The 53,921-nt window shown below is 72.6% G+C and carries 59 protein-coding genes and 1 tRNA gene; 30 read left to right on the top strand and 30 right to left on the bottom strand.

All coding sequences use genetic code 11. From position 1 onward, the window contains the following. The first annotated feature begins 50 nt into the window (after nucleotides 1-50). A complete protein-coding gene (locus ABT299_RS31340) occupies nucleotides 51-1,679 on the top strand; it encodes a replication initiator (RefSeq protein WP_500252934.1) in 1,629 nt (542 codons plus the stop codon). After that, on the top strand, nucleotides 1,679-2,839 hold the full coding sequence (locus ABT299_RS31335; RefSeq protein WP_500252933.1) for a site-specific integrase: 1,161 nt from the start codon (nucleotides 1,679-1,681) through the stop codon (nucleotides 2,837-2,839). The genes ABT299_RS31340 and ABT299_RS31335 overlap by 1 nt, the downstream gene beginning before the upstream one ends. 56 nt (nucleotides 2,840-2,895) lie before the next feature. On the opposite strand, the gene ABT299_RS31330 is transcribed toward ABT299_RS31335, so the two are convergent. The 8 genes from ABT299_RS31330 to ABT299_RS31295 form a co-directional block, all read right to left on the bottom strand. Beyond that, nucleotides 2,896-2,970: transfer RNA gene (locus ABT299_RS31330), tRNA-Val, on the bottom strand. 113 nt (nucleotides 2,971-3,083) lie between these two features. After that, nucleotides 3,084-4,268 carry a geranylgeranyl reductase family protein gene (locus ABT299_RS31325; protein ID WP_500252932.1) on the bottom strand — a complete coding sequence of 395 codons (1,185 nt, stop codon included), beginning with the start codon at nucleotides 4,266-4,268 and terminating at the stop codon, nucleotides 3,084-3,086. Nucleotides 4,269-4,300: 32 nt separating this feature from the next. Beyond that, nucleotides 4,301-4,948 carry a dienelactone hydrolase family protein gene (locus ABT299_RS31320; RefSeq protein WP_500252931.1) on the bottom strand — a complete coding sequence of 216 codons (648 nt, stop codon included), beginning with the start codon at nucleotides 4,946-4,948 and terminating at the stop codon, nucleotides 4,301-4,303. Next, complete coding sequence (locus ABT299_RS31315) at nucleotides 4,945-5,364, bottom strand: CBS domain-containing protein (RefSeq protein ID WP_500252930.1); 420 nt, start codon at nucleotides 5,362-5,364, stop codon at nucleotides 4,945-4,947. The genes ABT299_RS31320 and ABT299_RS31315 overlap by 4 nt, the downstream gene beginning before the upstream one ends. 84 nt (nucleotides 5,365-5,448) lie before the next feature. After that, nucleotides 5,449-6,357 (bottom strand): proteasome assembly chaperone family protein, encoded by a 909-nt coding sequence (locus ABT299_RS31310; protein WP_206700176.1) that lies wholly within the window; start codon nucleotides 6,355-6,357, stop codon nucleotides 5,449-5,451. A 99-nt stretch (nucleotides 6,358-6,456) separates the two neighbouring features. Further along, nucleotides 6,457-7,422, bottom strand: a complete 966-nt coding sequence (gene cbbX / locus ABT299_RS31305; protein ID WP_190862885.1) for a CbbX protein — start codon at nucleotides 7,420-7,422, stop codon at nucleotides 6,457-6,459. 20 nt (nucleotides 7,423-7,442) lie between these two features. Next, nucleotides 7,443-7,871 (bottom strand): ribulose bisphosphate carboxylase small subunit, encoded by a 429-nt coding sequence (locus ABT299_RS31300; RefSeq protein WP_190862883.1) that lies wholly within the window; start codon nucleotides 7,869-7,871, stop codon nucleotides 7,443-7,445. A gap of 32 nt (nucleotides 7,872-7,903) precedes the next feature. Further along, nucleotides 7,904-9,346: a form I ribulose bisphosphate carboxylase large subunit gene (locus ABT299_RS31295; RefSeq protein WP_190862881.1), complete on the bottom strand. Its 1,443-nt coding sequence runs from the start codon at nucleotides 9,344-9,346 to the stop codon at nucleotides 7,904-7,906. Nucleotides 9,347-9,547: 201 nt separating this feature from the next. Here ABT299_RS31295 and ABT299_RS31290 point away from each other — a divergent pair, with 201 nt between their 5' ends. Beyond that, nucleotides 9,548-10,450 (top strand): LysR family transcriptional regulator, encoded by a 903-nt coding sequence (locus ABT299_RS31290; protein ID WP_500252929.1) that lies wholly within the window; start codon nucleotides 9,548-9,550, stop codon nucleotides 10,448-10,450. Here the strand turns inward: ABT299_RS31290 and ABT299_RS31285 are convergent. Continuing rightward, nucleotides 10,413-10,592, bottom strand: a complete 180-nt coding sequence (locus tag ABT299_RS31285) for a hypothetical protein (protein WP_190862877.1) — start codon at nucleotides 10,590-10,592, stop codon at nucleotides 10,413-10,415. The two genes, ABT299_RS31290 and ABT299_RS31285, sit on opposite strands and share 38 nt — an antisense overlap. A 180-nt stretch (nucleotides 10,593-10,772) precedes the next feature. On the opposite strand from ABT299_RS31285, the gene ABT299_RS31280 reads away from it, so the two are divergent. Next, nucleotides 10,773-11,951 (top strand): saccharopine dehydrogenase family protein, encoded by a 1,179-nt coding sequence (locus tag ABT299_RS31280; RefSeq protein ID WP_500252928.1) that lies wholly within the window; start codon nucleotides 10,773-10,775, stop codon nucleotides 11,949-11,951. Here the strand turns inward: ABT299_RS31280 and ABT299_RS31275 are convergent. Together ABT299_RS31275 and ABT299_RS31270 are read right to left on the bottom strand one after the other, a co-directional pair. Beyond that, nucleotides 11,938-13,143, bottom strand: coding sequence for a GAF domain-containing sensor histidine kinase (locus tag ABT299_RS31275; RefSeq protein WP_347256936.1), 1,206 nt, complete (start codon nucleotides 13,141-13,143; stop codon nucleotides 11,938-11,940). The two genes, ABT299_RS31280 and ABT299_RS31275, sit on opposite strands and share 14 nt — an antisense overlap. Then, entirely contained in the window at nucleotides 13,140-13,796 is a 657-nt protein-coding gene (locus tag ABT299_RS31270; protein WP_151542498.1) for a response regulator, read from the bottom strand. Before ABT299_RS31270 ends, ABT299_RS31275 begins: the two co-directional genes overlap by 4 nt. Nucleotides 13,797-13,977: 181 nt before the next feature. Here ABT299_RS31270 and ABT299_RS31265 point away from each other — a divergent pair, with 181 nt between their 5' ends. Next, nucleotides 13,978-14,928: a phosphoribulokinase gene (locus ABT299_RS31265; RefSeq protein WP_190862923.1), complete on the top strand. Its 951-nt coding sequence runs from the start codon at nucleotides 13,978-13,980 to the stop codon at nucleotides 14,926-14,928. A 337-nt stretch (nucleotides 14,929-15,265) separates the two neighbouring features. On the opposite strand, the gene ABT299_RS31260 is transcribed toward ABT299_RS31265, so the two are convergent. From ABT299_RS31260 to ABT299_RS31235, 6 genes are all read right to left on the bottom strand, one after another. Continuing rightward, complete coding sequence (locus tag ABT299_RS31260; RefSeq protein WP_500252927.1) at nucleotides 15,266-16,324, bottom strand: potassium channel family protein; 1,059 nt, start codon at nucleotides 16,322-16,324, stop codon at nucleotides 15,266-15,268. Nucleotides 16,325-16,535: 211 nt separating this feature from the next. Beyond that, nucleotides 16,536-16,886, bottom strand: coding sequence for a hypothetical protein (locus ABT299_RS31255; protein ID WP_190862871.1), 351 nt, complete (start codon nucleotides 16,884-16,886; stop codon nucleotides 16,536-16,538). A 73-nt stretch (nucleotides 16,887-16,959) separates the two neighbouring features. Beyond that, entirely contained in the window at nucleotides 16,960-17,418 is a 459-nt protein-coding gene (locus ABT299_RS31250) for a peroxiredoxin (RefSeq protein WP_190862869.1), read from the bottom strand. 141 nt (nucleotides 17,419-17,559) lie between these two features. Further along, nucleotides 17,560-17,988: a DUF3052 domain-containing protein gene (locus tag ABT299_RS31245; RefSeq protein WP_151542502.1), complete on the bottom strand. Its 429-nt coding sequence runs from the start codon at nucleotides 17,986-17,988 to the stop codon at nucleotides 17,560-17,562. Nucleotides 17,989-18,252: 264 nt separating this feature from the next. After that, nucleotides 18,253-18,660, bottom strand: a complete 408-nt coding sequence (locus tag ABT299_RS31240; RefSeq protein ID WP_190862867.1) for a YjbQ family protein — start codon at nucleotides 18,658-18,660, stop codon at nucleotides 18,253-18,255. Between the two features lie 76 nt (nucleotides 18,661-18,736). Then, a complete protein-coding gene (locus tag ABT299_RS31235) occupies nucleotides 18,737-18,943 on the bottom strand; it encodes a DUF1918 domain-containing protein (protein WP_500252926.1) in 207 nt (68 codons plus the stop codon). 219 nt (nucleotides 18,944-19,162) lie between these two features. Between ABT299_RS31235 and aceE the strand changes: the two genes are divergently transcribed. After that, on the top strand, nucleotides 19,163-21,952 hold the full coding sequence (aceE, locus tag ABT299_RS31230; RefSeq protein WP_500252925.1) for a pyruvate dehydrogenase (acetyl-transferring), homodimeric type: 2,790 nt from the start codon (nucleotides 19,163-19,165) through the stop codon (nucleotides 21,950-21,952). A 316-nt stretch (nucleotides 21,953-22,268) separates the two neighbouring features. Here the strand turns inward: aceE and ABT299_RS31225 are convergent, their stop codons facing one another. Beyond that, nucleotides 22,269-22,643, bottom strand: a complete 375-nt coding sequence (locus tag ABT299_RS31225; protein ID WP_433150620.1) for a VOC family protein — start codon at nucleotides 22,641-22,643, stop codon at nucleotides 22,269-22,271. Beyond that, nucleotides 22,640-23,152, bottom strand: a complete 513-nt coding sequence (locus ABT299_RS31220) for an ATP-binding protein (RefSeq protein WP_500252924.1) — start codon at nucleotides 23,150-23,152, stop codon at nucleotides 22,640-22,642. Before ABT299_RS31220 ends, ABT299_RS31225 begins: the two co-directional genes overlap by 4 nt. A gap of 131 nt (nucleotides 23,153-23,283) precedes the next feature. Here ABT299_RS31220 and ABT299_RS31215 point away from each other — a divergent pair, with 131 nt between their 5' ends. The 5 genes from ABT299_RS31215 to ABT299_RS31195 are packed head-to-tail and all read left to right on the top strand — an operon-like array spanning nucleotide 23,284 to nucleotide 24,685. Further along, nucleotides 23,284-24,132, top strand: coding sequence for a helix-turn-helix domain-containing protein (locus ABT299_RS31215; protein WP_500252923.1), 849 nt, complete (start codon nucleotides 23,284-23,286; stop codon nucleotides 24,130-24,132). Continuing rightward, nucleotides 24,129-24,320: a DUF397 domain-containing protein gene (locus ABT299_RS31210; protein WP_500198608.1), complete on the top strand. Its 192-nt coding sequence runs from the start codon at nucleotides 24,129-24,131 to the stop codon at nucleotides 24,318-24,320. The genes ABT299_RS31215 and ABT299_RS31210 overlap by 4 nt, the downstream gene beginning before the upstream one ends. Then, entirely contained in the window at nucleotides 24,317-24,415 is a 99-nt protein-coding gene (locus tag ABT299_RS31205) for a DUF397 domain-containing protein (protein ID WP_500252922.1), read from the top strand. The genes ABT299_RS31210 and ABT299_RS31205 overlap by 4 nt, the downstream gene beginning before the upstream one ends. Then, a complete protein-coding gene (locus tag ABT299_RS31200) occupies nucleotides 24,408-24,500 on the top strand; it encodes a DUF397 domain-containing protein (RefSeq protein WP_387028761.1) in 93 nt (30 codons plus the stop codon). Before ABT299_RS31205 ends, ABT299_RS31200 begins: the two co-directional genes overlap by 8 nt. Further along, complete coding sequence (locus tag ABT299_RS31195; protein ID WP_387028474.1) at nucleotides 24,497-24,685, top strand: DUF397 domain-containing protein; 189 nt, start codon at nucleotides 24,497-24,499, stop codon at nucleotides 24,683-24,685. The genes ABT299_RS31200 and ABT299_RS31195 overlap by 4 nt, the downstream gene beginning before the upstream one ends. A 178-nt stretch (nucleotides 24,686-24,863) precedes the next feature. Here the strand turns inward: ABT299_RS31195 and ABT299_RS31190 are convergent, their stop codons facing one another. Continuing rightward, nucleotides 24,864-26,315, bottom strand: coding sequence for an HNH endonuclease signature motif containing protein (locus tag ABT299_RS31190; RefSeq protein WP_500252921.1), 1,452 nt, complete (start codon nucleotides 26,313-26,315; stop codon nucleotides 24,864-24,866). A 14-nt stretch (nucleotides 26,316-26,329) separates the two neighbouring features. Between ABT299_RS31190 and ABT299_RS31185 the strand changes: the two genes are divergently transcribed. After that, nucleotides 26,330-26,788 (top strand): Scr1 family TA system antitoxin-like transcriptional regulator, encoded by a 459-nt coding sequence (locus tag ABT299_RS31185; RefSeq protein ID WP_500252920.1) that lies wholly within the window; start codon nucleotides 26,330-26,332, stop codon nucleotides 26,786-26,788. Then, nucleotides 26,785-26,982 carry a DUF397 domain-containing protein gene (locus tag ABT299_RS31180; protein ID WP_500252919.1) on the top strand — a complete coding sequence of 66 codons (198 nt, stop codon included), beginning with the start codon at nucleotides 26,785-26,787 and terminating at the stop codon, nucleotides 26,980-26,982. Before ABT299_RS31185 ends, ABT299_RS31180 begins: the two co-directional genes overlap by 4 nt. Here the strand turns inward: ABT299_RS31180 and ABT299_RS31175 are convergent, their stop codons facing one another. Together ABT299_RS31175 and ABT299_RS31170 are read right to left on the bottom strand one after the other, a co-directional pair. Next, nucleotides 26,983-27,189, bottom strand: a complete 207-nt coding sequence (locus ABT299_RS31175) for a hypothetical protein (RefSeq protein ID WP_190862851.1) — start codon at nucleotides 27,187-27,189, stop codon at nucleotides 26,983-26,985. 19 nt (nucleotides 27,190-27,208) lie between these two features. Beyond that, a complete protein-coding gene (locus ABT299_RS31170) occupies nucleotides 27,209-27,916 on the bottom strand; it encodes a WYL domain-containing protein (protein ID WP_190862849.1) in 708 nt (235 codons plus the stop codon). Between the two features lie 80 nt (nucleotides 27,917-27,996). Here ABT299_RS31170 and ABT299_RS31165 point away from each other — a divergent pair, with 80 nt between their 5' ends. From ABT299_RS31165 to ABT299_RS31155, 3 genes are read left to right on the top strand one after another with little or no spacing between them, the layout of a single operon-like run. Then, on the top strand, nucleotides 27,997-28,794 hold the full coding sequence (locus ABT299_RS31165; protein WP_190862847.1) for an ABC transporter ATP-binding protein: 798 nt from the start codon (nucleotides 27,997-27,999) through the stop codon (nucleotides 28,792-28,794). Further along, nucleotides 28,791-29,552: an ABC transporter permease gene (locus ABT299_RS31160; RefSeq protein ID WP_433150596.1), complete on the top strand. Its 762-nt coding sequence runs from the start codon at nucleotides 28,791-28,793 to the stop codon at nucleotides 29,550-29,552. Before ABT299_RS31165 ends, ABT299_RS31160 begins: the two co-directional genes overlap by 4 nt. 23 nt (nucleotides 29,553-29,575) lie before the next feature. After that, complete coding sequence (locus ABT299_RS31155; RefSeq protein WP_500252918.1) at nucleotides 29,576-30,397, top strand: MerR family DNA-binding transcriptional regulator; 822 nt, start codon at nucleotides 29,576-29,578, stop codon at nucleotides 30,395-30,397. On the opposite strand, the gene ABT299_RS31150 is transcribed toward ABT299_RS31155, so the two are convergent. After that, nucleotides 30,360-31,310, bottom strand: coding sequence for an alpha/beta fold hydrolase (locus tag ABT299_RS31150; RefSeq protein ID WP_500252917.1), 951 nt, complete (start codon nucleotides 31,308-31,310; stop codon nucleotides 30,360-30,362). The genes ABT299_RS31155 and ABT299_RS31150 overlap by 38 nt on opposite strands. Before the next feature lie 96 nt (nucleotides 31,311-31,406). Here ABT299_RS31150 and ABT299_RS31145 point away from each other — a divergent pair, with 96 nt between their 5' ends. The 3 genes from ABT299_RS31145 (at nucleotide 31,407) to ABT299_RS31135 (ending at nucleotide 35,196) form a co-directional block, all read left to right on the top strand. Next, nucleotides 31,407-32,432, top strand: coding sequence for an SUKH-4 family immunity protein (locus ABT299_RS31145; protein ID WP_500252916.1), 1,026 nt, complete (start codon nucleotides 31,407-31,409; stop codon nucleotides 32,430-32,432). Between the two features lie 80 nt (nucleotides 32,433-32,512). Next, entirely contained in the window at nucleotides 32,513-33,301 is a 789-nt protein-coding gene (locus ABT299_RS31140; protein WP_387028461.1) for a 3-hydroxybutyrate dehydrogenase, read from the top strand. An 11-nt stretch (nucleotides 33,302-33,312) separates the two neighbouring features. Continuing rightward, nucleotides 33,313-35,196: a helix-turn-helix domain-containing protein gene (locus tag ABT299_RS31135; RefSeq protein ID WP_500252915.1), complete on the top strand. Its 1,884-nt coding sequence runs from the start codon at nucleotides 33,313-33,315 to the stop codon at nucleotides 35,194-35,196. Nucleotides 35,197-35,214: 18 nt separating this feature from the next. On the opposite strand, the gene ABT299_RS31130 is transcribed toward ABT299_RS31135, so the two are convergent. After that, nucleotides 35,215-36,144 carry a LysR family transcriptional regulator gene (locus tag ABT299_RS31130; RefSeq protein ID WP_500252914.1) on the bottom strand — a complete coding sequence of 310 codons (930 nt, stop codon included), beginning with the start codon at nucleotides 36,142-36,144 and terminating at the stop codon, nucleotides 35,215-35,217. A 133-nt stretch (nucleotides 36,145-36,277) separates the two neighbouring features. On the opposite strand from ABT299_RS31130, the gene ABT299_RS31125 reads away from it, so the two are divergent. Then, complete coding sequence (locus tag ABT299_RS31125) at nucleotides 36,278-37,009, top strand: SDR family oxidoreductase (protein WP_190862830.1); 732 nt, start codon at nucleotides 36,278-36,280, stop codon at nucleotides 37,007-37,009. Nucleotides 37,010-37,099: 90 nt separating this feature from the next. Here ABT299_RS31125 and ABT299_RS31120 read toward each other — a convergent pair whose 3' ends face one another. The 5 genes from ABT299_RS31120 to ABT299_RS31100 are packed head-to-tail and all read right to left on the bottom strand — an operon-like array spanning nucleotide 37,100 to nucleotide 41,698. Next, nucleotides 37,100-38,083, bottom strand: coding sequence for a branched-chain amino acid ABC transporter permease (locus ABT299_RS31120; RefSeq protein WP_500252913.1), 984 nt, complete (start codon nucleotides 38,081-38,083; stop codon nucleotides 37,100-37,102). Beyond that, a complete protein-coding gene (locus tag ABT299_RS31115; protein ID WP_387029805.1) occupies nucleotides 38,080-38,940 on the bottom strand; it encodes a branched-chain amino acid ABC transporter permease in 861 nt (286 codons plus the stop codon). The genes ABT299_RS31120 and ABT299_RS31115 overlap by 4 nt, the downstream gene beginning before the upstream one ends. 11 nt (nucleotides 38,941-38,951) lie before the next feature. Next, on the bottom strand, nucleotides 38,952-40,190 hold the full coding sequence (locus ABT299_RS31110; protein ID WP_190862826.1) for an ABC transporter substrate-binding protein: 1,239 nt from the start codon (nucleotides 40,188-40,190) through the stop codon (nucleotides 38,952-38,954). 31 nt (nucleotides 40,191-40,221) lie between these two features. Next, entirely contained in the window at nucleotides 40,222-40,926 is a 705-nt protein-coding gene (locus ABT299_RS31105) for an ABC transporter ATP-binding protein (RefSeq protein WP_433150575.1), read from the bottom strand. Beyond that, nucleotides 40,913-41,698 carry an ABC transporter ATP-binding protein gene (locus ABT299_RS31100; protein WP_500196555.1) on the bottom strand — a complete coding sequence of 262 codons (786 nt, stop codon included), beginning with the start codon at nucleotides 41,696-41,698 and terminating at the stop codon, nucleotides 40,913-40,915. The genes ABT299_RS31105 and ABT299_RS31100 overlap by 14 nt, the downstream gene beginning before the upstream one ends. A gap of 269 nt (nucleotides 41,699-41,967) precedes the next feature. On the opposite strand from ABT299_RS31100, the gene ABT299_RS31095 reads away from it, so the two are divergent. After that, nucleotides 41,968-43,302, top strand: a complete 1,335-nt coding sequence (locus ABT299_RS31095; RefSeq protein ID WP_500252912.1) for a tannase/feruloyl esterase family alpha/beta hydrolase — start codon at nucleotides 41,968-41,970, stop codon at nucleotides 43,300-43,302. A 191-nt stretch (nucleotides 43,303-43,493) separates the two neighbouring features. Here ABT299_RS31095 and ABT299_RS31090 read toward each other — a convergent pair whose 3' ends face one another. Then, entirely contained in the window at nucleotides 43,494-44,519 is a 1,026-nt protein-coding gene (locus ABT299_RS31090; RefSeq protein ID WP_500252911.1) for a PHP domain-containing protein, read from the bottom strand. An 84-nt stretch (nucleotides 44,520-44,603) separates the two neighbouring features. Here ABT299_RS31090 and ABT299_RS31085 point away from each other — a divergent pair, with 84 nt between their 5' ends. The 9 genes from ABT299_RS31085 to ABT299_RS31045 all read left to right on the top strand — a co-directional run bounded on the left by ABT299_RS31085 (nucleotide 44,604) and on the right by ABT299_RS31045 (nucleotide 53,777). Further along, a complete protein-coding gene (locus ABT299_RS31085) occupies nucleotides 44,604-45,917 on the top strand; it encodes a sensor histidine kinase (protein WP_500252910.1) in 1,314 nt (437 codons plus the stop codon). Further along, entirely contained in the window at nucleotides 45,914-46,600 is a 687-nt protein-coding gene (locus ABT299_RS31080; RefSeq protein WP_500252909.1) for a response regulator, read from the top strand. The genes ABT299_RS31085 and ABT299_RS31080 overlap by 4 nt, the downstream gene beginning before the upstream one ends. Before the next feature lie 143 nt (nucleotides 46,601-46,743). Continuing rightward, the gene (locus ABT299_RS31075) at nucleotides 46,744-47,712 is read left to right on the top strand and encodes an alpha/beta hydrolase (RefSeq protein WP_387029791.1); all 969 of its coding nucleotides are present in this window, start codon (nucleotides 46,744-46,746) and stop codon (nucleotides 47,710-47,712) included. Nucleotides 47,713-47,848: 136 nt separating this feature from the next. Beyond that, nucleotides 47,849-48,805: an alpha/beta hydrolase gene (locus ABT299_RS31070; protein WP_500252908.1), complete on the top strand. Its 957-nt coding sequence runs from the start codon at nucleotides 47,849-47,851 to the stop codon at nucleotides 48,803-48,805. Between the two features lie 55 nt (nucleotides 48,806-48,860). After that, nucleotides 48,861-50,042: a PucR family transcriptional regulator gene (locus ABT299_RS31065; RefSeq protein ID WP_151544107.1), complete on the top strand. Its 1,182-nt coding sequence runs from the start codon at nucleotides 48,861-48,863 to the stop codon at nucleotides 50,040-50,042. 91 nt (nucleotides 50,043-50,133) lie between these two features. Beyond that, entirely contained in the window at nucleotides 50,134-51,048 is a 915-nt protein-coding gene (locus ABT299_RS31060) for an acyltransferase domain-containing protein (RefSeq protein ID WP_190862801.1), read from the top strand. Next, the gene (locus ABT299_RS31055; RefSeq protein WP_192809104.1) at nucleotides 51,045-52,010 is read left to right on the top strand and encodes a beta-ketoacyl-ACP synthase III; all 966 of its coding nucleotides are present in this window, start codon (nucleotides 51,045-51,047) and stop codon (nucleotides 52,008-52,010) included. Before ABT299_RS31060 ends, ABT299_RS31055 begins: the two co-directional genes overlap by 4 nt. Nucleotides 52,011-52,066: 56 nt before the next feature. Further along, nucleotides 52,067-52,318: an acyl carrier protein gene (locus tag ABT299_RS31050; RefSeq protein WP_151544105.1), complete on the top strand. Its 252-nt coding sequence runs from the start codon at nucleotides 52,067-52,069 to the stop codon at nucleotides 52,316-52,318. A 151-nt stretch (nucleotides 52,319-52,469) separates the two neighbouring features. Further along, entirely contained in the window at nucleotides 52,470-53,777 is a 1,308-nt protein-coding gene (locus tag ABT299_RS31045) for a beta-ketoacyl-[acyl-carrier-protein] synthase family protein (protein WP_190862796.1), read from the top strand. The last annotated feature ends 144 nt before the right edge of the window (nucleotides 53,778-53,921 follow it).

Here is a 53,921-nt window from a genome sequence, read left to right as displayed (position 1 = left end):
CCCTCGACGGCTCGGAGACGCCCGCGGCCGAGTCGACGTCGGAACCGGTGGTGAAGACCCTCGCCCCGCTGGCGCGGGGTGTGCTGGAAGCGGTCGCGGTCGAACACGGCGTGTGCGTCCGGCCCGTCCCGATGCGGCGGGTCGACCTGAACACGGGTGCGGCCGAGGTGGTGTACGTCCCGTGCGGTCACACGCTCGCCTCGGTGTGTCCCTCGTGTGCGGAGCGGAAGCGGAAGCTGAGGGCGGTGCAGTGTCGGCAGGGCTGGCACCTGGCCGATGAGCCCGTCATCACCCGCGCTGACCCGGACAAGGAACAGCGGGCGTGGATGGAGCTGCGGTCGCAGGCGCAAGCGGCTCGTGACCGTGCAGCCGAGGACGGTACGGCGGACGGGGAAGGGCCGGAGTTCTGGGACGCCGTGCTGCGTGACCTCGATATCGAGATCGAACGCACCGGCGTGCGGGGCTCACTCAAGACCGGTGAGGATGCCAGGGGCCGGCGGACCCGGTCGACCCGGCGGCGGCAGGATGCACCGGATCTGCCTCGCCGTCCGGTCGACTCCCGCACGGTCGGCAAGGTGTTCCGGGGCAAGGACGGTAAGACGTTCCGGCCGTCGCTGTTCCTGACCCTGACGCTGGACTCCTACGGGCGGGTCCGCTCGGACGGAACCCCGGTCGACCCGGCTACCTACGACTACGCGCGGGCGGCGCGGGATGCGCTGCACTTCTCCAAGCTGGTGGATCGGTTCGTGCAGAACCTGCGCCGGTTCGTCGGCTATGACGTGCAGTACTTCGCGGCCGTCGAGCCACAGCGGCGGCTTGCTCCGCACCTGCACATGGCGATCCGCGGGACCATCTCCCGCACCGAACTCCGCCAAGTCGTCGCGGCCACCTACCACCAGGTGTGGTGGCCCTCCACCGATCGCGTCGTCTACTCCGGGGATCACCTCCCCGTATGGGATGACGCTGCGGGAGAGAACGGCGGCTACCTCGACCCCACCACCGGCGAAGTCCTCCCGACCTGGGATGACGCGCTGGACGCCATCGGCCTGGACGAGCACGCCGAACCCCTGCACGTGGTGCGGTTCGGGCGCCAGATCGACGCGCAAGGCGTCCTGGCAGACTCGGCGGACTCCCGGCGGTGCATCGGCTACCTGACCAAGTACCTCGTGAAGGGTGTGGCCGAGTGCCACGAAGCGGAGACCCCCGCGCAGCGTGAGCACGTCGACCGGATGGCCGAAGCACTCCGCTACGAGCCCTGCTCTCCGACGTGCGCGAACTGGCTGCGCTACGGCGTCCAGCCCAAGAACCCCCGCAAAGGGATGGCGCCCGGCTACTGCAAGGGCAAGGCACACCGCCGCGAACACCTCGGCTACGGCGGCCGCCGCGTCCTGGTCTCCCGCAAGTGGTCCGGCAAGACGCTCGCCGATCACAAGGCCGACCGGAAGGCGTGGGCGCTGGCTCGGCTGGCTGAGGCGGGCATCCCCGTCTCCAACCCGGCCGACCCGCAAGCGGCCTACGTCTGGGAACGCGCCGGACCCGGCGACCCCGACGTGAGACCGACCGAACATCGGCTCCTCCTCCTGATCAACGAACGCATCCAACGGCGCCGCCAGCTCGACGCCGCGACCCAGAACACGACTCCTGAACTTTCGGCAACTGAGACCAGGAAGGCCGCCTGATGGCGAACAAGAAGGGCAAGCGCCGGTTCGGCAGCATCCGCAAACTGCCCTCGGGGCGCTTCCAGATCAGGTATCCGGGACCGGACGGCAAGCTCCGCTCGAACGGGACCACCTACGCGACCGAGCGTGAGGCCGAACGCGCGCTCTCGCTGGTCGAAGCGAAGCTCGTCACGGGCGACTGGACGGACCCCAAGCGAGCCAAGGTCAAGCTCTCGGAGTACGCGGCCAAGTGGATCACCGAGCGGCCCAACCTGCGGGCTCGAACGGTCGAGATCTACGCGGGGCTCCTCCGCCGCCACATCACGCCGTATCTCGGCAATCTGCCAATCGGGAAGATCGACACGGCGGCCGTCCGGGAATGGCGGGCCACGCTCCTGGAAGCGGGCGTAGGCGCGTCCGAGGTGGCGAAGGCGTACCGGCTGCTGCGGGCCGTGCTGATGACCGCGACCGATGATCTGATCATCGCGCGCAACCCGTGCCGGATCAGAGGGGCCGGCGAAGAGAAGCCGGACGAGCGGCCGGTCCTCACGGTCGCCCAGGTCTTCAAGCTGGCCGAGATGGTTCCGGATCACTTGCGTGCTCTCGTGCTCCTCGCGACGTTCGCGAGTCTGCGGTGGGGCGAGGTCGCAGCGCTCCGGCGCATGGACCTGGACCTCAACGCGCGTACGGTGACCGTCCGGCAAGCACAGGTCGAGTTGGACACGGGCGAACTGATCATCGGGCCGCCCAAGTCACGGGCGGGCCTGCGGACGGTGGCACTCCCCCGAGCGGTCATCCCTTACCTGCGGCGGCATCTCGGCAACTTCACCGACCCCGAACCCGAAGCGCTGATCTTCACCGGTAAGCGCGGCGGCGTGCTGCGGCGGGCCAACTTCCGGCGGGCGACCAAATGGACCGAGACCGTGGCCAAGCTCGGTGTCCCCGACCTGCACTTTCATGATCTTCGGCACACCGGAAACACTTTCGCGGCGGACTCCGGCGCATCCCTCCGTGACCTCATGGAACGGATGGGTCATGACAGCGTGCGGGCCGCGCTGATCTACCAGCACCGGACGGCGGGCGGGAACCGCGCGATCGCTCAGGCGATAGACGACAAGATCAACAACGAGAACCCGGATGACGACGACGGGACCGCCGGAGGGCTCGCGCGCGTCGGCTAATGGCACGCTAATGGCACGAAGACCCCGTTCCTAGATCAGGAACGGGGTCTTTTGGCTGGTGGGCGCGGACGGTTTCGAACCGCCGACTCCTCGCTTGTAAGGCGAGTGCTCTACCCCTGAGCTACGCGCCCGCGTGCTCGTGACCGGGAAAGCGTACCCGGTTCGGCGGGACGATCGCGAAACGGTGCGGCGGATGCGGACGTCCGTGACCTCGGGGTGGGCGCCGGGGCCGGGGCGGCGCGGTTCAGGAGGCGGGGGCGAGGCGGGTGAGGGCGGCGGCGAGGCGGTCGGCGGACGGGTCGGCGAGGTTGCCGAGGAGCTTGAGCGCGAAGCGCATCAGCGCCGGGTTGCCGAGGCCGGCGCGGGTGGCGGCGCGCATGACGCGGGGGTTCTCGATGGCGCGGGCGAAGGCGCGGCCGAGGGTGAAGGGGCGGCCGTTGGCCTGGCGGATCGCGGACGGGTAGGTGTACAGGATCCGTTCGCGCCGGCCGGGGGTGGGGGCGGCGAGGGCGGTCGTGATGGTCTCGGCGGCGATGCGGGCGGCTTCGAGGGCGTAGGCGATGCCCTCGCCGTTGGACGGGTTGATCATGCCTCCGGAGTCGCCGGTGAGCAGGAGGCCGGGGAGGTAGTGGGGGCGGCGGGTGTAGCCCATGGGGAGGGCGGCGCCGCGGAGGGGGGACGTGGCGTTCTGTTCGGTGAAGCCCCAGTCGGGCGGTGTGCGGGCGAGCCAGCCGTCCAGGAGGCGGCGGTAGTCGGCGTGCGCGGTGCGGAGGAGGGCGACGCCGACGTTGCAGGTGCCGTCCCCCATTCCGAAGACCCACCCGTATCCGGCGGGGACGAGGTCGAGCCACGCTTCGAGGTACGGGTCGTCGTGGCGGGGGCTGCGGTAGTAGCGGCGGGCGGCGGTGCCGATGGGGCGGTCGCGGCGGGGGTGCAGGCCGAGGGCGACGGAGAGGCGGGAGGACGCGCCGTCGGCGGCGACGACGACCGGCGCGCGGTGGTCGCCGGCGTCGGTGCGGACGCCGGTGACGCGGCCCGTCCGGTCCCGGAGCGGGGCGGTGACCTTGGTGTTCTGCGACAGGGTCGCTCCGGCGGCGACCGCGCGGCGGGCCAGGATCTCGTCGAAGTCGTGGCGGGTGCGGGTCAGGCCGAAGGGCGGGTAGGCGCCGTCGGACGGCCACGGCAGTTCGAGGAGGCGGTCGCCGGCGATCAGGCGGAGCCCGCGGTTGCGGAACCAGCCGGGGGCGTCGATGTCGACGCCGAGGTCCAGGAGTTCGCGGACGGCCCGCGGCGTCAGGCCGTCGCCGCAGACCTTCTCGCGGGGGAACGCGGACTTCTCCAGCACGTGGACGTCGAGTCCGGAGCGGGCGAGGTGGCAGGCGGCGGCCGAGCCGGCCGGCCCGGCTCCGACCACGATGACGTCGGGCATGCCGACATCGTGCCCCGGCGGCCGGTTCCGAATCAGGCCCCGTGGTCGAGGTGGCGGTTGAACCAGTCGGCGGCCCGCATGGTGACCTCCTCCAGCGCGCCCGGCTCCTCGAACAGGTGGGTGGCGCCGGAGACGATGTGCAGTTCGGCGACGTCCAGGTGCTGCCGGGCCTGCTCGTTGAGCGCCAGCACCTCGGGGTCCGCGCCGCCGACGATCAGCAGGACGGGCGCCCGCACCCGCGGCAGCGACGGGCCGGCGAGGTCGGGCCTGCCGCCCCGCGACACCACGGCGCCGACGTCGGGCCGGGCCGCCGCGGCGGCGAGCGCCGCCGCCGCGCCCGTGCTGGCGCCGAACAGCCCGATCCGCAGCCCCGCGGTGTGCGGTGCGGACTCCAGGCCCTCGGCCAGCGCGTCGACGGTGCCGATCAGCCGCGACGTCAGCAGCTCGATGTCGAAGCGGAGCGCGGCGGTGACCCGGTCGACCTGCTCCTCCTCCTCGGTCAGCAGGTCCAGCAGCAGCGTGCCGATCCCGGCGGCGTTCAGGCCCTCGGCGACCGCGCGGTTGCGGGGGCTGAGCCGGGAGCTGCCGCTGCCGTGCGCGAACACCACCATGCCCGCCGGGTCGTCCGGGATCGCCAGGTCGCCGTTCAGCTCGGCGTCCGGGAGCCGCAGCGTGATCATGTGTTGGGGGGTTCCGCGCTGATGTCGGCGAGCGCCGAGCGCTCGTCGCGCTGGACCGCGAGATCGCCGATGGACACCATCCCGATCGGGCGGTCGCCGTCGACGACGGGGAGCCGCCGGACGGCGTGCCGGCGCATCAGCCGGACGGCCGCGTCGGCGTCCTCCTCCGGCGCCACCGTGACCATGTTGGTGCTGCAGATGTCGCCGACCGTGGTGGCGCCGACGTCCTTCTGGACGGCGACGGCGCGGACGACGATGTCGCGGTCGGTGACCAGCCCCCGCAGGCGTCCCTCGTGGACCACCAGCACGTCGCCGATGCCGTGCCGGCGCATCAGGTCGCTCACCGTGATCAGGGTGGTGTCCGGGGACACCGCCACCGGCACCGGCGTCATCACTTCGTTCACTCTCTGGGCCATGGGCGAGCCTCCCCCCTCCGGGGCTCGCCTACCCAGCGCCCGCGCGGATATGTCCGACACTTCCGAGCGGACGCCCCGGCGGGGTCAGGACGAGGAGTCCGGGCCCTCCTGCTCGGCCAGGAACCGCTCGAACTGCGCGCCGAGCTCGTCGGCGGTCGGCATGTCCTGCGACTCGGCGAGCAGGCTGTCGCGCTCGGCGGCGCCGGCGAACGCGTCGTACTGCTGCTCCAGCGCCCGCACGACCTTCTCGACCTCGGCGTTGCCGTCGACCTGCTCGGCGATGTCGGCGTCGGTGGCCGCGGCGGCCTCGCGGAGCCGCTCGGTCGGCAGCACCAGCCCGGTCGCGGCGACGACCTGCTCCAGGGCGGCGACCGCGGCGGCCGGGTAGGCGGACTGGGCCAGGTAGTGCGGGACGTGCACGGCGAGGCCGAGCGCGTCGTGCCCCGCCTCGCCGAGCCGCAGCTCCAGCAGCCCGGCGGCGCTGCCGGGCACCTGCACCTTGTCGAACCAGGTGTTGCGGGTGATCAGTTCGGGGCGGGTGGCGTGCGAGGTGACGCCGACCGGGCGGGTGTGCGGCACGCCCATCGGGATGCCGTGGAAGCCGACGACGAGCCCCACGTCCAGCCGCTTCACCAGGTGCACCACGGACTGCGTGAAGCCCTCCCAGAGCCGGTCGGGCTCCGGACCGGACAGCATCAGGAACGGGCTCCCGACGTCGTCGCGGAGCAGCCGCACCACCAGTTCGGGCGCGTCGTAGGACGCCCAGTGGTCGCGGTCGAAGGTCATCGTCGGGCGGCGGGCCCGGTAGTCGATCAGCGAGTCGACGTCGAAGCGGGCGATGACGCGGTGCTCCAAGGCCTCCAGGAGGTGCTCGCGCACGAGCTGCCCGGTGGATCCGGCGTCCACGAAGCCGTCGAGGCTGTGCAGCAGCACCGGGCCGGTCATCTCCGGCAGGTCGGTGTCCAGCTCGTACAGATCCTCAGGGTTCAGCAACTTCTCCCCCACATCTCCATGTCGATGGTCTCAACACTAGGACATGCGGAGGCGAATCCCTTGATTCACTGTGATCGGCGTCTCACCCGCCGTCCGCCGTCACTGGAACACCCGGCTGGTGAGGAAGTCGTCCGGTTCCAGGGTGGTCAGGGCGGCGCGGTCCACCTCTCCTGCGGCGGCCAGGAGGCGGTTGGCGTGGCGGAGGCGCGCGCGCTCGATCGCGTTGCGGACGGACCGGGCGTTGGCGAAGCGCGGCTGGACGCGGCGCCGGTCGAGGTAGTCGCGGAAGACGGGTTGGGTCTCCGGCGCTAGGACGTACCCTTCGCGCTCCATCATCAGGTGCCCGATCGCCTCCAGCTCGTCCGGCTTGTAGTCGGGGAAGTCGATGTGGTGGGCGATGCGGGAGCTCATGCCGGGGTTGGACGAGAAGAAGGAGTCCATGCGGTCCTTGTAGCCGGCCAAGACGACGACGAGGTCGTCCCGCTGGTTCTCCATGACCTGGAGCAGGATCTCGATGGCCTCCTGCCCGTAGTCGCGCTCGTTCTCGGCCCGGTACAGGTAGTACGCCTCGTCGATGAACAGGACGCCGCCCATCGCCCGCTTGAGGACCTCCTTCGTCTTCGGCGCGGTGTGGCCGACGTACTGGCCGACGAGGTCGTCGCGGGTGACGGAGACGAGGTGGCCCTTGCGGATGTAGCCGAGCCGGTGGAGCAGCTCGGCGAGCCGGACCGCGACGGTCGTCTTCCCGGTTCCGGGGCTGCCGGTGAAGCACATGTGCAGGTTCGGGCGTCCGGAGTCGATGCCGAAGCGCGCGCGGACGCGGTCCACCAGCAGCAGCGCGGCGATCTCCCGGATGCGGGTCTTCACCGGGGCGAGGCCGACGAGTTCGGCGTCGAGGGCGTCCAGGACCTCGTCGGCGTGCGAGTCGGCGCGCTCCTTGGCGAGGTCGACGCGGGCGCCGGGGGGCAGCGTCGGCGGCGGGGCGGACGGGGCCGGCGGGGCAGGCTCCCCGGCGGCGGGAGCCTGGGGTGGGGCCGCCGGGGAGCCGTTTTCGGAGGGTCGCATGCCGAATCCGGGACGGTCGCTCAACGCGGGTCCCCGTAGCGCTCGCCTTCGGGACGGTCCGTCGCGTAGGAGTGCAGCGTGTACCGGATGCGCCGGTCGGAGGTCTCCTCGCGGTCCAGGCGGAAGCCGGGCTCCACGGGCGGCCGCTGCACGATGAACGACAGCGCGGTGGTCTGGCGCCCGTAGTTCGCGTCGTAGGCGTTCAGCCGGACGTAGTGGTTCGGGTACGCCTTGCGGCATTCCTTCACCTCGTACAGGACGCCGGCGGGGTCGGCGAGGTCGAACATGGGCAGCCCCCACATCTCCCAGTAGGAGTTGCGCGGGTGCGGGTCGTCGGTGAACTCCACCGAGCAGGGCCAGCCCTGGTCCAGGGCGTAGGCGACCTGCTTGGTGATCTCCTCGTCGGTCAGCTCGGGCAGGTAGGAGAAGGTGCCTTGGGTGATCCGCATGTCACACGCTCCGAGGTTGGGGGTGGGTCCCGTCAGGGGGTCGGCGAGAACACAGCGGTCTCGACGGCGTCGGGGGTGTCGGTGGAGGCGTAGGTGAAGGTGATGTCGCCCCAGGTGGACAGGGCGATGTCCAGCTCGCGGCTGTTCTTGGCGGCGGCGCGCAGGATGTCGGGGCCCTCGGTGAGGTAGTCGCGGCCCTCGTTCCGCGCTTTGATCATCGCTTCGAGCGCGACGCGGTTGGCGGTGGCGCCGGCGGCGATGCCCATCGGGTGGCCGATCGTCCCGCCGCCGAACTGCAGGATCGAGTCCTCGCCGAGGTAGTGCAGGAGCTGGTGCATCTGCCCGGCGTGGATGCCGCCGGACGCGACCGGCATGCAGCCCGGCAGCGACGCCCAGTCCTGGTCGAAGTACAGGCCCTTCACGGGGTCGGCGGGCACGTGGTCGAGGCGGAGGGTGTCGTAGTAGCCGCGGACGCTGTTGGGGTCGCCCTCCAGCTTCCCGACGACCGTCCCGGCGTGGATGTGGTCGACGCCGGCGAGCCGCATCCACTTGGCGATGACGCGGAAGTTCACGCCGTGGTTCTTCTGCCGCGTGTAGGTGGAGTGCCCGGCGCGGTGCAGGTGCAGGATGACGCCGTTGCGGCGCGCCCACTTCGCCATCGACTGGATCGCCGTGTACCCGATGGTGAGGTCGATCATCACGATGACGCTGCCGAGGTCCTTGGCGAACTCGGCGCGCTCGTACATGTCCTCCATCGTCGCGGCGGTGACGTTGAGGTAGTGGCCCTTGACCTCGCCCGTCGCGGCCTGCGCGCGGTTGACGCCCTCCATGCAGTACAGGAACCGGTCGCGCCAGCGCATGAACGGCTGGGAGTTGATGTTCTCGTCGTCCTTGGTGAAGTCGAGGCCGCCGCGCAGCGCCTCGTAGACGACGCGCCCGTAGTTGCGGGCCGACAGGCCGAGCTTCGGCTTGACGGTCGCGCCGAGCAGCGGGCGCCCGAACTTGCCCAGGTACTCGCGCTCCATGACGATGCCGTGCGCCGGTCCCTGGAACGTCTTCACGTAGTGGGTCGGGATCCGCATGTCCTCCAGGCGCAGCGCCTTCAGCGCCTTGAACCCGAAGACGTTCCCGATGATGGACGACGTCAGATTCGCGATCGACCCCTCCTCGAACAGGTCGAGGTCGTAGGCGATGTAGGCGATGAACTGGTTCTCCTGCCCCGGAACCGGCTCCACCTTGTAGCACTTGGCCTGGTAGTTCTCGTAGGAGGTGAGCCGGTCGGTCCACACGACCGTCCAGGTGGCGGTGGACGATTCGCCCGCGACGGCGGCGCCGGCCTCCTCCGGTGGGACGCCCGGCTGCGGCGTGATCCGGAAGGCGGCGAGCACGTCGCTGTCCTTCGGCTCGTAGTCGGGCTTCCAGTAGCCCATCTCCGCATAGGGGATCACGCCCGCCGACCATCTGCCCGAACTCATCGCCGATCTCCTTCGCGTGCTGGGCGGGACGCGGCGGCTCCGTCCCGCGAAAGGACGGCATGCCCAGGGGAATGGGGGCGGAGCGCCGCGTTCCGGCCACGTGGAACCGTGACGCGTCGAGCTTCGCCTCCCGACACTTGCGCTGTCCATCAAGTGTTCTACGGTGACCATCAAGCATTCACTTGAACGAGGAGGCGGGACGTGACGGAGGCGCGGCTGCGGACGTTCGTCGCTCTCGCCGACACCGGGTCCGTGCGGGCGGCGGCGCTCCGGCTGTACGTGACGGAGTCGGCGGTGTCGGCGGCGGTGTCCGCGCTCACCCGCGACCTCGGCGTCCCGCTCGTCCGGCGGGTGGGGCGCGGTGTCCGGCTCACCCCGGCCGGGACCGTGTACGCCGGGTACGCGCGGCAGGTGCTCGGCCTGCTGGAGGAGGGGCGGGCGGCGGCGCGGGGCGCGGCCGATCCGGGGCGCGGGCCGCTGCGGCTGGCGGCGGTGACGACCGCCGCCGACCAGGTCCTGCCCGAGCTGCTCGCCTCGTTCCGGACGCGCTGGCCCGACGTCGAGCTGGCGCTGGAGGTGGGGCCGCGGCGGCAGGTGTGGAGCAGCCTCGCCGCGCACCAGGCCGACCTCGTCCTCGCGGGCCGCCCGCCGGCCGACGCCGCCGCGACGGTGCTGGCGACGCGTCCGAACGAGCTGGTGGTGGTCGGCGCCCCGGCGGTCGCCGACGGCTTCTCCCTGGCCCGGACGCCGTGGGTGATGCGCGAGCCGGGGTCGGGGACGCGGGCGTCGGCGGACGCCTACCTGACCGAGCGGGAGGTCGCGCCGCCCCGGCTCGTCCTCGGCTCGAACGGCGCGGTGATCGCGGGCGCGGCGGCCGGGCTGGGGGTGGCGCTGGTGTCGCGGGACGCGGTCGGCGCGGAGCTGGCCGCGGGGCGGCTCGTGGTGGTCGGCGCGCCGGGGATGCCCCTCGACCGCCCGTGGCACGCCGTCGCGGGCGCGGCGCCGACCCCGACGACGCTGCTGTTCGTCCGGCACCTGCTGGACGCGCCCGGATGGGCGGCCCCGGCTAGGGCAGGCTCCACAGGGGCACCGACAGCAGGATGAGGCTCACGCCGATCAGCGCGACGGCCACGGACCGCCCGCCGTCCCCGCCGCCGGGCACCGCCGCCGGACGCAGGACGCCGAGGAGGGACCAGCAGAGGCAGAGCACGGCGCCGGCGTCCATCGCCACGGCCAGCCCGATCACGCCACCATCCCCCTCTTTTCGTAGGGGCCAACACTAGGGCATACACGGCATGGGTCGCGCACGCGAAGAATCCGAGTGCAGTCGCTCACACCGGCGGCACGAGGCGCCCATGGCGGGGAGGCGACACGACAGAATCATGTTCGGTACAGATCCACGCTCGGTACCGGGAGAGGTGCGGCCATGACCACCGACCGTCCGTACGACATCGTGCTGTTCGGCGCCACCGGCTTCACCGGCGCCCTGACCGCCGAGTACCTGGCCGGGCACGCCGACCCGGGCACGCGCTGGGCGCTGGGCGGACGCAACCAGGCCAAGCTCGCCGCCGTCCGCGACCGGGCCGCCGCGATAGACCCGGCCTGCGCGGACCTGCCGCTGCTGCACGCCGACACCACGGACCCGTCCTCCATCGAGGAGATCGCGAGGTCGGCCAAGGTCGTCATCACGACGGTCGGCCCGTACGTCCAGTACGGCGAGCCTCTGGTCGCGGCGTGCGCGCGCGCCGGGACCGACTACGTCGACCTCACCGGCGAGCCCACGTTCGTCGACCGGATGTACCTCAAGTACCACGACGAGGCGGTCCGCTCCGGCGCCCGAATCGTCCACGCCTGCGGGTTCGACTCGATCCCGCACGACCTCGGCGCCTACTTCACCGTCAAGCAGCTGCCGGAGGGCGTCCCGCTGCACGTCGAGGGGTTCCTGCGCGTGCACGGCGACGCGTCGGGCGGCACGATCGCCTCCGCGGTCGGCATCTTCGCCGACGTGACCGGCATGGTGCGCGCCGAGCGCGAGCGGCGCCGCGCCGAGGGGCGGCCGGAAGGCCGGCGGGTCAGGATCTCCCGGCGGCCCGCGCCGCGGGCCCGCGTCGGCGGCGGCTGGACGCTCCCGCTGCCGACCATCGACCCGCAGATCGTCACGCGGTCCGCCGCCGCGCTCGACCGGTACGGCCCGGACTTCTCCTACGGCCACTACCTGGCGGTCAAGCGGCTGCCCGTCGCCGCCGGGATGGCGGTGGGCTCCGGCGCCCTGCTCGCGCTCGCGCAGCTCCCGCCCACCCGGTCGCTGCTGCTGCGGCTCCGCGCGCCGGGCGAGGGACCGTCCCCGGAGCGCCGCGCCCGCAACTGGTTCAGCGTGAAGTTCGTCGGCGAGGGCGGCGGGAGGCGGGTCGTCACCGAGGTCGCGGGCGGCGACCCCGGCTACGGCGAGACCGCGAAGATGCTCGCGCAGTCCGCGCTGTGCCTCGCCCACGACGACCTGCCGAAGACGGCCGGGCAGGTGACCACGGCCACCGCGATGGGCGACGCGCTGATCGCGCGGCTCACCGCCGCCGGCATCGCCTTCCGGGTGCTCAGCCGGAAGTAGCGCGCCCGGTGCGGCCGCGGCCCGGGACGGGGATGACCGCCTCGACGGTCGTGCCGACCCCGGGTCGGCTGGTGACGGTGACGCGGCCGCCCAGCAGCTCGGCGCGCTCGCGCATGCCGCGCAGCCCGTAGGAGTCGGTGCGCCGGGTCCGCTCCGCGCGCGCGCCTTGCGCGAACACCTCGCGCACCGCGAACCCCGTGCCGTCGTCGGTGACCTTCAGCCGGACCCGGTCGCTCGCGTGCTCCAGCAGCAGGTCCACGCACGTCGCCGACGCGTGCCGCAGGCTGTTGCCGACCGCCTCCTGCGCGATCCGGTACAGCGCGGTCTGCACGTGGTCGGGCAGTTCCTCCTCCAGCTCGCCCTCCACGGTCACGCTGACGTCGATCACGCCGGACGGTCCCGGGCCGTCCCCCGCCTCGCGGGCGAGCGTCGCCAGCGCCGCGGACAGGCCGAGGTCGTCCAGCACGGGCGGCCGCAACCCGCCGATCGCGGCGCGCGTCTCCGCCGCCGCCAGCTCGCACAGCTTCCGCGCGACCATGATCTGCGCGAGCCCCTCCGGATGGTGCTCGGGCAGCGCCCGCTCGGCCGCCGACAGGTGGAAGCCGAGGCTGGCCAGCCGCTGCGCGATGCCGTCGTGGATCTCCCGGCTCAGCCGGGACCGCTCGGCCTCCTGCGCCTCGACGGCCCGCTCGGCGAACCGCTCGGCGGCGTGCTCGCGCTCGCGGGCCGCCCGCAGCCGCCGGCACGAGCACAGCACCGGGGCGAACAGCTCCGCCAGCGCGGTGACGAGCGCAACGTCGTCATCCGGGCACGGGCCTGCGGAGCGGACGTCCACCACCGCGATCGTGGTGTTCCCGCTGCGGACGGGGATCGCGACGCCTCGTCCGTCCGTGTGTGCGCGGGCACGACCGTGCGCGGCCACCCAGCCGACGTCGCCCTCCCCCAGCGGGACGGCCGGGCCCGCCGACCATTCCAGCGCCCGCTCCTCGTCGTCCAGTACGTAGACGTCGCAGAACGTCAGCGCGCGCGCCGAGCGGACGACCAGCCCGGCCAGTTCCTCGGCCATCCGCGGCAGCTCGCGGTCCGAGCAGGCCACCGCCACGATCCGGATGAGCAGGTCGTTGCCGCGCCCGGCGAGCAGTTCCGCCGGTGAGGCCGGCGACGCGGGTGAGGCCGGCGACGGCGGCGTCACCGGAACAGCCCCTCGCGCAGCGCGACCGCGATCGCCGCGGACCTGTCGGTGACCTCGAGCTTGCGGTACAGCGCCCGCAGGTGGCTCTTCACCGTCTCCTCGCTGAGCACCAGCCGGGCCGCGATCGCCTTGTTGGACAGCCCGCCGACCAGCAGCGACAGCACCTCGCTCTCGCGCTGCGTCAGCCCCCGGTTCGCGCCGGGCCAGAACTCGCCGCGGGTCAGCCGGGCCGCCGTCACCGCCATCCGCCCGGCGAGCGTCGGGTCGACGACGGTCTCGCCCTGCGCGACCTCCTCCAGGCGCCGCACCAGCTCCGGGCCGTCCACCCGTTTCAGCAGGTAGCCGCCCGCCCCGGCGCGCAGCGCCTCGAAGACGTACTGCTCGTCGTCGTAGACCGACAGGAACACCACCCGCGCCTCGGGGACGCGGCCGGTGAGCAGCCGGCACAGGTCGAGGCCGCTCTCGGGGCCGAGCCGCACGTCCAGCAGGACGACGTCGGGGCGCAGCGTGGTGACCAGGCGGGTGGCCTCCTCCCCCGTCCCCGCCTGCCCGACGACGCGCACCCGCCCGGCGAATCCGGCCAGCATCGCCTGGAGTCCGGCGAGGATCATCTCGTGGTCGTCCACCAGGACGACGCGTACGGGGGCGCCCATTCCGGCACGATAACAACCCGAAGCTACTCACCAGTAGCCCCGCCGCGGCCGGGCCTCCCGCCATCTCACCCCCGCTCTCACCCGACCGGGGGACGCACCCGCGCCGCGACCGCCGTACTCTCCCTGTCGAAAACGGGATTCCGCAGGACGGAGGAGCAAGGTGCCCCATCGGATCGTGCATATGCTCCGGGCGCGCGGGTCGGGCCGCCGCCCCGTCATGCTCGCCATCGCCGGAGACAGCGCCGCGGGCAAGACCACACTGACCAGGGGGCTTGTACGGTGCCTGGGGGCCGAGCGGATGACGGCCGTCTGCGTCGACGACTACCACCGCTACGACCGGGCCGAGCGCGCCGGGAAGCCGTTCACGGCGCTGCACCCCGACTGCAACCACATCGACATCATGGAGCAGCACCTGCAGCTGCTCTCGATGGGCGAGCCGATCCTCAAGCCCGTCTACGACCACGCCACCGGCGAGCTCGTCCGGCCGGAACTGGTCGAGCCGCGCGACTTCGTGATCGTCGAGGGCCTGCTCCCCCTGCACACCCGGCTCGCCCGCGCCTGCTTCGACATCACCGTCTACCTGGACCCGCCCGAGCCGCTCCGGCACTCCTGGAAGGTCCGCCGCGACTGCGACAAGCGCGGCTACAGCCCCGAGCAGGTCATGGCCGAGCTCGCCCGCCGCGAGCCGGAGAGCGCCGCCTACATCCGGCCGCAGCGCAAGTACGCCGACATCGTCGTGCGGTTCGCGCCGGTCGAGGGCCGGCTCGACCCGCCCGGCACCCCGCTGTCCGCCGAGCTGCTGCTGCGCCCCACGATCGACCACCCCGAGCTCGCCGACGTGCTGGACGGCGCGTCCGGCGACGCCGACAAGCTGCTGCACCTGCGCCTGCACCGCGACGACGACGGGCGTCCCGTCGACGCCCTGCACGTGCACGGCTACGTCTCGCCCGAGGAGTCCCAAGTGGTGAAGAAGGCCATCTGGGAGCGCCTCGGCGCCCGCGCGGGAGCCGGCCTGCCCGACCCCGACGCCCTGGGCCGCCTGGGCGACGCCGGCACCAGCGACCCCCTGGCCATCACCCAGCTCCTCCTGCTCTACCACCTGCTCGACGCCGACCACCGCCAGGCGGCGTGAGACCCCGCGGGCGCGCGGGGAGGCCCCGGGGCTTGACCTGTGCCTCGGGCCGCGCGCACCGCGGCGGCCGGGAGAGCGCCCCCAGCGGGCGCGAGGGGCGCTCTCCTGGTCCTTTGCATTGCCCTTGGCGTCAGGCGCTGGGGCGCCTTCCTTCGGCGGGCAATGCGTGCGATCGCTGCATCGCTCCGACTCGCCCTGGGGGCTCGCTGCGCGATCGAGTTCTCGCAAGCTCGAACTCGGCTTCGCACGCGATCGCCAGGTTCCGGTCCGCGACGGCTGAGGTCAGGGACGGTCCAGTGCGGGCGGGTGCGGGGCTGAGGACGGAAATCGCCGGAGGCTAAAGCTCGTGCCAGGGGATCTGGGGCCGGTCGGGGGCGACGACCGCCAGGGACTGGCCGCCGCGGACCAGCTCGCCCGGGTCGGACGTCAGCCGGAACCGGGCGTTCGGACGGTGCGACTCGCCGACGGCGAGCAGGGTGCTGCCGCGGCGCAGCAGGAAGATCGCCACGTCCAGGCGCGGCCACTCGCCGGCGCCCTCGGGGACGTCCACGCGGTACAGGGTGCCGTCGGCGTCGAGCGTGCTGGCGAGGTTGTGGTAGATCGCGGCGACACCGGGGTTGCGGATCGCGACGGCGACCACGGCGGGGTCGTCGATGTCGACCGGCTCGATGTCCGGGCCGACGAGGGCGAGCGCCTCGGTGATCTCGGCGCGGCGGCCGCCGTCGTGCACGCCCGCCAGCAGGTGGACGGGCGGCTCCCCGTGCCGCCGCAGGTAGGCCGAGACGCCCAGCATCACCCGGACGGTCTCGTCGTCGGTGCGGCCGACCACCACGACCGTCCGCGCCGCCTCCATGCAGGCCCTCTGGTAGGCGGTGTCGTCGAAGGCGACCACGTCGTACAGCTCAGGGTCGGGGTTCTCGCCGGTCAGCTCGCCTGGCCAGAAGACCGTGACGACCGGGGTACGCGCGAACGCCGGGTCGGCGCGCAGCTGGGTGATGATGGCGCGCAGCCCGTCCCGCTCGTACCCGACGACCACGATGTGCCGCTTGACGTGCAACTGCGCCTGGCCGTTGGCCCGCATCGTCCTGCCCCTCGCCATCCAGAGCGTCAGCTCGGCGAACAGCACGAGCCCCGCGGTGAGCCCGGCCACGATCACGAGCACGCCGCCGATCCGGCCGCCCGTCGAGGACGGGTAGAGGTCGCCGTAACCGGTGGAGGTGCCGCTGACGACGAAGTACCAGATGTAGTTCCAGGGCCGCTTGATCTCGGCGCCGGGCTTCTCGAACACCGCGATCAGCAGCCAGCCGACCCCGAACGCCGCCAGCAGCACCAGGGCGGGCGCGCGCCAGGACCGCGCCGCCACGCGGTGCGCCAGCCGCAGCAGGATGATCGGCATTCGCGCAGCGTGCCAGCAGGCGAAATACCGCGTCAAGCCCGGAAATGCCCTGGAATGCTCTTGGATGCGACCACGGTGCGTGACCGGACCGCGCGGATGGCCGGAGGCGGCCATCCGCCGGGCTCCCACCGGTCGGCCTCGGGCCGGCCCGCCGGACGCTCGCCGGAGACCCGCCGGTCAGCCGGTCGGACGCTCGCCGGAGACCCGCCGGTCAGCCGGCCGGGCCGCGCCGCAGGACGCGGCTCAGCGCCGCCGCGACCTCCTCCGACAGCCCGCGGTCGTCCCGGCGTCCCGCGCTCGACGGCACCAGGTCGGCCGGTCGGGGATCGTCGCGGACCGCCTCCCGGGTGTGGCCGCAGTCGCGGCACTCGACCTCGCCGAGCCGGCAGACCAGCGCGGCGGAGCCGCAGACCGCGCAGCGGTCGAGATCGTCCGCCCAGTCGTGGGCGGTCTGGCAGCCGGGGCAGACCAGCACCTGGTGGTCCGCCCGGACACCGCGCCTCCACGGGCTCGCCCCGCGCACGGGGTCGGTCTGCCGCGCCCCGCAGCGGAAGCAGGGCATCACACCTCCAGGGGTGCGGGGACCGGAACCGGCCGCGGGACGCCGCCGCACGGCCGGGACCGGCCCGTTTCGCTCAGAGTCCGGCGAGCGCCTTGCGGTACTCGTCCAGGTCGCGTGCGTCCGGGATGGCGTTCACGACCTTCCAGCGGACCACGCCCTGCGCGTCGATGATGAAGGTGCCGCGCAGCGCGAGCCCCTTCTCCTCGTCGAACACGCCGTAACGCTGCGCCGTCCCGCCGTGCGGCCAGAAGTCCGACAGCAGCGGGAACTGGTACTTCTCCTGCTCGGCCCAGGCGCGCAGCGCGAACACCGAGTCGACCGACACGGCCAGCACCTGCACGTCGTCGCCGCCGAGGGTGGGCAGCTCGTCCCTGATCTGGCAGAGCTCGCCCGTGCACACGCCGCTGAACGCCAGCGGATAGAACACGAGGACGACGGTCTTCTCGCCCCGGAAGTCCGACAGCTTCACCGGTGTGCCGTGCTGGTCCTTCAGCTCGAAGTCCGGTGCGCTGTCGCCTACCTCAACCGACAAAGCCTCTCCCGCGGATCGTCCCCGCCCGGGCGGGGGTGTGGGCGCCCCCACGGGCGTGGGGACGGGCCCAGTCTGCCACCCGCCGCCGGAGCCGGACGGCCCGGTCGCCCGCCGCCTCGGCGGACGCCCGGGGCCGCGCGGCTACTTGCGGACCTTGGGCGCGACCAGCCGCGTTCCGGACCACTCCTTCGCGGCGCTGACGCTGCTCGTCTGCGACAGCCCGGCCGTCTGCGCGGCCTCGCCGATGTCGCTGGGCTCCACGTGCCCGTCCCGGCCCGCCTTCGGCGTCAGCAGCCAGATGTTGCCGCCGCCGGTGAGCGGGATCATCGCGTCGGTCAGGCCCTCGAACAGGTCGCCGTCCTCCTCGCGCCACCACAGCAGCACGATGTCGACCACGTCCTCGTAGTCCTCGTCGACCAGCTCGGTCCCCGTGACGGCCTCGACGGAGCGGCGAAGCTCCTCGTCGACGTCGTCGTCGTAGCCGATCTCCTGCACCACCTGGCCCGGCTTGAGGCCGAGCCGTTCGGCCAGGCTGCGCTCAGACTGCGCCTGACCCGCGGTCGCGCTCACGAAAGTCCTCCCATTGTCGTCAGTCCGCACGGTGTCCCGCGCATGTCTCGTATCCAGGCGCCATCTCGGGCGGCCCGTCCGCACCCGTGCGGTGTTTGCGGGACAGTCCACACAAGTGAGGGCCCCTAGCGCAAGTGTCTTCCCGGCTTTTGGTGGGCTCATTGGCCCGATCACGGCGACCGTCGTCACAGGATCTCCACAGAGGGTGACAAGAGACGGTCATCCCGGGCCCTCGGGAGGGGGCTATCCCCCCGTTCGCCCCGGTCATCCCCGGAGAAAGGACAGCCGGACCTGCCGATCCGGGTTGTCCACGTTCAGGTCGACCAGCGCCACCGACTGCCAGGTGCCGAGGGCGAGCCGGCCGCCCACCACCGGCAGCGTCGCGTACGGCGGGACGAGCGCGGGCATGACGTGCGAGCGGCCGTGGCCCCGCGACCCGTGCCGGTGCCGCCACCGGTCGTCGGCCGGGAGCAGGTCGCCGAGCGCGGCGAGCAGGTCGTCGTCGCTGCCCGAGCCCAGCTCGATGATCGCGATGCCCGCGGTGGCGTGCGGCACGAACACGTGCAGCAGGCCGTCGCCGCCGGCCTCGCCGGCGAACCGCTCGCACTCGGCCGTGATGTCGTGCACGACCTCCTGTGTACCGGTGGCCACCCGGACCACGGTGCTCTCCATGATCGCAGGTCTACCCCATCCGCGGCGCCGGACGCATCCCGGCGCGCGCGGATCCGGGCGGGCGTACCCCTGTCCGCTACCGGACGGGGTGCCCCGCGGCCTCGCGGGACTCGACGACGGCGTCCGGCCCCGGGTAGACGAGCGTCTGGTGGCCGTCCTCGAACTGGACCACATACGGCGGGCCTCCGCCGTCGCCGCGGATCTCGACGATCTCGCCGACGCGGTCGTGCTGGCCCACGACGGTGCCGTGGACGTGCAGCCGGTCCCCGATTCGCGCCTTCATGGCTCCCCTCCGTTCCTGTCGAAAAACGGGTCCTCGAAAGGTGCGTACCCCGGTTGACCGGGGAGAATGGTTACCGGTTGGTAGAGATGCGTTAGCCGTCACGAACGACGACGATGGATCACGAGACCAGGCGGTGAGACACCTCCGCCGGGGACCGCGGGACCGCCGAACGGCGGCCGGGTCCCCACCAGCAAAGACGGCAAGCACAGAGGGGATCCCGTGGCTTCCGGACGTCAACGCTTTTCGATCATCAGCGACGGCCTGCCGAGCCAGCTGCCGGACATCAACCCGGACGAGACCCGGGAGTGGCTGGAATCGCTGGACACGGTCATCAAGACCGAGGGCCGCGGCAGGGCCCGCTACGTGATGCTCCGCCTCCTGGAAAGGGCACGGGAACTGCAGGTCGGGGTCCCCGGGCTGCGGAGCACCGACTTCATCAACACCATCCCGCCCGAGTCGGAGCCCTGGTTCCCCGGCGACGAGCACGTCGAGCGCCGCATCCGCGCCTACATCCGGTGGAACGCGGCGATCATGGTGTCGCGGGCGAACCGCCCCGAGCTCGGCGTCGGCGGCCACATCGCCACCTACGCCTCGGCCGCGTCCCTGTACGAGGTCGGCTTCAACCACTTCTTCCGCGGCAAGGACCACGGCGAGTCCGGCGACCAGGTGTTCATCCAGGGCCACGCGGCGCCCGGCATCTACGCGCGCGCGTTCCTGGAGGGGCGGCTGCCCGAGGAGAAGCTCGACGGGTTCCGGCAGGAGCAGTCGCACCCCGGCGGCGGCCTGTCGTCCTACCCGCACCCGCGGCTGATGCCGGACTTCTGGGAGTTCCCCACCGTCTCCATGGGGCTCACCGCGATCGACTCGGTGTACCAGGCGCGGTTCAACCGCTACCTCTACAACCGCAAGATCAAGGACACCTCCCGCTCGCACGTGTGGGCGTTCCTCGGCGACGGCGAGATGGGCGAGCCGGAGTCGCTCGGCGCGATCGGCCTGGCCGCCCGCGAGGAGCTGGACAACCTCACCTTCGTCGTCAACTGCAACCTCCAGCAGCTCGACGGCCCGGTGCGCGGCAACGGCAAGATCATCCAGGAGCTGGAGTCGTTCTTCCGCGGCGCCGGCTGGAACGTCATCAAGGTCATCTGGGGCCGCGACTGGGACCCGCTGCTCGCCCAGGACGTCGACGGCGTGCTGGTCAACCAGATGAACACCACCCCCGACGGGCAGTTCCAGACCTTCTCGGTGGAGACCGGCGACTACATCCGGGAGAAGTTCTTCGGCGCCGACCCCCGGCTCCGCAAGATCGTCCAGCACCTGTCGGACGACGACCTGCGCAAGCTGTCGCGCGGCGGGCACGACTACCGCAAGGTGTACGCGGCGTTCAAGGCGGCCCGCGAGCACGTCGGCCAGCCGACCGTGATCCTCGCGCACACCATCAAGGGCTGGACGCTCGGCTCCGACTTCGAGGCCCGCAACGCCACCCACCAGATGAAGAAGCTCACCAAGGCCGAACTGAAGGAGTTCCGGGACCGCCTGTACCTCGACATCCCGGACTCGGCCCTGGAGGCGCCGCTACCGCCCTACTACCACCCGGGCGAGGACTCCGACGAGATCCAGTACATGCGCGAGCGCCGCGCCGCCCTCGGCGGGTTCCTGCCGAAGCGCGTCGTGCGCGCCAAGCCGCTGAAGCTGCCCGGCGACCCGGTCTACAGCGAGCTGCGCAAGGGCTCCGGCAAGCAGAACGTCGCGACCACGATGGCGTTCGTCCGGCTGCTCAAGGACCTGATCAAGGACGAGAACATCGGCGCCCGGTTCGTCCCGATCGCCCCGGACGAGTACCGGACGTTCGGCATGGACTCGCTGTTCCCCACGTCCAAGATCTACTCGCCGCACGGGCAGACCTACGACGCGGTGGACCGCAAGCTGCTGCTCTCCTACAAGGAGGCCGAAAGCGGCCAGATGCTCCACGAGGGCATCAGCGAGGCCGGATCGATGGCCTCCGCGATCGCCGCGGGCACCGCGTACGCCACGCACGGCGAGCACATGATCCCCGTCTACATCTTCTACTCGATGTTCGGGTTCCAGCGGACCGGCGACCAGATGTGGGCGCTCGGCGACCAGATGGGCCGCGGGTTCCTGCTCGGCGCCACCGCGGGCCGCACCACCCTCACCGGTGAGGGCCTCCAGCACGCCGACGGCCACTCCCCCCTGCTCGCCGCCGCGAACCCCGCCTGCGTCCACTACGACCCGACCTGGTCTTTCGAGCTGGCGCACATCACCAAGGACGCGCTGCGCCGCATGTACGGCTCGTCCGACGAGCACCCGCAGGGCGAGAACGTCTTCTACTACCTGACGGTCTACAACGAGCCCTACCAGCAGCCCGCCGAGCCCGAGGGCCTCGACGTCGACGGCCTGCTCAAGGGCCTGTACCGGTTCCGGAGCGCGCCGGAGGTCTCCACCGGCAACGGGGAGCCGCCCCGGGCGCAGATCCTCGCGTCCGGCGTCGGCGGCCGGTGGGCCCTGGAGGCCCAGCGGATGCTCGCCGAGGACTGGGGCGTCGCCGCGGACGTCTGGTCGGCCACCTCGTGGAACGAGCTGGCCCGCGAGGCCCGCGAGTGCGACGAGCAGAACCTCCTCAACCCCGACGCCGAGCAGCGCGTCCCCTACGTCACCCGGACGCTCGACAACGTCGCCGGGCCGATCGTCGCGGTATCGGACTTCATGCGCGCCGTACCCGACCAGATCGCGCCTTGGGTGAACGGGGACTTCACCTCCCTCGGCACCGACGGGTTCGGGTTCTCCGACACCCGCGCCGCCGCCCGCCGGTTCTTCCACGTGGACGCCGCGTCGATCGTCCTCGCGGTGCTCACCCGGCTGGCCCGGCACGGCGAGATCAAGCCGGAGGCGCTGCCCGAGGCGATCCGCCGCTACCGGCTCGACGCCGCCGTCAGCGACGTCTTCGCCGGCGGCGTCGGCAGCGCCGAGAGCAACACCGGCGGAGACGCGTGATCTCCCAGGGGAGCGATATCCACCGGGGGGACGACCCCCCGAGCCCCCCGGCTGCGCGGCTCGCCACCTCCTCGCTCCGCTCGCTGGCGCTCGCTGCGCTGCGGGGGCGCGGCGCGCCGGGCATCCCGCTGCGCTCGCTGGCGCTCGCTCCACGGGCTGTCCCGTGACCGGTGGCTGAGGTTCGGGCCTCGCGGATGATCGCGGAGGTGTAGGCCGCGATCACCGCCGAGGCCGCCGGACGGCCGTCAGCGGCGGCCGTCAGCGGGCAGGGCGAAAGGGCCCCGGGTTCTCCCGGGGCCCTTTTCCGTGCTCGCGGTCAGGGCGTGGGCGGCGTGAAGACGGCGAAGCGGTTGCCGGACGGGTCCTGGAGGTGCGCGAACCGCAGGCCGTCGGGCGTCGTCACGCTGGGGACGGCGACGCTGCCCCCGGCCTTCTCGGCCTGCGCGCACGCCGCGTCCACGTCCTCGACGAGGACGAAGAAGACCGCGTGGTTCTGGGACGCGTCGGGCACGTGCGCGACGCCGCCGGCGGGCTCCTCGGCGCCCTCGTAGCTGACGAGGTCGTAGCCGTCGCTCTGCGGGTCGGACGTGAACCTCCATCCGAACATGTCGCCGTAGAAGCGGCGGGCCTCCTCCGGCGCGTCGGTGCCGATCTGGAACCACGCCACGGTGTTGAACGCGGGAATGCTCATCCTTCTCCTCCTTCGAACGCTGCTGGAATCAGCCTCGGGGAGTCCGGCGACAGCCCCCTGTCGGAGTTTCCGAACAAGTTCCGGCCGGCCGACCGGAACTCCGCCCACACGACCGTGCCCGGCCCGTCCGGCCGGTATCCCCAAGCGCGGGCCAAGGCGTCCACGATCCGCAGTCCGCGCCCGCTCTCGGCGCCCGTCTCCGCCCTGACCTGCGGACGCCCGCCGCCCGCCCCGTCGTCGGCGACCTCCAGCCGCAGGCGGTCGCCCCCGGCCAGCAGGGTGACCGTCACCCGGCCGCCGCCGCCGGAGGCCGTGTGCGTGACGGCGTTGCAGACCAGCTCGCTCACAACCGTCACCACGTCGTCCAGGCCGGGATGATCCGGAGGCAGCATGTCCCGCAGGAACCGCCGCGCGTGCCCGACGGACCGCCGGACGCCCGGAAGCGTGAGCGCGCCCACCACGACCAGCCCGCCGGGGGCCGTCCCTCTGTTCTCGGGCGCTCCCATCATGCGCCTCCCCTCGATTCGGAAACGCCCGCCACATTCGCCGCTCGTGGGCCTCCCGGTACCGGCTCTGAACGTTTCCCGACTGAACGTTCAACCGGTCACCAGTACGACACGCTCGGTGACATTCTTGAAGGATGCCTTCCGGTCACGCCCCCACGGTCCGGCAGCGCCGGATCGGCTCGGCGCTCCGCAAAGCCCGCGACCGCCACAACCTGACCGTCGCCACCGTCGCCCGCCGCTTCGGCCGCTCCCAGGGCTGGATGAGCATGGTCGAGAACGGCCTCCAGGCCATCGCCCCCGACGAGCTCAGCGACCTCCTCGACCTCTACGGCATCGAGGACGGCCCCCTCCGCGAATCCCTCCTCCACCTCGCCACCCACCGCCGTGGGACGTGGGAGCGAGCATGGGAGGGCCGCATCTCCGCCGCCGCTCTCGACCTGGCCAGCTTGGAAGAGGACGCCGACGTCATCCGCACCTTCCAGCCCAATCTCGTTCCAGGGCTGCTTCAGATTCCCGACTACAACCGAAAACTGATCGCCATTGGACCTGCGAAACACAACGCCAAAGCGCTGGTCGACTTCCGACTGTCGCGCCAGCAAGTCCTAAGCGCCCCCAATCCACCCCGCTACATACCGATCATCTCGGAAGCGGTCCTCCACAATCGGGTCGGCGGCGACCAAGGGATCTTGCGTAGACAGCTTCAGCGGCTGGGCGAGGCCGCCCGACTCAAGCACATCGACTTGCGGGTGCTCCCCCGCGAAGCCAGCGAGTACCTCTGGCTCATCACTCCGTATCACCTTCTTTCCCTGCGGCCACCCGGACGGCTCACCGTCTCTGTAAGCGATCAACTCAACAAGAGCACCTTCGTCGAGGACGAGGAGGAGGTCGCGGCACACGAGGAGATCTTCGCACTGCTGCTCTCAGCAACCTTGAGCAGAACCGCTTCGCTGGCGCTGATCGACGAGGTAGCGTCGCATTCATGAACACTCCCGAGCCGCCTCAGGCCGATTGGCGCAAGAGCACTTACAGCGGCGGCGTCGAAAATGAGTGCGTCGAGGTCGCCGATCTCAAGAGTCACGTTGGCGTCCGCGACAGCAAGAACCCCGCCGGTGGGCACCTCACCCTCACTCGCCGGGGCTTCGCCGACCTCCTCGCCCACCTGCGGCCATGATCACCCCAGTCCACTGGCGCAAGAGCACCCACAGCGGCGCGAACGAAGGCAACTGCGTCGAGGTCGCCGACCTGAACAGCAACCGGCATCCGTGACAGCAAGGACCCCGGCGCCGGACACCTCGGGCTCACCCGGCGGGACTTCAGCGCGCTCGTCGCACACCTGGTGTCAAGGCCGTGACCGTCCAAGCCCGCTGGCGCAAGAGCAGTTACAGCGGCGGCGACGAGGGCGAATGCGTCGAGGTCGCCGACCTGAATGGCCACGTCGGCGTCCGCGACAGCAAGAACCCCGACGCCGGACACCTCACCCTCACCCGACGGGACTTCGCCGCACTCCTCACGCGCCTGGCGCAGCGGACGGCATAGGTTCGCGACGGCGAGCCGGCTTGAAGTGAGGCTCGGCGGTACGTCCGGCGCAGACGGTCAACATGCACCGCGGCGGGCATCGGCGTCATGCGATGGCGGCTGCGTGGATGCGCGTGGTGAGCACGCCCAGGCGCCCTCCCTCACCCGAAGTAGCGGTGGTGGGCGATGGGGTGGATGGTCAGGCGGCCCAGCCGGTCGACGGCGGGGGTTCCCAAGAGGAATCGCCTTCCTCTGGTGAGTGCCACGTCCGCGTGGGATCGCTCGGCCAGGGCGGATCACCGGTTCGAGGCGGTGTGTTGATGGGTGGCAGGAGCCGGTAGACCCAGCGCCCGTCCGGATCCTTGCCGATGGCGATCTGGTGGGGCTTGGCATGCTTGAAGCGGTTGTGCCAGCCGCAGGTGAGGGCGAGTTGGTCGATGTCGGTCGGCGAGTTCCCGAGTGCCCAGCCGTGGACGTGGTCGACCTCGCACAGCGTCCCGGGGATCTCGCATTCCCGTACCGCACACGACGGATACAGCGCCTCCAGTACCTGACGCTGCGCCGCGCTGGCGAACCGCTGCCGATGTCCCAGGTACAGCGGGGTGTAGCCGCGTCCCAGCAGCAGGGGCGACACCCCCGCCGCCAGTGCGATGCGGCGGGCCTGCGCCGCCGGGATCGGTGTCCCGTCGGTCGACCGTGCCGGTGCGTCGCCGCCGGTCAACGTGTCCAGGTCGCAGAGGACGGTGACCTTGGTGGCCTGGTGCCCGCCCGACAGCACACCGGACAGCGCCGCCGCCGTCCGCTCCGCCACGTCGCGGCGATCGGCCGGTCCGGCCGGTTTGACCAGGGGCCCGAGGGCGCCGTCCCAGATTGCGGCGTCCTCGACGTTCAACCATCCCCTGATGTAGCGACCGCCGTCCAGCGACCGCGTCGAAGTGATCCAGGACCGCTCGTATCCCCGCTTGACGTCGTCGGGTGCTCGCCCGGTGCCGTCGCGGTCGGCGATGACCTCCCGGATCCGCCGCCCGAACGCGGCCACCTTGCCGGGAGAGAACCCGTCGCCGGCCATCCGCAGCAGGGTGACCTCTGCGGTGGCGCAGTCGGTGTCGCCGAGGCGGGCGACCGAGTCGGCGACGGTGGCGGCGTAGCCGTAGGACAGGTCCCCGGCCGCCAGCCGCTCGGCCACGTGCGGGAGACGGTGCCGTTGACGGGCGAGGGTAAGGCGTTCCTTGGCGCGGCTCTCGCGCATCCCGAGGCGTGAGCGCAGCCATGCCCTGGCGGAGGGATATCCCCATCTGCAATGCTCGCCGGCGGCGTCGACTCGACCGACGAATCCGGCCAACGCGCTTTCCTGCATATCGGCGGCGGCCCCGAGCTTCTCAGCCAACTCCAAGCAGGCGGCCGCCGAAGCGGGGGTCTGGCGGATGGCGAGTTCAGCGGCAATGACGGAGAGCGCGTTCACCAATTCAACGGTGGACGCGGCCTCAAGCTCGACCGTCACTGATTGCATAGGTAAAGAATACACTGCGTGTACGACGATTGGCGCCGCCGGAGCCAGATTCTGCAGGGTATTTCGCGCTCCAATGGCGCCGACTATTTGAGTGCACAGCCGCACGCCGCGCTCGCGAACCTCTTTCGGCGGCTCGGCCATTCAGTAGGCCGCCGATGGTTCCTGACGGAAGGCGGTGGTGGGGCGGCGCGACCAGGGGCGGGACACGCGGAGCCTGCCCCCACCACCGGTCCCGTACGCCAGCGCCACCCCACCACCCGAACACCCCTCTCGCCGTTCCCCACCAATCCGGTCGTCCCGAAGACAATGAACGCATCGCCGTCGGGCCAGCCAAGGACTCGCCCTACGTCAAGACGCTGGTCGACTTTCGACTATCTCGCCAGCAGGTGCTGAGCCAGCCCGAGCCGCCCCATTACGTGCCGATCATTGCGGAGGCTGTCCTGTATAACCAGGTCGGCGGTGATCGTGCGATCATGCGCGCGCAACTCCGGCGGCTTGGCGAAGCTGCCCGACTCTTCGCAACACATGAAATAACCTTCGAACTGCTACTATCTGCGACGCTGAGCAGAAGCGCTTCGCTGGAACTCATTGACGGGGCAGGGTCGCAATCATGAACACCCCCGGAGAGCCCCAAGCCCGTTGGCGGAAGAGCAGCCACAGCGGCGGCGACGAAGGTGAGTGCGTTGAGGTCGGTGACCTCGGCGGGCGCATCGGCGTGCGCGACAGCAAGGACCCCGACGCTGGGCACCTCGTCCTCAGCCATCGCGGGTTCGCCGCTCTCCTCGCTGTCCTGGGGGCGCGGGGCTGATCAGAGGGATTCGCCGTAGTGGTCTTCCTCCGCGTCGAACCTGCGTTGCTCGTCATCCCTGCGGATCTCCAGGCATCGCTTGCAGGTGGCCTCGCGCGGGTCGTCACGGACCTCGTCCGGGGAGACGTACTGGCGGCACAGCGTCTGGACGATGCCGTGCTTGTCCTTCTCCGGCAGGTGGAGCACCCGCTCCGCTGACGCGCTCATGATCGAGACGTTACGCCCGTCAGACGAATTCGAGAGGGCGGACGACGTAGTCGGACGGGACGTCCTCGTGCATGGCCTCGACGAGCCGTTCGGGGGCGGTCTCCTCCAGCAGGACGGCGCGGCGGACGCGGTCGGTGCGGAAGACGCGGCGGCCGCCGCGCTTGCGGCACCAGGCGGTCAGGTACCAGCCCTTGCTCGACGCGGTGAACGACACGGGCTCGACGTCGCGGACGGTCTCGGCGCCTGCCCGGTCGATGTAGGTGAGGCGGACGACCCGGCGGCTGAGGACGGCCTCCTCCAGCACGGCTGGCACGGACGCCGGGTCGTCGTCCCCGGCGGGGATCAGGAACCGGACGCGGGCCGCGAGTTCGCGGGCGGAGGCGCTGTGCTCCGCCGACATCGCGGCGACGATCTTGTGCAGGGCGGTGCGGGCGGACCGGGAGTACGGCGAGCCGCCCGCGCGGGCGAGGGTGATCGCGACGGCGACGGCCTCGGCCGGGGTGAAGTTCAGCGGCGGCAGCGTCCGGCTCTTGTCGAGGGTGTAGCCGCCGCCCCGGCCGACGTCCGCGTACACCGGCACGCCGGCCTGCTGGAGCGCGCCGATGTCGCGCTCGATCGTGCGGACGCTCACCTCGTACCGCGCGGCCAGCTCGCGGGCGCTCACCCGGCGCGGGGCGCAGGCCCGCAGCTCCTCAACCAGGGCGTACAGACGGTCGGTGCGGTTCACGTCGCGACCGTACGCGCCGCCTCCGACATTTCCGCGCGGACTTGACCCTGACGCAGCGTCAACCCCTCAGGCTGGCCGCCATGACGACCGATCAGGGCCAAGGGCCCGCGATCCAGGTGCGGGGCTTGCAGAAGTCCTACAAGGAGCTGCGCGTGCTGCGCGGCGTGGACCTCGAGGTGCGGCGGGGCGGCGTCTTCGCCCTGCTCGGCTCGAACGGGGCGGGCAAGACCACCATGGTGAGGATCCTGTCCACGCTGCTCAAGGCGGACGCGGGAACGGTGCGGGTCAACGGCTTCGACGTCGCGACGCAGGCCGCCAGGGTGCGCGCGTCCATCAGCCTCACCGGGCAGTTCGCCGCCGTCGACGGGGTGCTCACGGGGCGGGAGAACCTCGTCCTGGTCGCCAGGCTGAGGCATCTCGCGGACCCGGGCGGGATCGCCGACGGCCTGCTGCGGCGGTTCTCGCTGGCGGAGGCGGGCGGCAGGAAGGCGGCGACGTACTCCGGCGGGATGCGGCGGCGCCTGGACATCGCGATGAGCCTCATCGGGGACCCGCCCGTCGTCTTCCTCGACGAGCCGACGACCGGGCTGGACCCGGAGGCGCGCATCGAGGTGTGGCAGGCCGTCAAGGAACTGGCCGAGGGCGGCACGACCGTGCTGCTGACGACCCAGCACCTGGACGAGGCCGAGCAGCTCGCCGACCGGATCGCGATCCTGCACCAGGGCCGGATCGTCGTCGAGGACACCCTGGACGGGCTCAGGCGGCTGCTGCCTCCCGCCGAGGTCGAGTACGTCGAGAAGCAGCCCTCCCTGGAGGAGATCTTCTTCGCGGTCGTCGGAGCGGACGGCCGGACCCCCGTGGACGAGGAGCAGAGATGACCGCGCACTTCCTGGGCGACACCGCCGTCCTCACCGGACGGACCCTGCGGCACGTCACCCGCAGCCTGGACACCGTCATCACGACGGCGGTCACACCGATCGCGATCATGCTGCTGTTCGTCTACGTGTTCGGCGGCGCCATCCGCACCGGCACGGCGTCGTACGTGGACTACATGCTCCCCGGCATCCTGCTCATCACGATCGCGTCCGGCATCTCCTACACGGCGTTCCGGCTGTTCACGGACATGCAGAGCGGGATCTTCGAGCGGTTCCAGTCGATGCCGATCGCGCGGTCGGGCGTGCTGTGGGCGCACGTGCTGACCTCGCTGGCGGCCAACGCGGTCTCGGTGGCGGCCGTCATCGGCGTCGCGCTGCTCATGGGCTTCCGGTCGGGCGCGGGCGTGGGGGCCTGGCTCGCGGTGACGGGCATCCTCGTCCTGTTCACCCTCGCGCTGACCTGGATCGCCGTCATCCCCGGCCTCGCCGCCAAGAGCGTGGACGGCGCGGGCGCGTTCTCCTACCCGCTGGTCTTCCTGCCGTTCATCAGCTCGGCGTTCGTGCCGACCGGCACGATGCCCGGCCCGGTGCGCGCGTTCGCGCAGCATCAGCCGGTGACGTCCATCGTCGACACGCTCCGCGCCCTGCTCGCGCAGCGTCCGGTCGGCGGCGGCCTGTGGACGGCGCTCGCCTGGTGCGCCGGCATCCTCGTCGTCGCCTACGTGTTCGCCGGCATCACCTACCGCCGCAGGATCTCCTGACGGGGCGGCGGGAGGATCGGAGCATGCTGACGATCGGGCAACTGGCCGCGTACGCCGGTGTGACGGTGCGCGCGGTGCGGCACTACCACCAGATCGGGCTGCTGCCCGAGCCGGAGCGGGACGCCTCGGGGTACCGGCGGTACGGCGCGACGGCGGTCGTGTCCCTCATCAGGATCCGCACGCTGGCCGACGCGGGCGTGCCGCTGTCGCGGATCGGGCACATGCTCGAGGCCGACTCCGCGTCGTTCGCCGAGGGCGTCCGGCGGATCGACGACCGCCTGCGCGAGGAGATCGCACGGCTGGAGAGCAGCCGCGAGCAGATCGCGCGGCTCGCCGCCGGGGACGGCCTGGTGCTCCCGCCGGAGATCGTCTCCTATCTCGACCGGCTGCGGGAGCTCGGGGTGTCGGAGCGGATCGTGGAGGGCGAGCGGGACGGGTGGATCCTCGTCTCGGCCCGCTGGCCCGACCGCGTCCGCGCGTTCATGCCCGGGAAGTTCGCGCAGCTTGAGGATCCGCGCATCGTCCGGCTCTACCGGGTGCTGTCGGAGATCATCGAAGGGGATCCGGGCGACGACCGCCTCCTGGTGGAGGCCGCCGACATCATGGCCGGCCTGTTCGAGCAGGCGTACGCCGAAGGCCAGGCCGAGTTCGGCGGGACGGTCGGCGACCACCTGCCGTTCGACCTGCTGGAGTCCCTCGCGCTCGAGGCCGATCCGCGGGCGGAGCGGATGCTGGAGCTGATGCGCGAGCGCGGATGGAACGGCTGGACCCGGATGGAGCGCCTCCCGAAGCGTCCCGGCCGGCCTGCTAGAGGGCCCGCAGGAAGGCGATCAGGGCCTCGTTGACCTCGGCGGGGCGCTCCTGCTGCGTCCAGTGGCCGCAGCCGGGCAGCCAGACGGTCTCGCGGAGGTTGGGCACGAAGTCGGACAGGTGCTCGACCGCGTGCACGGCGCCGGTCGCGACGAGGTCGCGGTCGCCGGCGATGTAGAGGGCGGGCGGGCTGATCGGGGCGCGGTGCCAGGGAGCGGTGAGGTCCCAGTTGCGGTCGAGGTTGCGGTACCAGTTGATCGGCCCGGTGAAGCCGCTGCCGGCGTACTCGGCGACGTAGGCGGCGATGTCGTCGTCGGTGAGCCAGCCGGGGAGCTTCTCCGGTTCGGGGCAGGCGTCCAGCACCCCGCCGCCCTCCGGCGCGATCAGCGCCGTGCCGGGCCCGTCGCCGGACGCGGCGTACAGCATCCGGCGGAACGCGGCGGCGCGGTCGCGGTCGAACTCGGCCTCGGGGGCGTCCGGCTCCTGGAAGCGGACCATGTAGAAGCCGTCGCCGAACATCCGCCGCATCGCGGCGACCGGCGGCTTGGAGCTGCGCGGGCGGTGCGGCACCGACATGCCGACGACGCCGCGGACCTTGTCGGGGCGCATCTGCGCGGTGTGCCACGCGACGGGGGCGCCCCAGTCGTGCCCGACGACGACGGCGCGGTCGCGGCCGAGGGCCTCGATCAGGCCGACGGCGTCGCCCACCAGGTGCAGGATCGAGTAGGGGGCGGGGTCCGCGGGGCCGCCCGTCCGGGCGTAGCCGCGCTGGTCGGGGGCGACGGCGTGGAACCCGGCGTCCGCGAGGGCCGTGAGCTGGTGGCGCCAGGAGTACCAGCACTCGGGGAAGCCGTGCAGCAGCAGCACGAGCGGGCCCTCGCCCGCTTCGGCGACGTGCATCCGCAGGCCGCTCTGCGACTCGATGAAGCGGTGCGTGATCTCGGCCATCGGAACCCTCTCGCCGGTCGGCGGACGCCGCGCCCAACGCTAGCCTCTCCCCAAGATCGAATACGAACGAGGATGCGGCGAAAGGGCGGCACGGGGATGTACGACGGGAGCCACGGGCAGGCCGGCGCCGCCGCAGAAGGGCGGGGACGGCCCGCGGTGGGGGCGGGCAACACCCTCACGATCACCTACCGGGACGCGAGCGGAGAGGAGACCTACCTCGCCAAGGTGTCGGGGCCGGGGCTCCCGGCCCCGTTCTGGCAGGTGTGGGAGGAGCTGCAGCGGCTCGGCGTGCCCGCGGAGAGCGTGTCGTCGGCGTACTCGGAGATCGAGCCGTGCCGGCTGCCCGGCTGCTACTGCGCCGTGCTCCTGCGCGATTTCGCCTTCCCGCAGGCCGACGTCTCGTTCGGGCGGCCCTACGGGGAGACCAGGAAGGAGCGGGACGCGGCCGTCGCGGCGAACGCCCAGCAGGCGGCGATGATGGCGCAGCTGGTGGGGCAACCCGTCCCGCCCGCGGCGTCGCCCGTCCCGGTGCCGGGCGGCGCGGAGGCTCCCCCGCTGGACGACGCGCAGCTCGGCCGGGTCCTGGCGTCCGCGTTCGGCCCGGAGGGCGTCCGCCGCTACCAGCGCGACGAGCTGGAGCGCATCGGCGTTCCGGCGGGGCAGGCGGCGACGCTCGCGGCGGCGGGCCTGCCGGCGAAGGTGCCGCACATCTTCCAGGCGTGGGCCGCCAAGCCCATCGCGGAGCAGCTGCGGACGCGGCGCAGCCCGCTGTCCGGGCAGGCGCTGGCCAACCTGGACCCGTTCGTCAGCATCGGCGGCGACGGGCACTGCTTCCTCAGCGTGATGACCGACGGCCCGCCGCACATCATCGGCCGCGTGTGGGCCGTGGACCCGATCACCGGGAAGACCCGGTTCGTCAACACCGGGCCCGCGGAGCTCGCGCGCTCGCTGGCCCTGCTCGCGCGCGGACGGCAGCGGATGCGGGGACTCGACCCGTACGCGGCGGGCGCGGTGGTGGAGAAGATCCAGGAGCAGCTCGCCGCCGTCGACCCGCCCGCCTTCCACGGCGAGGACCGCTGGTGGTCGCTCGTCGTCGAGCAGATGTGGAACGGGCTGCTGTAAGGGCCGTCCATACCGTTCGCCACGGGATTGTGTGCCAGGGCCACATGGGAGCCCGCGGCGGCGCTTCGTAGGTTCTGCGCATGACGAGCGTGACACCCCGGCCCGCCGCTTGGACGTCCGAGGCGCTGGACCTGTCGGGGAAACGAGCCCTGGTCACCGGCGGCGCGAGCGGCATCGGCCGCGCCTGCGCCCGGCTGCTGGCCGGGGCGGGCGCCCGCGTGCTGGTGGCGGACGTGGACGGCGACGCGGCGCGCGCGGCGGCGGACGAGATCGGCGGGGTCCCCCTGCACGCCGACCTCTCCGACATGGACGCGCTGGACGGCCTCGCCGCGGACGTCGACGTCCTGGTCAACAACGCGGGCGTCCAGCATGTGGCGCCGGTCCACGAGTTCCCGCCGGAGGTGTTCGCGCGGATCCAGCGGCTGATGGTGGAGGCGCCGTTCCGGCTCGCCCGTGAGGCGCTTCCGGGCATGTACGAGCGGGGATGGGGGCGGATCGTCAACATCTCGTCCGTGCACGGGCTGCGTGCCTCGCCGTTCAAGGCGGCCTACGTGACGGCCAAGCACGGGCTCGAAGGGCTGTCCAAGGTGATCGCGCTGGAGGGCGCCCCGCATGGGGTGACGTCCAACTGCGTCAACCCGTCCTATGTGCGCACCCCGCTGGTGGAAGGCCAGATAGCCGACCAGGCGCGCGCGCACGGCATGGCCCCGGACGAGGTCGTCGAGCGCGTCATGCTGGAGCACTCGGCGGTGAAGCGGCTGATCGAGCCCGACGAGGTGGCCTCGCTGGTCGGCTACCTGTGCTCCCCGGCCGCGTCGATGGTGACCGGGGCGTCCCTCGCACTCGACGGCGGCTGGACGGCGCATTGACAATGGCCCGTATGACCTGCGGCGTCTTCCTCGAACTCCTCGCCCGTGAGGCGTCCCCCGTCGAGTTCGAGGGGCCGCTCGTGCAGGCACGGGCACAGGGCGCCTCGGCGACCGTGCTGGCCGAACTGGAGGCGGCGAAGCTCGCGGCGCTGCGGGTCCGGTCGATCATGCGGCGGCACGCCCGGCGGGAGGCCGAGCTCGCGGCGCTGTTCGACACCGCGGGCGACCTCGCCGGGCTCCGCGACCTCGACGCGGTGCTGGAGGCGATCACGCGGCGCGCCCGGCGGCTGCTGAGCGCCGACATCGCGTACCTGACGCTGAACGACGACGAGCGCGGCGAGACCTACATGCGGGTCACCGACGGGTCGGTGTCGGCGGCGTTCCGGCGGCTGCGGCTGCCGATGGGGGCGGGCCTGGTGGGCCTGGTCGCGCAGACGGCGGTGCCGTACACGAGCGCGCACTACCTCGGCGACGAGCAGTTCCGGCACCGCGGGTTCATCGACTCGGCGGTGGCCGAGGAGGGCATCGTCGCGATCCTCGGCGTGCCGATGCGGCTGGGCAGCCGCGTGATCGGGGTGCTGACGGCGGCGAACCGCAGCGAGCGCCCCTTCGACCAGGAGGAGGTCGCGCTGCTGGGGTCGCTGGCGGCGCACGCGGCGGTCGCGATCGACAACGCCCGCCTCCTGGAGGAGACGCAGACCGCGTTGGAGGAGCTGAGCGCCGCCAACGAGGTCATCAAGGCCCGCAGCGCGGCCGTCGAGCAGGCGGCGCGCGCGCACGACCGGATGACGGCGGTGGTCGTCCGCGGCGGCGGCGTCGAGGACGTCGGGGCCGTCGTCACCGAACTGCTGGGCGGGACCCTGCACGTCCTGGACGCCGACGGCCGGCACCTGGCCACGACCGGGAAGGACTCTGCGGCCCTGAGCGACGAGGAGCTGTCCGGCGTGATGGCGTCGGCGCACTCAGCGCGCGCGCAGGGACGCACCGTGCGGCGCCGAGACCTGTGGATCGCCTCGGTCACGACCGGCGACGAGATGCTCGGCACGCTGGTGCTGCGCACCGCCGACGAGGTCTCCAGCGCCGACCAGCGCATCCTGGAGCGGGCCGCGCTCGTGACCGCGCTGCTGGTGCTGTTCCAGCGGAGCGTCACCGAGGCGGAGGGCCGCGTCCGCGGCGAGCTGCTCGACGACCTCCTGTCGGACCGGCGGACGGACGCGGACACGCTGGTCGTCCGGGCCCGGCGGGTGAACGTCGACCTGACCGCGCCGCACGTGCTGCTGTGCGCCCGGTACGAGTCGCACGACCACCGGCAGCGCGCCGCGTTCTGGGCGTCGTCGTTCGCGGCGGTCGAGCACGGCCTGGCCGCCGCGCGCGGCGACGAGATCGTCCTGCTGCTGCCGGGCGACCGCGCGGGCGACGCGGCCCGCCGCGTCGCCAAGGAGCTCGGCGCCTCGCTCGGCCGCCCCGCGACCGTCGGCGCGGCGGGCCCGGTGCGCGGGCCGTCCGGGATCACGGCGGCGCATCTCGAGGCGCGGCGCTGCGCGGACGCGCTGCTCGCCCTCGGCCGCCGCGGGGACGGCGCCGGAGCGTCCGAGCTCGGCTTCGTCGGCCTGCTCATCGGCGACGGCCGGGACGTCCCCGGCTTCCTCGACGGCACGCTCGGACCCGTCCTCGGCTATGACGAGCGGCGCGGCACGGCGCTCGTGCAGACCCTGGACGCCTACTTCGGCACCGGCGGCAGCCTGTCCCGGACGGCGGAGCGCCTGCACATCCACGTCAACACCGTCAGCCAGCGCCTGGAGCGCATCTCCCGCCTCCTCGGCGACGACTGGCAGTCCCCCGAGCGCGCCCTGGAACTCCAACTGGCCCTCCGCCTCCACCGCCTCTCCCGCTGAGGCCCCGCCCAGGCCCGGTCACGGCGCCGCCGTCCGGCCCGCGGGAGGACGGCCCGCCGGGAAATGCGGCGGGACCACCTGGGCCTGGCGGGCCAGGAGGTCGGCGAAGGCCGTGGTCAGACGGTCGGGCCGGGTGCGGGTATAGGCGGTCAGCATACGGCGGATCGAAGGGTCCGGGCGGAGGGCGACGCCGTCGAAGTCGGGCGGGATGATGTTGGCGGGCACCAGGGCGGGGCCGAGGCCGGCGGCCAGCAGGAGCGCGGCGGAGGTCTGCTCGGCGCGGACCGCGATCCGCGGCCGGAAGCCCGCCTCCGCCCAAGCGCGGTCGACCAGGTCGGCCAGGCCGTTCCCCGGGGAGTAGTGCACCCACGCGCGGTCGGCGAGGTCGGCGAGTGCGAGGGGGCCGGACGGGCTCGCGGCGAGGGGGTCGTCGGCAGGGAGCACGAGGGCGAACTCCTCGACGCCCAGTTCGCGGACGGGACCCTCCCAGCCGGCCGGCGCGGGGCCGACGGCGAGGTCCGCCCGGCCGGCGGCCATCGCGGCCTGCAGGTCGTCGGTGTGCGGGTACTCGCGGAGCCGGATCCGGACCCGCGGGTGCCCCCGCCGCCAGGCGCGCAGGACCGGCGGAAGGATGCCGAGGCTGACGGAGTAGACCACGGCGACCTCCAGCTCGCCCTCGTCCAGCCCCGCTGAGCGGCGGGCCACGGCGTCCAGCCGGACGGCCTCGGCGAGCGCGGCGCGGGCGTGCGGCAGGACCGCGCGGCCCAGGGGCGTGAGCCGCACAGCGCGCGGGAGACGTTCGAGCAGCGGGCCGCCCAGGGCGGTCTCCAGGGTCCTGACCTGGTGGGACAGCGCGGGCTGGGTGACGTGCAGCTGCTCCGCCGCCCGGGTGAACGAGCCGGTGTCGACCACGGTGACCAGGTACTCGAGCTGCCGCAGCGTTGCCATGAACAGATTCTATCGCTGTGGTAGAAAACAAGCCTTGGACTAATCAATGCAGGTCAGGCGAGAGTTATGGAGCAGGCCGGGAGGCGCGGGACGGCGCCTCCCGGCCGATCCCGACCCGCAGAGGAGCTCCCTCATGTCCATCCTTCACGGCCCGGCTCTCGACGGCCGGCGGCTCGTCGTCGTGGGCGCCGGCTCGCATACCGGCCGCCTGCTCGCGGGTACCGTCTCCGCCGCCGGCGCCGAACTGGTCCTGGCCGGACCCGACGTCCGCAAGCTGGAGAGGGCCGCCGGCGAGCTGCCCGGCCCGGCCGAGGTGATCCCGGTCGACCTCGCCGACGAGCGGTCGATCGCCGCGCTCGCGACCGCGGCGGGCCGCTTCGACCACCTGGTCTCCACCGCCGCGGTGCCCGCCAACGGGCCGCTCGCGGAACTCGACCTCGCCGACGTGCGGCGGGCGTTCGCGGCGAAGGTGATCGGGCCGCTGCTGCTCGCCAAGCACCTGGCCGGACAGGTCGCCGAGGGCGGCTCGTTCACCTTCTTCTCCGGCGTGGCCGCCTGGCGTCCCGCCCCGGCGCGGACGGTGATGGCGACGACCAACGGCGCGCTGGCCTTCCTGGTCCAGGCGCTCGCGGTGGAGATCGCCCCGGTTCGGGTCAACGCGGTCTCGCCCGGCATCGTCGACACCGGCTCCTGGGACGGTCTCGGCGCGGGCAAGGACGCGTTCCTGCGGGGCGTCGCCGAGCGCAACCCGGCCCGCCGGGTGGGCGGCCCGGACGACCTGATCAAGGCGGTCCTCTACGCCATCGACAACTCCTACGTCACCGGGACCGTGCTGCACGTCGACGGCGGCGGCCGTCTCGCCTGACGCTCAACGATCCAAGGAGAACCGCCCCCGCACGGCCGCGCGGCGCGCCCTCCTCGGGGTACACGCCGCGCGTCGTCATTGAGTCGGGGCTCAGACGGGGGTGGTGACCTTGGCGGGGGCCGGGTCGGGGCGGCGGCGGGCGGTGCGCTTGGCGAGGAGGTCCCGGGCGGTGCCCCAGACGCCGCGCCGGAACACCAGCACCACCACGATGAAGATCGCGCCGGTGATGATCCCGGTCTCCTGGAAGCCGGCCGTGGCGAGGTAGTCGTTCAGCTCCACGATCAGCGCGGCGCCGATCGCGCCTCCCCACAGGGTGCCGATGCCGCCGAGGACGACCATCATCACGGCCTGCCCGGACGTCGTCCAGTAGACGCCGTCCAGGGACGCGAAGCCGTGGCCGATGGCGAACAGACCGCCGCCCAGCCCCGACAGTGCCGCCGACAGGACGAACACCAGCAGCTTGTAGCGGTCGATGCTGTAGCCCAGCGCGCGCGCACGCGCCGGGTTGTCGCGGATGGACACCAGCACGCGGCCGAACGGCGACCGGACGATCCGCCACGCGACGAACAGGCCGGCGAGGATGAGCGGCAGCCCCGCGTAGTAGAAGTAGAACGGCTCGGACAGGTCGACGCCGAAGAAGTCCCTCGGGATGCCCTGAAGGCCGTTCTCCCCGCCCGTCACGTCCCGCCACTGGTTGGCGACGAAGTACACCATCTGCGCGAAGGCCAGGGTGACCATCGCGAAGTAGATGCCGCGCAGCCGGACCGACAGGAACCCGATCGGGACGGCGAGCGCCGCGGAGAACGCCGCGCCGCCGAGGACCGCGACCGGGAACGGCAGCCCGGAGTGGACCGCGATCAGGCCCGTCACGTAGGCGGCGGACCCCCAGAACGCGGCGTGCCCGAACGACAGCAGCCCGGTGAAGCCGAGCAGCAGGTCCACGGCGGCGGCGAACAGCGCCCAGCACGCGATGTCCATCGCGACCGGCGGATAGACGAACCACGGCAGCACCAGCGCCGCGACGAGCCCGATGACCAGCAGCACCGGCCGCCCGGCCAGCCTGGAAAGGATCACAGTGCCTCCTCCCTTCCGAACAGGCCCGCCGGGCGCCACAGCAGCACGGCCGCCATCAGGATGAACACCAGCGTCTGCGACAGCGACGGCACGTAGTAGTTCCCGAGCGCCGAGACGATCCCGACCGCGAACCCCGCGGCGACCGACCCGAACACCGAGCCGAGGCCGCCGATCACCACCACGGCGAACACCGTGATGATCAGGTCGGAGCCCATCAGCGGGTTGACCGCCCGCATCGGCGCGGCGAGCACGCCGGCGAACGCGGCGAGCGCGACGCCGAACCCGAACACCGGCGTCACCCAGCGGGCCACGTCGATGCCGAGCGCGCGGGTCAGCTCGGGCCGCTCGGTCGCCGCACGGACGATCATGCCGACGCGGGTCCGGGTCAGCACGACCCACACCGCCCCGCACACCACGACCGACACCGCCAGCACGAACACCTGGTAGGCCGGGTAGGTGAACAGGCCGAGGTCCAAAGAGCCGCCCAGCGCGGACGGCCGCGGATACGGCTGGGACTGCACGCCGTACTCCCGCTTGACGAGGTCCTGCAGGATCAGCGCGAGACCGAAGGTGAACAGGAAGTTGTAGAGCGGGTCGAGGGGCGCCAGGCGGCGGATGAACAGCCGCTCCAGCACCGTCCCGGCCACGCCCAGCACGACCGGGACGAGCGGCAGCGCGACCCAGAAGTTCACGCCCCACGAGTCCAGCAGGACGTAGGAGCCGAACGCCCCCAGCATGTAGAACGCGCCGTGCGCGAAGTTGACCACGCCGAGCATCCCGAAGATGACGGCCAGGCCGAGGGCGAGCAGGGCGTAGAACGCCCCGCCCACCAGCCCGTTGAACGCCTGTTGCAGCACGCCGGGCCGCCCTACGGCTTGCAGGCGGCGTCGGGCTGCTGGAAAGCCTGCGCCGCCGGGATCGTCTTGATGATCTTCTCGTAGTCCCACGGCTCCTTGACCTCGGAGCCGGGCTTCACCTGCGCGATGTAGGCGTCGTGGACGAGGAGGTGGTCCTGCGCCCGGATGGTCCCGGTGGCGGTGAACACGTCGTTGACCTGGTGGCCCTCCAGCTGCTTCACCACCCCGTCGGACTTGTCGGTGCCGCCGCGCTGCACGGCCTCCAGGTACTGCAGGGCCGCGGAGTAGTCCGCGGCGTGCACGGCCGTCGGGCGCTTGCCCGTCTTGGCCTGGAACTTGTCCGCCCAGGCCCGGTTGCCCTGGTTGGCGTTCCAGTACCAGAAGTCGGTGAAGCGCGTCCCGGCGAGGGCGTCCGGGCCGAGCGAGTGGATGTCGGTGATGAACATCAGGCCCGTCGCGAGCCCGACGCCCTTGTCCCGCAGCTTGTACTCGTTGTACTGCTTCACGAGGTTGACGAGGTCGCCGCCCGCCTGCATGGCGCCGAGCACCTGCGGCTTCGGGTTCATCCCGGGCGCCTTCAGCAGGAACGTCGAGAAGTTGTCGTTCGGGAACGGCGTCGGGTCGGACTTGACGACGGTGCCGCCGGTCTCCTTCACCGCCGCGGAGAACGTCTTCTGCATGTCCTGCCCGAACGCGTAGTCCGGGTAGACGATGTACCAGTTCTTCGAGCCGTCCTTGGTGACCTCGCTACCGGTCCCGTGGGCCAGCATGTAGCTGTTGTAGCCGTAGTGGAAGGTGTACTTGTTGCACTGCTTCCCCTCCAGCGCGGTGGACGCGGCTCCGACGTCGATGAACAGCTTCTTCTTGTTCTTGGCGACGTTCGCGACGGCGAGGGCCGCCGACGAGGTCGGCACGTCCACGATCAGGTCGGCCTTCTGCCGGTCGTACAGCTCCTGCGCCTTGGAGTTCGCGATGTCCGGCTTGTTCTGGTGGTCGGCGTCCACCACCTCGATCTTCTTCGCGACGGCCTTGCCGCCGTACTTCGCCTTGTAGTCGGCGACCGCCATCCTCACCGCCTCGACGGCGTTCTTGCCCGACAGGTCCGCGTAGACGCCGGACTCGTCGGTGAGGACGGCGAGGACCACCTTGCCGTCGCTGATCTTGCCCCCGCCCCCGCCGGGTCCGCCCGCGCAGCCGGCCAGCAGCGCTCCGGCGGTGGCGAGCGCCGCCGAACGTCGCACAAGTGTCATCGGGGTTCTCCCTGCTGTTCCGAGGTGGTTCTTAGATTCCGAGGTATTCGAGGAGTTCGCCCTCGCGGGCGAGGACCTCGTCGTTGTCCAGCGACTCCACGACGCGGCCCTCCGCGAGCAGGTGGTGGCGGTCGGCCACGGTCGCGGCGAAGTGCACGTTCTGCTCGATGAGCAGGACGGTGACGCCGGCGGCCTTGACCTCGCGCAGGATGGCGCCGATCTGCTGGACGATCAGCGGCGACAGGCCCTCGGTGGGCTCGTCGCACAGCAGCAGCCGGGCACCGGTCCGCAGCACCCGGGCCAGCGCGAGCATCTGCTGCTCGCCGCCCGACAGCTTCGTCCCGGGGAACCGGCGCCGCTCCCGCAGCCGCGGGAACGTCTCGTACACCCGCTCCAGCGACCACGGCTCGTGGGCGTCGTCCGGTCGCGCGACGGGCGGGAGGGTGAGGTTCTCCTCGACGGAGAGCGTCGCGAAGACGCCGCGGTCGTCGGGCACGTAGCCGAGCCCGCGGCGGGCCCGCTTGTGCGGCCCGAGCGCGGTGATGTCCTCGCCGAGGAACTCGATCGTCCCCTTGGCGTCCTTGTGGAGGCCCATGAGGCAGCGCAGGAGGGTGGTCTTGCCCGCGCCGTTGCGGCCGACCAGCGTGACGATCTCGCCCTCGTCGACGCGCAGCGACACGTCGCGCAGCGCCTGCGCCTCGCCGTACCAGGCCGACAGTCCGTCAATGCGCAGCATTGGAGTCTCCGAGGTAGGCGGTGACCACGCGCGGGTCGTGGCGGATCTCGGCGTAGGGGCCCTCGACGAGCACCCGTCCCTGCTGCAGCACGGTCACCCGGTCGGCGAGGCTGGAGACAACGCTCATGTTGTGCTCCACCATCACGACGGTCAGCGACCGGTCGCCGGTCTCGCGCACCCGCTGGATGAGCTGGACGGTGCGGTCGACGTCCTCCACGCCCATGCCGGCGGTCGGCTCGTCCAGCAGCAGCACCTTCGGGTCCAGCGCGAGAGCGAGCGCCAGCTCCAGCGCGCGCTTGCGCCCGTAGGCGAGGGTGCCCGCGGGCGTCGCGCCGTGACCGTCCAGGCCGACCTGTTCGAGCAGCTCGGCGGCGCGGTCGGAGAAGCGCCCGAGCGCCTTGTCGGACCGCCAGAACCGCCAGCCGAGCCCGGTCCGGCCGGCCAGCGCCAGCTCGACGTGCTGGAGCGGGGTGAGCTCCGCGAACAGGCTGGTGATCTGGAACGACCGCGCCAGCCCGAGCCGCGCGACGTGCTCGGGGCTGCGCCCGGCGAGCTCGTCCGAGCCGAGCCGCACGCTGCCCGCCGTCGGCTTCAGGAAGCCGGTGAGCAGGTTGAACAGCGTGGTCTTGCCCGCGCCGTTCGGCCCTACCAGCGCGTGCACCGAGCCCTCCGCGACGTCCAGGTCGACGCCGTCCACGGCCCGGAAGCCGCGGAACTCCCTCACCAGGCCCCGCGCCGCCAGAACCGGGGCCCCTGGGACGGGACCGGCCATGCGCCCTCCTCGCGTTCCTAGGGGTGACCCGGACCACTCCGGGCCGCCGTGACCGGGAACGCTAAATCGCGTCCGGAGACCGGACCATGTGAGGCGCACCCACATTCCGGCCGCCCGATACGGGTGTGACCCACATCACGTGCAGGTCACGGCCGCCGGCACATGCCGCCGCGCCCGGATATGTGGGCCGCGCACGTGGCCGCGCTCACGGGCGCTCACCACCATGACGGCACCCGTCCCCGCACCGGGGACCCGTCGAAGGAGCCGGGATGCCGAAAGTCCGCAGCCTCCTGACCGCCACCGCCTTCACCGGTGCCGCCCTGACCGCCGCCGCGCTCACCGCCGCCCTCCCCGCGCAGGCGCAGGCCCGCGAGTGCGCGCCCCGCGTGACGGTTCCGGGCGCGCAGAAGCAGGTCGCCGCCTGCCTCGACGACCTCACCACCGCGGGGACGGTCGCGTCCGGGCACACCGTCCCCGCCGACTGGGCGGGCCTGCAGTCCACCGCGACGACGAACCCCGCGCACGTTCCGGGCGTCCAGATCGACGGCTACTTCCCGGACACCTCGACGTTCAACACCAACAACGGCTGGAACCACGACGCCCAGTTCGTCATCCGGCTCCCGGAGCACTGGACGGGCGGCCTCGTCGTCGCCGGCCCGCCCGGCAACCGCCGCCAGTACGCCAACGACTTCACCATCTCCGACTGGGCGCTCTCCAAGGGCTACGCCTACGCCGCCACCGACAAGGGCAACAGCGGCACCGAGTTCTACAAGGACGGGAAGCGCCCCGGCGACGCGATGGTCGAATGGAACGACCGGCTGACCCAGCTCACCCGCGCCGCCAAGAAGGTCGTGGCCGGCCGCTACGGGCACTCGCCCCGCCGCACCTACGCCGCGGGCATCTCCAACGGCGGTTACCTCGTCCGTTGGCAGCTGGAGAACCACCCCGAGCTGTACGACGGCGGTATCGACGCCGAAGGCACGTTGTGGCGCGCGGACGGCCCGAACCTGTTCACGTACCTGCCGTCGATCCTGCGCGCGTACCCGTCGTACGCGGCCACCGGCGACCCGTCCGCGCACAAGGCGCTCCTCGACGCCGGCCTGGCGCCGGGCTCGGAGTTCCTATGGCCGTTCCACGACCAGGTGTACTGGGGCCTAACCCAGACCATCTACCGCGAGGAGTTCGACCCCTCGTACACGGGCGATGAAGCGGACTACAACTACGCCGCGCGCCCCCGCTCCGTCCACAATGCGGTGGCCCGCGTCGCCCTGACGGGCCGCATCCGCAAGCCGCTCATCACCCTGCAGGGCACCTACGACTCGCTCCTGCCGATCGGCACCGACTCGGACGTGTACAGCAGGATGGTCCGCGCGCGCGGCTCCGCGCTCTACCGCTACTACCGCGTAGAGGCCGCCAACCACGTCGACGGCCTCTATGACACCTATCCCGACAAGCTCCGCCCGCTGCTGCCGTGCATCCGCAGCGCGTTCACGGCCCTGGAGTCCTGGACGACGAAGCACCAGTCCCCGCCCGCGAGCGCGACCCTGCCCCGCCCGGCGACCGGGGACCTCGTCAACACGTGCTCTCTGGAGTCCGCCTCGTAGGGCGCCTCGTAATGCGCGCCTCGTAGGGCGCTCTGTCGGGCGTTCAGGCGCGGAAGTACGGACCGGCGTCCCCGCCATCTTGACGGTCCGCTCGCGCAGGTCGTACTTCAGCTCCTCGATCAGCGGGGCGCCGTCGCGCGGCGAGGGCCTGATGACCGGGGAGGCCGTGGTCGAGGGGTCGGGCGCCGGGATCAGGCGTTGCGGGACCAGGCGAGGAGCGCGTCGGCGGGCAGCGTGTTGACGACCCGGTCGGCGGGGACCGCGCAGCGGGCGGCGCGCTCGCAGCCGAAGTGCTGCCAGTCGAGCTGGCCCGGCGCGTGCGCGTCGGAGTCGATCGAGAAGCGGCACCCGGCCTCGACGGCGAGGCGCAGCAGCCGCTTCGGCGGATCGAGCCGTTCCGGACGCGAGTTGATCTCCACGGCGACGTCGTAGGCGGCGCAGGCGTCGAAGACCAGCGCCGCGTCGAACTCCGATTCCGGGCGCAGCCCGCCGCGCTTCCCGCCCGCCTTCACGATCCGCCCGGTGCAGTGCCCGAGCACGTTCACGCGCGGGTCCGCGATCGCCGCGACCATCCGCTTCGTCATGGCGACCCGGTCCATGCGGAGCTTGGAGTGGACGCTCGCGACGACGACGTCCAGCCGGTCGAGGAGGTCCGGATCCTGGTCGAGGGCGCCGTCGTCGAGGATGTCCACCTCGATGCCGGTGAGGATCCGGAACGGCGCGAGCTCCTCGTTCAGCTCGGCGACGACGTCCAGCTGCCGGCGGAGGCGGTCGGCGGACAGGCCGTTCGCCACGGTCAGGCGCGGCGAATGGTCGGTCAGGGCGAGGTACTCGTGGCCCAGCGAACGGGCCGTCTCGGCCATCTCCCGGATCGGCGAACCGCCGTCCGACCAGTCGCTGTGCGTATGCAGGTCGCCGCGCAGGGCCGCGCGCAGCGCGGCGGTCGTCTCGTCGAGCGGCTCGCCCTCGGTGGCCTCCAGCCGGCGCAGGTAGACGGGGGTCTCGCCGCGCAGCGCCTCCTCGATCACCAGGGCGGTGACCTTCCCGATGCCGGGCAGCTCGGTCAGCGTGCCGTCGCGCGCCCGGTCCCGGAGCGCGTCCGGTGCCGTCGCCTCGACCAGGTCGGCGGCCTTGCGGAAGGCCCGGACGCGGTAGGTCGGCTCATGCGCGCGCTCCAGCAGGAACGCGATGCGCCGCAGCGCTTCGACGGGCTCCACGCCCTGCACGGTACCCAGGTATGACGCGTACGTCGCACCGTGGTGGCATACGCGTCCGGCCGCGGTGTCTCTAGCCTGGGGCTCATGGCCGGGCAGAACGACGACGGCGCGCCCTCGGCGCCGAACAGCCTGCTGTGGGGCGTCCTGGCCGCGGCCGTCACCGGCCGGGCCGACCCGGTCCCGCAGGACCGGCCGTGGCCGACCCTGCTGCGCTGGACGCGGTTCGTCGGGATCGGGCGGCTGCCGTACGGGCTCGTCGTCAACGTCGTCGGCATCGGCCTGGCCATCGCGCTGGCCGCCGGGACGAACTCGCTGCTCGCGACGCCGCAGCCGGCGCGGCCGGGCGTGCACGTCGACGCGCTCGTGCGGCTGCTCGCGTCGATCGCGGTGTCGCTGCCGCTCGCGCTGCGCGACCGGCACCCGCTCGGAGCGTGGCGGCTCAGCTTCGTGGCGATGGCCGTCATACCGGCCGGCCAGTGGCTGACCGTCCCGTACCTCCCGGCGGGGACGTTCGCCGCGATCGTGTGCCTGTACACGGTCGCGGTGCGGTGCGCGCGGGACATCACCATCGGCGTGGGCCTGCTGTCGCTGGCCGGGGTGTGGGTCAAGGACGCCCAGACCGCGGGCGGAGCGACCGTCGTCCTGCTGCTCGCCCTGGTCGTCGGGTACGCCGTCCGGCTGCGCAACACCTCGCGGACGCAGCTGGCCGAGCAGCGCCGCGAGCTGGTCGAGCAGGAGAAGCGCCACCAGGCCGCGGAGGCGGTGCTGACCGAGCGGCAGCGGATCGCGCGGGAACTGCACGACGTGGTGGCGCACCACATGTCGATGATCGCGATCCAGGCGGAGGCCGCGCCGTACAAGGTCGAGTCCGTCCCCGACGAGACCCGCCGCGACCTGTCGGAGATCCGCGCGACCGCGCTCGACGCGCTCACCGAGATGCGCCGCATCCTCGGCGTGCTGCGCTCCGAGGACGGCGCCGAGACCGCGCCGCAGCCGAGCCTGGAACGGCTGGACGAGCTGGTCGCGCACGCGCGCGGCGCCGGGCTGACCGTCTCGACGCGGCTCTCCGGCGACCTGGCCGGGCTGCCGCCGGGCGTCGGGCTCACCGCGTACCGGATCCTGCAGGAGGCGCTGAGCAACGCGATGCGGCACGCGCCCGGATCGAGGGTGGCGGTCGCGGCGGTCCGGGAGGACGGCATACTGCGGCTCGGCGTCGTCAACGGCCCCCCGGGCGGCGGCCACGTCCCCACCCCCTCGCCCGAGGGCACCGGCCACGGCCTGATGGGGATGCGCGAACGGGCGGCCATGCTGGGCGGCGAGGTGTCCGCCCGAACCACCGTGGACGGAGGATTCGCCGTGAACGCCACCCTTCCGGTGAAGGCGCGGGCCGCGACGTGACCGTCCGCGTGGTGATCATCGACGACCAGGGCATGGTCCGCACCGGGTTCGGGGTGCTGCTGAACGCCCAGCCCGACATCGAGGTCGTCGGGGAGGCGGTGAACGGCGAGGAGGGGCTGCGGCGCGTCGCCGAGCTGCGGCCCGACGTCGTCCTGATGGACGTGCGGATGCCCGTCATGGACGGCCTGGAGGCGACCCGGCGGCTCCTCGACGGTCGCGGCGGCGGCTCGGGCGGGGACGGCGGCGGGGCGCCGAAGGTCCTGATGCTGACCACCTTCGACCTGGACGACTATGTCTACGAGGCGCTGCGCGCCGGGGCCAGCGGGTTCCTGCTGAAGGACGCGTCGGCCGCCGAGCTCGCCGACGCCGTCCGGATCGTCGCGGCCGGCGACGCGCTGCTGTCCCCGTCGATCACGCGGCGGCTGATCGCCGAGTTCTCCCGGCTGGGCGGGCCGCGCGCGCCGTCCCGCAAGCGGCTGGAGGAGCTGACCGAGCGGGAGACCGAGGTGCTCGCGCTGGTGGCGCGGGGCCTGTCCAACGGCGAGATCGCCGCGGAGCTGGTCGTCGCCGAGCAGACCGTGAAGACGCACTTCGGGCGCGTCCTGATGAAGCTCGGGCTCCGCGACCGGCCGCAGGCGATCGTCTACGCCTACGAGGTCGGCCTGGTCCGGCCCGGCGACTGACGCCCCGCGGGCACCCCTCCCGGGTATCGCCCGTCATACCGGGGTCGCACGCCGCAGGACCGCACCACCGGTTGATCCGCGCGACGGCGTCCGGTTCCTAGCGTCCTGGTCAGTGCTTCACCACTGACCAGGAAGGACCTCGGATGAGCGGCGCGCACCCGGCCCCCGGCCGGCGCACCAGGGCGGTCGCGGCCGCCGCCGTGCTGACGGTGACGGCCTCGACCACCGCGGCCGCCGGGCACGCCGAGGCGTACGCGGGCCCGGCGCGTCTCCCGGACCTGTCGGCCGCGACGCTGGACGCCCGCTACCAGGCGGCGGGCGCGGAGATCGCCCGGGCATGGGCGACGGCGCGGCGCGTCCGCGACCACGACCGGGCGCGGGCCCTGTCGGCGTTCCTCGCGCCGGGCCGCCGGTTCCTGTCGTTCGACGCGCGCGGCCGCGGCCAGGCCGTCGAGGTCATCGGCGACCTCGCGGCCGCCGACCGGATCGCGGTCGTGGTGCCGGGCGCCGACACCGCGCTCGCCAACTTCGACTCGCCGAAGTTCGTCGGCGGCGGCAGCCGCGCCCTGTACCGGCAGGCGCGCGCCGGCGCGCCCGCCGAGCGGATCGCCGTGGTCGCCTGGCTCGGCTACCGGCCGCCGCGCACGCTCAGCCCCGAGGTGCTGACCGGCGGCCGCGCCGCGGCGGGCGCCCGCGCGCTCGGCCGGTTCCTCACCGGCGTCCACCGCGTCAACGCGCGCGCCCGGATCGCGCTGCTCTGCCACAGCTACGGGTCCGTGGTCTGCGGGAAGGCCGCCCGCCACCTGGGCGCCGCGCCGGTGGACGAGATCGCCCTGTTCGGCAGCCCCGGCGTCACCGCGCACCGGGCGTCCGACCTCGGCACGTCCGCGCGGGTCTGGGCGGGCCGCGCCGGCGGCGACTGGACGCGGTACGTGCCGAAGATCAGCTTCGGCGGGATCGGGTTCGGCGCCGACCCGGTCTCGCCCGGGTTCGGCGCGCGGCGCTTCGACGCCGGGACGGGCCCGCACAGCGCGTACCTGAAGCCCGGGACCGTCGCGCTGCGCAACCTCGCGCTCATCGCGCTCGGCAGGGACGCCGAGGTGACCGGCTGAAACGGGCGTGCGGCGCGCCGCGGTCACCCCGGCCGGGATCCCCCACCGGCCCCGGATGGTAGAAAGGCCGAAGATGCCGCCGCCACCCAAGACGACCTCAAGGCGCGCCCGACGGTTGCGACGGGCGCTGGCCTGCGTGGTCTCCATCTCGGCCCTCATGCTCACCACCGCCGGGACCGGCCACGCCGACCCGTACGCCGCCCCCGCCGCCGTCCCGTCGATGGCGCCGTCGACCCTGGACGCCCGGTTCGCGACCGAGCGCCGGTCGATCGAGCAGGCACTGCGGACGGCGCGCAACGTCGGTGATGGGAAGCGGGCGCGCGCGCTCGGCGCGTTCCTGGCACCGGACCGCCGTTTCCTGTACTTCGACCCGCGCGGACGCGGCCAGGCCATCGAGGTCGTCGGCGATCTCGCCCGCGCGCGGCGGATCGCGGTGCTCGTCCCGGGCGCCGACACGACGCTGACCGCCTTCGACCGGCGGGGCGGCAAGCCGTGGTCCACGCCCGGCGGCGGGGCGCGGGCCGTCTACGCCCGGGCGCACTCGCTCACCGCCGATCCGGGCCTGGCCGTCGTGGCGTGGCTCGGCTACGCCGCCCCCAGGACCTTCAGCGGGGACGTCCTGACCGACCAGCGCGCCGACGAGGGCGCGGGCGAACTGCTCGACTTCCTCGCCGGCATGCGCCGCGCGAACCCCGCCGCCCGCGTCGCGCTGCTCTGCCACAGCTACGGCTCCGTCGTGTGCGGCCGCGCAGCGCTCCACCACCACGGCCATGGCTCGGCCGCCGCATGGGGGCAGGTCACCGACATCGCCCTGTACGGCAGCCCCGGCACGACCGCGTGGTCCGCCGCCGACCTGGCCGGCACCGCCCGCGTCTGGGCCGGACGCGGCGCCACGGACTGGATGGAGGACGTCCCGCACGTCCGCATCCTCGGCCTCGGGCTCGGGCCCGACCCGGTCTCCCGCGGCTTCGGCGCCCGGGTGTTCGCCGCGGGCTCCGGCGGCCACAGCGACTACCTCGCGCCGGGCTCCATCCCGCTGCGCAACCTCACCGAGATCGCCCTCGGCGACGCCTCCGCCGTCGTCCGCGGCTGAGGCCCGTTCCGCACTCGGGGACGGAACATCGCCGGTTCGGTGGCACCCTAAGGAGGTGGACACCGCAAGCGAGGCCGAGATCCGCGAGCAGACCACCCAGCGCCTGGAGAAGGCGATGGGGACGTTCGGCACCGCGGCGCTGACCAGCATGGAGGAGCAGCTCCCCTGGTTCCGGCGGATGCCGCCGGACCAGCGCTCCTGGATCGGGCTGGTCGCGCAGGCGGGCATCGCCGCGTTCGTGGAGTGGTTCAAGAGCAACGAGCGGACCCGGCCCGCCATCGCCGGCGAGGTGTTCGGCACCGCGCCGCGCGAGCTGCTGCGGTCCATCAAACTGCACCACACCATCGACATGATCCGGGTGATCATCGAGGTGGTGGAGACCCGGCTGGACGAGCTGGCCGCCCCCGGCGGCGAGGCCCAGCTCCGCGAGGCCATCCTGCGCTACACGCGGGACGTCGCGTTCGGCGCGGCCCAGGTGTACGCGCGCGCCGCCGAGACCCGCGCCGCCTGGGACGCCCGCCTGGAGGCCCTCGTCGTCAACGCGGTGCTGCGCGGCGAGGTCGACGACGGCATGCACTCCTGGGCGGCGGCGCTCGGCTGGACGTCCAAGCCCGTCACCGTGATCGCCGGATACACCCCCGAGGACGAGGAGCCCGAGGTCACCATCGACCAGATGCAGCTGGCCGCCCGGCGCGCCCGCGCCGACGTGCTGGCCGGCGTGCACGGCCACCGCGTCATCGTGGTGGTCGGCGGCGACGCCGACCCCATGGAGGCGGCCCGCCCGATCGCCGCCAAGTGCGGGCCGGGGCCCGTCGTGGTCGGCCCGAAGGTCGGCGACCTCTACGACTCGACCAAGTCCGCGCAGGCCGCGGTCGCCGGGCTGCGCGCCGCCGCCGGCTGGCCGGACGCGCCGCGGCCCGTCCCGGCGACCGAGCTGCTGCCCGAGCGGGCCCTCGACGGCGACGCCGAGGCACGCCGGTACCTGGTGGAGGGTGTCTACAACCCGATGCTCGCCGCCGGCGCGCCGCTGCTGGACACGCTCACCACCTACCTGGAGCAGGGTTCGTCACTGGAGGCGACCGCCCGGCTGCTGTTCGTGCACCCGAACACGGTACGTTACCGGCTGCGTCGCGTCACCGAGCTCACGGGCCTCGCGCCGACCGACGGGCGCAACGCGTTCACGCTCCGCATCGCCCTGGTCCTGGGCCGGTTCGCCGCCCGCCCGCCCCGCGCCTGAGGCGCTTGTAGGGGTCGTACAAAGGGCCCGGACCAAACTTCGTCGCGATCGGCATCGTGAGCGGAGGGGCGTTCGCGAAAGGCTGGACGCCGTGATTCTCCTCGCATCGCCCGGCCAGGGCGCCCAGACCCCCGGCTTCCTGCAGCCATGGCTAGAGATACCCGGAGTCGCCGACCGTCTCGCCTGGTGGTCGGCCGTCACCGGGCTGGACCTGGTCAGGTACGGGACGACCGCCGACGCCGAGGAGATCCGCGACACCGCCGTCGCGCAGCCGCTGCTGGTCGCCGCCGCGCTCGCCGCCTACGAGGTGCTCTACGAGGACGCCGTCCCCGGCGCCGTCGCGGGGCACAGCGTCGGCGAGCTCGCCGCCGCGGCGATCGCCGGGGTGCTGACCCCCGAGGCCGCGCTGGTGCTCGTCCGGGAGCGGGGCCGCGCGATGGCCGAGGCCGCCGCCGTCACCGAGACCGGCATGACGGCCGTGCTCGGCGGCGACGCCGACGAGGTGCTCGCCGCCATCGACAAGCACGGCCTCACCCCCGCCAACGTCAACGGCGCCGGCCAGGTCGTCGCCGCCGGGACGACGGAGCAGCTCGCGAAGTTCGCCGAGGAGCCGCCCGCCAAGGCGCGGCTGCGGGCGCTGTCGGTCGCCGGCGCCTTCCACACCGCCCACATGGCCCCCGCCGTCGACACCCTCCGCCGCCTGGCCCCCGGCGCCCCCGTCGCCGACCCCCGCACCAAGCTGCTGCAGAACCGGGACGGCGCCGTCGTCGCGTCCGGCCGCGACTTCGTCGGGCGCCTCGTCGAGCAGGTCAGCGCCCCCGTGCGCTGGGACGCGTGCATGGCGACGATGCGGGAGATCGGCGTCACCGGGATCATCGAGCTGCCCCCGGCCGGGACCCTGGTCGGGCTCGCCCGGCGCGAGCTGAAGGGCATCGAGCTGGTGGCCCTCAAGACCCCCGAGGACCTGGACAAGGCCCGCGAGCTGATCAAGGCGGACGCGGCATGACCGGCCTGCGCATCCCCGAGGCGGCCGCGGGCGCCCGCATCCTCGCGTTCGGCGACTACCGCCCGGCCCGGATCGTCACCAACGACGAGCTGTCGCGGACCGTCGACACCAACGACGAGTGGATCCGCACCCGCGTCGGCATCCAGGAGCGGCGGATCGCCGGCGACGACGAGGGCATCGTCGAGCTCGGCGTGCACGCGGGCGGCAAGGCCCTCGCCAACAGCGGCCTCGACCCGTCCGACATCGACCTGGTGATCCTCGCGACCTGCTCGGCGGAGTCGCCGATGCCCGGCCACGCGCCGCAGGTCGCGCACCGGCTCGGCATCGACGCGCCCGGTGCGTTCGACCTGAACGCCGCCTGCGCCGGCTTCTGCTACGCGCTCGGCACCGCCAGCGCCGCCGTCCGGGCGGGCAGCGCCCGCAACGTGCTGGTGATCGGGTCGGAGAAGATGTCCCAGTGGATCGACTGGACCGACCGCTCCACCAGCATCATCTTCGCCGACGGGGCGGGCGCCGCGGTCGTCACGGGCAGCGAGTCCCCCGGCATCGGCCCGGTCGTGTGGGGCAGCGCCGGCGAGAACTACGACAAGATCATCATTGACGACCGGCACTCGTTCATCCGGCAGGAGGGGCAGGCGGTGTTCCGCTGGGCCACCACCGCCATCGCGCCGGTCGCGCTGGAGGCGTGCGAGCGCGCCGGGATCGCCCCCGGCGACCTCGCCGCCGTCGTCCCGCACCAGGCCAACCTGCGGATCATCCAGGCCATCGCCCGGAAGATGAAGGCCACCAACGCCGTGGTGGCCGACGACATCGTGCACTCCGGCAACACCTCGGGGGCCTCCATCCCGCTGGCCCTGTCCCGCATGATCGAACGCGGCGACGTGCCGTCCGGCGCCCCCGCCCTCCTGGTGGGGTTCGGTGCCGGACTGTCCTACGCTGCCCAAGTCATCCAGATCCCGTAGGCCGTCACGCCTGCCCGCAGGCTCTGGACCAACCCATCGAAGGAGATAGCAGAACCATGGCAGTCGCCACCGAGCAGCAGATCCTGGACGGCCTCGCCGAGATCATCGACGAGATCGTCGGCATCGACAAGTCCGAGGTCACCCCGGAGAAGAACTTCATCGACGACCTCGACATCGACTCGCTGTCGATGGTGGAGATCGCGGTGGCCGCGCAGGACCGCTTCGGCGTCGAGATCCCCGACGACGAGCTGCGCAACCTGAAGAGCGTCCAGGACGTCATCAACTTCGTCCAGAAGCTCCAGAGCTAGTTCCGGCCGGTGGCCGGGCCGTGCTCCGCACGGGCCGGCCGCAGGGAGGGCGCGCCGCCGGGCCGCCCGGACGGGTCCGCACGGGCCCCGACGGCGTCCCGGGCCGGGCGCGCCCTGCCTCCACTCCCCCTCCAGTCCGCAAGGAGCATCTATGAGCAAGAGCCAGACCAGAGTCGTGGTGACCGGTCTCGGTGCAACGACTCCTCTCGGCGGAGACCTGCCGTCGACCTGGTCCGCCCTGCTCGCCGGAGAGTCCGGGATCCGCAGCCTGGACTGGGAGGGCGTCGAGGATCTGCCGGTCCGGTTCGCCGCCACGCTGAAGGTGGACCCGGCCGAGGTCATGCCGAAGCAGTCGCTGCGCCGGCTGGACCGCAGCCAGGCGATCGCGCTGATCGCGGCCCGCGAGGCGTGGACCGACGCGGGCTTCGCCCCGGCCGTCAGCAACAAGACCATGCGCAACGAGGAGCCCGCCGGCGTGCCCGGCGGCTTCGTCGTCGACGGCGACCGGCTGGGCGTCGTCGTCTCCAGCGGCATCGGCGGCCTGCACACCGCGCTGAACAGCTACGACGTGTACCGCGAGCAGGGCTGGTCGCGGGTGTCGCCGTTCACCGTGCCGATGCTGATGCCGAACGGCGCGTCCGGGCACGTCGGCATCGAGTTCGGCGCGACCGCCGGCTCGCACGCCCTGGTCAGCGCGTGCGCGTCCAGCGGCGAGGCCGTCGGCTACGCCATCGACATGATCCGCGCGGGCCGCGCCGACGTCGTCATCTGCGGCGGCACCGAGTCGTGCATCCACCCGCTGCAGATGGCCTCGTTCGGCCGCATGCGCGCGATGTCGACCCGCAACGACGAGCCGACGCGCGCGTCCCGGCCGTACGACAAGAACCGCGACGGCTTCGTGCTCGGCGAGGGCGCCGCCATGATCATCCTGGAGTCGGAGGAGCACGCCCGCGCCCGCGGCGCCCGCGTGCAGGGCGTCGCCGCCGGGTGCGGCTACTCCAACGACGCCTACGACATCGTGCTGCCGGACCCGAGCGGCGGCGGCCAGGCCAAGGCGATGCAGCGGGCGCTCGCCGACGCCGGGCTGCGGCCCGAGGACATCGTGCACATCAACGCGCACGCCACCTCGACCCCGTCCGGCGACGTCGCCGAACTGAACTCCATCAAGGCCGGCCTCGGCGAGGAGGCCGCCGCCAAGGTCGCCATCACCGCGACCAAGTCGATGACGGGGCACCTGCTGGGCGGCGCGGGCGCGCTGGAGTCGGTCTTCACGATCCTGGCGCTGCGGGACGGCCTCGTCCCGGCGGTCGCCAACCTGGAGGACCTCGACGACGAGGTCGACCTGGACATCGTGCGGGACGAGCCGCGCAAGCTCGCGGACGGGCCCGCCGCGGCGCTCAACAACTCGTTCGGCTTCGGCGGCCACAACGTCTCGGTCGCCTTCGAACGCGCTCTCTGACCGCGCACGTCAACGGCCCGGCGCGTCCGCTCTCGGACCCCCCGGGGCGGTGTGTTGGCCAACGCGGCGGCCCCCACAATGTCCCGCAATTGGGATGTCGATAATTACCCCCCCCACACACACCCGCAAGACGCCAGGCGGGGT

The organism is Spirillospora sp. NPDC000708 (assembly GCF_040299565.1).
GTDB lineage: Bacteria > Actinomycetota > Actinomycetes > Streptosporangiales > Streptosporangiaceae > Spirillospora.
Note: the sequence above shows the minus strand (reverse complement) of the source record. Positions and strands in the feature narration are given on the sequence as shown.

What these genes read in the sequence shown, in the direction of transcription:
- ABT299_RS31335 (WP_500252933.1), top strand. Translation starts at nt 1,679, where the DNA reads ATGGCGAACAAGAAGGGCAAGCGCCGGTTCGGCAGCATCCGCAAACTG.
- ABT299_RS31325 (WP_500252932.1), bottom strand. Translation starts at nt 4,268, where the DNA reads ATGCCCGACGTCATCGTGGTCGGAGCCGGGCCGGCCGGCTCGGCCGCC.
- ABT299_RS31320 (WP_500252931.1), bottom strand. Translation starts at nt 4,948, where the DNA reads ATGATCACGCTGCGGCTCCCGGACGCCGAGCTGAACGGCGACCTGGCG.
- ABT299_RS31315 (WP_500252930.1), bottom strand. Translation starts at nt 5,364, where the DNA reads ATGGCCCAGAGAGTGAACGAAGTGATGACGCCGGTGCCGGTGGCGGTG.
- cbbX (WP_190862885.1), bottom strand. Translation starts at nt 7,422, where the DNA reads ATGCGACCCTCCGAAAACGGCTCCCCGGCGGCCCCACCCCAGGCTCCC.
- ABT299_RS31300 (WP_190862883.1), bottom strand. Translation starts at nt 7,871, where the DNA reads ATGCGGATCACCCAAGGCACCTTCTCCTACCTGCCCGAGCTGACCGAC.
- ABT299_RS31295 (WP_190862881.1), bottom strand. Translation starts at nt 9,346, where the DNA reads ATGAGTTCGGGCAGATGGTCGGCGGGCGTGATCCCCTATGCGGAGATG.
- ABT299_RS31280 (WP_500252928.1), top strand. Translation starts at nt 10,773, where the DNA reads ATGACCACCGACCGTCCGTACGACATCGTGCTGTTCGGCGCCACCGGC.
- ABT299_RS31270 (WP_151542498.1), bottom strand. Translation starts at nt 13,796, where the DNA reads ATGGGCGCCCCCGTACGCGTCGTCCTGGTGGACGACCACGAGATGATC.
- ABT299_RS31265 (WP_190862923.1), top strand. Translation starts at nt 13,978, where the DNA reads ATGCTCCGGGCGCGCGGGTCGGGCCGCCGCCCCGTCATGCTCGCCATC.
- ABT299_RS31260 (WP_500252927.1), bottom strand. Translation starts at nt 16,324, where the DNA reads ATGCCGATCATCCTGCTGCGGCTGGCGCACCGCGTGGCGGCGCGGTCC.
- ABT299_RS31255 (WP_190862871.1), bottom strand. Translation starts at nt 16,886, where the DNA reads ATGCCCTGCTTCCGCTGCGGGGCGCGGCAGACCGACCCCGTGCGCGGG.
- ABT299_RS31240 (WP_190862867.1), bottom strand. Translation starts at nt 18,660, where the DNA reads ATGGAGAGCACCGTGGTCCGGGTGGCCACCGGTACACAGGAGGTCGTG.
- ABT299_RS31235 (WP_500252926.1), bottom strand. Translation starts at nt 18,943, where the DNA reads ATGAAGGCGCGAATCGGGGACCGGCTGCACGTCCACGGCACCGTCGTG.
- ABT299_RS31225 (WP_433150620.1), bottom strand. Translation starts at nt 22,643, where the DNA reads ATGAGCATTCCCGCGTTCAACACCGTGGCGTGGTTCCAGATCGGCACC.
- ABT299_RS31220 (WP_500252924.1), bottom strand. Translation starts at nt 23,152, where the DNA reads ATGATGGGAGCGCCCGAGAACAGAGGGACGGCCCCCGGCGGGCTGGTC.
- ABT299_RS31215 (WP_500252923.1), top strand. Translation starts at nt 23,284, where the DNA reads ATGCCTTCCGGTCACGCCCCCACGGTCCGGCAGCGCCGGATCGGCTCG.
- ABT299_RS31210 (WP_500198608.1), top strand. Translation starts at nt 24,129, where the DNA reads ATGAACACTCCCGAGCCGCCTCAGGCCGATTGGCGCAAGAGCACTTAC.
- ABT299_RS31205 (WP_500252922.1), top strand. Translation starts at nt 24,317, where the DNA reads ATGATCACCCCAGTCCACTGGCGCAAGAGCACCCACAGCGGCGCGAAC.
- ABT299_RS31190 (WP_500252921.1), bottom strand. Translation starts at nt 26,315, where the DNA reads ATGGCCGAGCCGCCGAAAGAGGTTCGCGAGCGCGGCGTGCGGCTGTGC.
- ABT299_RS31185 (WP_500252920.1), top strand. Translation starts at nt 26,330, where the DNA reads ATGGTTCCTGACGGAAGGCGGTGGTGGGGCGGCGCGACCAGGGGCGGG.
- ABT299_RS31180 (WP_500252919.1), top strand. Translation starts at nt 26,785, where the DNA reads ATGAACACCCCCGGAGAGCCCCAAGCCCGTTGGCGGAAGAGCAGCCAC.
- ABT299_RS31175 (WP_190862851.1), bottom strand. Translation starts at nt 27,189, where the DNA reads ATGAGCGCGTCAGCGGAGCGGGTGCTCCACCTGCCGGAGAAGGACAAG.
- ABT299_RS31165 (WP_190862847.1), top strand. Translation starts at nt 27,997, where the DNA reads ATGACGACCGATCAGGGCCAAGGGCCCGCGATCCAGGTGCGGGGCTTG.
- ABT299_RS31160 (WP_433150596.1), top strand. Translation starts at nt 28,791, where the DNA reads ATGACCGCGCACTTCCTGGGCGACACCGCCGTCCTCACCGGACGGACC.
- ABT299_RS31155 (WP_500252918.1), top strand. Translation starts at nt 29,576, where the DNA reads ATGCTGACGATCGGGCAACTGGCCGCGTACGCCGGTGTGACGGTGCGC.
- ABT299_RS31150 (WP_500252917.1), bottom strand. Translation starts at nt 31,310, where the DNA reads ATGGCCGAGATCACGCACCGCTTCATCGAGTCGCAGAGCGGCCTGCGG.
- ABT299_RS31145 (WP_500252916.1), top strand. Translation starts at nt 31,407, where the DNA reads ATGTACGACGGGAGCCACGGGCAGGCCGGCGCCGCCGCAGAAGGGCGG.
- ABT299_RS31140 (WP_387028461.1), top strand. Translation starts at nt 32,513, where the DNA reads ATGACGAGCGTGACACCCCGGCCCGCCGCTTGGACGTCCGAGGCGCTG.
- ABT299_RS31135 (WP_500252915.1), top strand. Translation starts at nt 33,313, where the DNA reads ATGACCTGCGGCGTCTTCCTCGAACTCCTCGCCCGTGAGGCGTCCCCC.
- ABT299_RS31130 (WP_500252914.1), bottom strand. Translation starts at nt 36,144, where the DNA reads ATGGCAACGCTGCGGCAGCTCGAGTACCTGGTCACCGTGGTCGACACC.
- ABT299_RS31125 (WP_190862830.1), top strand. Translation starts at nt 36,278, where the DNA reads ATGTCCATCCTTCACGGCCCGGCTCTCGACGGCCGGCGGCTCGTCGTC.
- ABT299_RS31110 (WP_190862826.1), bottom strand. Translation starts at nt 40,190, where the DNA reads ATGACACTTGTGCGACGTTCGGCGGCGCTCGCCACCGCCGGAGCGCTG.
- ABT299_RS31105 (WP_433150575.1), bottom strand. Translation starts at nt 40,926, where the DNA reads ATGCTGCGCATTGACGGACTGTCGGCCTGGTACGGCGAGGCGCAGGCG.
- ABT299_RS31100 (WP_500196555.1), bottom strand. Translation starts at nt 41,698, where the DNA reads ATGGCCGGTCCCGTCCCAGGGGCCCCGGTTCTGGCGGCGCGGGGCCTG.
- ABT299_RS31095 (WP_500252912.1), top strand. Translation starts at nt 41,968, where the DNA reads ATGCCGAAAGTCCGCAGCCTCCTGACCGCCACCGCCTTCACCGGTGCC.
- ABT299_RS31085 (WP_500252910.1), top strand. Translation starts at nt 44,604, where the DNA reads ATGGCCGGGCAGAACGACGACGGCGCGCCCTCGGCGCCGAACAGCCTG.
- ABT299_RS31075 (WP_387029791.1), top strand. Translation starts at nt 46,744, where the DNA reads ATGAGCGGCGCGCACCCGGCCCCCGGCCGGCGCACCAGGGCGGTCGCG.
- ABT299_RS31055 (WP_192809104.1), top strand. Translation starts at nt 51,045, where the DNA reads ATGACCGGCCTGCGCATCCCCGAGGCGGCCGCGGGCGCCCGCATCCTC.
- ABT299_RS31050 (WP_151544105.1), top strand. Translation starts at nt 52,067, where the DNA reads ATGGCAGTCGCCACCGAGCAGCAGATCCTGGACGGCCTCGCCGAGATC.
- ABT299_RS31045 (WP_190862796.1), top strand. Translation starts at nt 52,470, where the DNA reads ATGAGCAAGAGCCAGACCAGAGTCGTGGTGACCGGTCTCGGTGCAACG.